The 57,671-nt window shown below is 71.0% G+C and carries 40 protein-coding genes and 2 pseudogenes (2 of these 42 only partly in view); 22 read left to right on the top strand and 20 right to left on the bottom strand.

Annotated elements, in window-relative coordinates:
• Positions 1 to 221, top strand: partial view of a ParA family protein gene (locus ACFYSH_RS24985; protein ID WP_388755357.1) — the 3' end only. Its footprint begins 823 nt before the window's first position; 221 of the gene's 1,044 nt are visible here — the last part of the coding sequence; the start codon falls outside the window, past its left edge; the stop codon is at positions 219 to 221.
• A gap of 56 nt (positions 222 to 277) precedes the next feature.
• On the opposite strand, the gene ACFYSH_RS24980 is transcribed toward ACFYSH_RS24985, so the two are convergent.
• From ACFYSH_RS24980 to ACFYSH_RS24970, 3 genes are all read right to left on the bottom strand, one after another.
• Positions 278 to 2,830, bottom strand: a complete 2,553-nt coding sequence (locus ACFYSH_RS24980) for a DUF262 domain-containing protein (protein ID WP_388755354.1) — start codon at positions 2,828 to 2,830, stop codon at positions 278 to 280.
• Between the two features lie 43 nt (positions 2,831 to 2,873).
• Positions 2,874 to 3,242 carry a hypothetical protein gene (locus tag ACFYSH_RS24975; protein WP_388755352.1) on the bottom strand — a complete coding sequence of 123 codons (369 nt, stop codon included), beginning with the start codon at positions 3,240 to 3,242 and terminating at the stop codon, positions 2,874 to 2,876.
• A 91-nt stretch (positions 3,243 to 3,333) separates the two neighbouring features.
• Positions 3,334 to 4,173 carry a hypothetical protein gene (locus tag ACFYSH_RS24970; RefSeq protein ID WP_388755349.1) on the bottom strand — a complete coding sequence of 280 codons (840 nt, stop codon included), beginning with the start codon at positions 4,171 to 4,173 and terminating at the stop codon, positions 3,334 to 3,336.
• 272 nt (positions 4,174 to 4,445) lie between these two features.
• On the opposite strand from ACFYSH_RS24970, the gene ACFYSH_RS24965 reads away from it, so the two are divergent.
• Positions 4,446 to 10,193, top strand: coding sequence for an AAA domain-containing protein (locus tag ACFYSH_RS24965; protein WP_388755346.1), 5,748 nt, complete (start codon positions 4,446 to 4,448; stop codon positions 10,191 to 10,193).
• Positions 10,194 to 10,247: 54 nt separating this feature from the next.
• Here the strand turns inward: ACFYSH_RS24965 and ACFYSH_RS24960 are convergent, their stop codons facing one another.
• On the bottom strand, positions 10,248 to 12,419 hold the full coding sequence (locus tag ACFYSH_RS24960) for a UvrD-helicase domain-containing protein (protein ID WP_388755345.1): 2,172 nt from the start codon (positions 12,417 to 12,419) through the stop codon (positions 10,248 to 10,250).
• Between the two features lie 177 nt (positions 12,420 to 12,596).
• Between ACFYSH_RS24960 and drmA the strand changes: the two genes are divergently transcribed.
• The 3 genes from drmA to drmC are packed head-to-tail and all read left to right on the top strand — an operon-like array spanning position 12,597 to position 19,086.
• A complete protein-coding gene (gene drmA, locus ACFYSH_RS24955) occupies positions 12,597 to 16,409 on the top strand; it encodes a DISARM system helicase DrmA (protein WP_388755342.1) in 3,813 nt (1,270 codons plus the stop codon).
• A complete protein-coding gene (drmB, locus tag ACFYSH_RS24950) occupies positions 16,406 to 18,301 on the top strand; it encodes a DrmB family protein (RefSeq protein WP_388755340.1) in 1,896 nt (631 codons plus the stop codon). The genes drmA and drmB overlap by 4 nt, the downstream gene beginning before the upstream one ends.
• Positions 18,298 to 19,086 (top strand): DISARM system phospholipase D-like protein DrmC, encoded by a 789-nt coding sequence (drmC, locus tag ACFYSH_RS24945; RefSeq protein WP_388755337.1) that lies wholly within the window; start codon positions 18,298 to 18,300, stop codon positions 19,084 to 19,086. Before drmB ends, drmC begins: the two co-directional genes overlap by 4 nt.
• 149 nt (positions 19,087 to 19,235) lie before the next feature.
• On the opposite strand, the pseudogene ACFYSH_RS24940 reads toward drmC, so the two are convergent.
• Positions 19,236 to 19,355 (bottom strand): annotated as a pseudogene (locus ACFYSH_RS24940) (MerR family transcriptional regulator); the annotation flags it as partial.
• On the opposite strand from ACFYSH_RS24940, the pseudogene ACFYSH_RS24935 reads away from it, so the two are divergent.
• A pseudogene (locus ACFYSH_RS24935) lies at positions 19,355 to 19,603 on the top strand (nucleotide disphospho-sugar-binding domain-containing protein); the annotation flags it as partial. The pseudogenes ACFYSH_RS24940 and ACFYSH_RS24935 sit on opposite strands and share 1 nt — an antisense overlap.
• Positions 19,604 to 19,625: 22 nt before the next feature.
• Here the strand turns inward: ACFYSH_RS24935 and ACFYSH_RS24930 are convergent.
• Positions 19,626 to 20,672, bottom strand: a complete 1,047-nt coding sequence (locus tag ACFYSH_RS24930; protein ID WP_388755335.1) for a DUF3533 domain-containing protein — start codon at positions 20,670 to 20,672, stop codon at positions 19,626 to 19,628.
• A gap of 154 nt (positions 20,673 to 20,826) precedes the next feature.
• Between ACFYSH_RS24930 and ACFYSH_RS24925 the strand changes: the two genes are divergently transcribed.
• Together ACFYSH_RS24925 and ACFYSH_RS24920 are read left to right on the top strand one after the other, a co-directional pair.
• Positions 20,827 to 24,285: a DNA polymerase III subunit alpha gene (locus ACFYSH_RS24925; RefSeq protein ID WP_388755332.1), complete on the top strand. Its 3,459-nt coding sequence runs from the start codon at positions 20,827 to 20,829 to the stop codon at positions 24,283 to 24,285.
• Positions 24,282 to 25,280 (top strand): hypothetical protein, encoded by a 999-nt coding sequence (locus ACFYSH_RS24920; RefSeq protein WP_359470866.1) that lies wholly within the window; start codon positions 24,282 to 24,284, stop codon positions 25,278 to 25,280. Before ACFYSH_RS24925 ends, ACFYSH_RS24920 begins: the two co-directional genes overlap by 4 nt.
• Before the next feature lie 59 nt (positions 25,281 to 25,339).
• Here the strand turns inward: ACFYSH_RS24920 and ACFYSH_RS24915 are convergent, their stop codons facing one another.
• From ACFYSH_RS24915 to ACFYSH_RS24905, 3 genes are all read right to left on the bottom strand, one after another.
• On the bottom strand, positions 25,340 to 26,380 hold the full coding sequence (locus ACFYSH_RS24915; RefSeq protein WP_388755329.1) for a lytic polysaccharide monooxygenase: 1,041 nt from the start codon (positions 26,378 to 26,380) through the stop codon (positions 25,340 to 25,342).
• Between the two features lie 233 nt (positions 26,381 to 26,613).
• Complete coding sequence (locus ACFYSH_RS24910) at positions 26,614 to 28,188, bottom strand: alkaline phosphatase D family protein (RefSeq protein ID WP_359470870.1); 1,575 nt, start codon at positions 28,186 to 28,188, stop codon at positions 26,614 to 26,616.
• 127 nt (positions 28,189 to 28,315) lie between these two features.
• A complete protein-coding gene (locus tag ACFYSH_RS24905) occupies positions 28,316 to 29,056 on the bottom strand; it encodes a response regulator (protein WP_359470873.1) in 741 nt (246 codons plus the stop codon).
• A gap of 90 nt (positions 29,057 to 29,146) precedes the next feature.
• Between ACFYSH_RS24905 and ACFYSH_RS24900 the strand changes: the two genes are divergently transcribed.
• Genes ACFYSH_RS24900 through ACFYSH_RS24885 form a run of 4 tightly spaced genes read left to right on the top strand, consistent with a single transcriptional unit; the run spans position 29,147 to position 33,682 of the window.
• Positions 29,147 to 30,130, top strand: coding sequence for a tripartite tricarboxylate transporter substrate binding protein (locus ACFYSH_RS24900; protein ID WP_359470875.1), 984 nt, complete (start codon positions 29,147 to 29,149; stop codon positions 30,128 to 30,130).
• Positions 30,127 to 30,678: a tripartite tricarboxylate transporter TctB family protein gene (locus tag ACFYSH_RS24895; protein ID WP_388755325.1), complete on the top strand. Its 552-nt coding sequence runs from the start codon at positions 30,127 to 30,129 to the stop codon at positions 30,676 to 30,678. Before ACFYSH_RS24900 ends, ACFYSH_RS24895 begins: the two co-directional genes overlap by 4 nt.
• 3 nt (positions 30,679 to 30,681) lie before the next feature.
• A complete protein-coding gene (locus ACFYSH_RS24890; RefSeq protein ID WP_359470880.1) occupies positions 30,682 to 32,169 on the top strand; it encodes a tripartite tricarboxylate transporter permease in 1,488 nt (495 codons plus the stop codon).
• Positions 32,170 to 32,203: 34 nt separating this feature from the next.
• Positions 32,204 to 33,682 (top strand): trifunctional class I SAM-dependent methyltransferase/NUDIX hydrolase/VOC family protein, encoded by a 1,479-nt coding sequence (locus tag ACFYSH_RS24885; protein ID WP_359470883.1) that lies wholly within the window; start codon positions 32,204 to 32,206, stop codon positions 33,680 to 33,682.
• A 39-nt stretch (positions 33,683 to 33,721) separates the two neighbouring features.
• Here the strand turns inward: ACFYSH_RS24885 and ACFYSH_RS24880 are convergent, their stop codons facing one another.
• Complete coding sequence (locus tag ACFYSH_RS24880) at positions 33,722 to 35,566, bottom strand: AMP-binding protein (RefSeq protein WP_359470885.1); 1,845 nt, start codon at positions 35,564 to 35,566, stop codon at positions 33,722 to 33,724.
• A gap of 173 nt (positions 35,567 to 35,739) precedes the next feature.
• Between ACFYSH_RS24880 and ACFYSH_RS24875 the strand changes: the two genes are divergently transcribed.
• A complete protein-coding gene (locus tag ACFYSH_RS24875) occupies positions 35,740 to 36,579 on the top strand; it encodes an alpha/beta hydrolase (RefSeq protein ID WP_359470888.1) in 840 nt (279 codons plus the stop codon).
• A 1-nt stretch (position 36,580) separates the two neighbouring features.
• Entirely contained in the window at positions 36,581 to 37,840 is a 1,260-nt protein-coding gene (locus ACFYSH_RS24870) for a hypothetical protein (protein ID WP_359470890.1), read from the top strand.
• 8 nt (positions 37,841 to 37,848) lie between these two features.
• On the opposite strand, the gene ACFYSH_RS24865 is transcribed toward ACFYSH_RS24870, so the two are convergent.
• Entirely contained in the window at positions 37,849 to 38,349 is a 501-nt protein-coding gene (locus ACFYSH_RS24865) for a DUF402 domain-containing protein (protein ID WP_388755318.1), read from the bottom strand.
• Complete coding sequence (locus ACFYSH_RS24860) at positions 38,330 to 39,250, bottom strand: GNAT family N-acetyltransferase (RefSeq protein ID WP_388755315.1); 921 nt, start codon at positions 39,248 to 39,250, stop codon at positions 38,330 to 38,332. The genes ACFYSH_RS24865 and ACFYSH_RS24860 overlap by 20 nt, the downstream gene beginning before the upstream one ends.
• A gap of 97 nt (positions 39,251 to 39,347) precedes the next feature.
• Between ACFYSH_RS24860 and ACFYSH_RS24855 the strand changes: the two genes are divergently transcribed.
• The gene (locus ACFYSH_RS24855; protein ID WP_359470898.1) at positions 39,348 to 39,722 is read left to right on the top strand and encodes a GntR family transcriptional regulator; all 375 of its coding nucleotides are present in this window, start codon (positions 39,348 to 39,350) and stop codon (positions 39,720 to 39,722) included.
• A gap of 7 nt (positions 39,723 to 39,729) precedes the next feature.
• Here ACFYSH_RS24855 and ACFYSH_RS24850 read toward each other — a convergent pair whose 3' ends face one another.
• The 6 genes from ACFYSH_RS24850 to ACFYSH_RS24825 form a co-directional block, all read right to left on the bottom strand.
• Positions 39,730 to 40,824 (bottom strand): DUF5925 domain-containing protein, encoded by a 1,095-nt coding sequence (locus ACFYSH_RS24850; protein WP_388755312.1) that lies wholly within the window; start codon positions 40,822 to 40,824, stop codon positions 39,730 to 39,732.
• Between the two features lie 129 nt (positions 40,825 to 40,953).
• The gene (locus tag ACFYSH_RS24845) at positions 40,954 to 42,210 is read right to left on the bottom strand and encodes an ATP-grasp domain-containing protein (protein ID WP_359470904.1); all 1,257 of its coding nucleotides are present in this window, start codon (positions 42,208 to 42,210) and stop codon (positions 40,954 to 40,956) included.
• A 45-nt stretch (positions 42,211 to 42,255) separates the two neighbouring features.
• Positions 42,256 to 43,353 (bottom strand): hypothetical protein, encoded by a 1,098-nt coding sequence (locus ACFYSH_RS24840; RefSeq protein ID WP_359470906.1) that lies wholly within the window; start codon positions 43,351 to 43,353, stop codon positions 42,256 to 42,258.
• A gap of 68 nt (positions 43,354 to 43,421) precedes the next feature.
• Positions 43,422 to 44,786 carry an aldehyde dehydrogenase family protein gene (locus ACFYSH_RS24835; protein WP_388755308.1) on the bottom strand — a complete coding sequence of 455 codons (1,365 nt, stop codon included), beginning with the start codon at positions 44,784 to 44,786 and terminating at the stop codon, positions 43,422 to 43,424.
• 1 nt (position 44,787) lies between these two features.
• Complete coding sequence (locus tag ACFYSH_RS24830; protein ID WP_388755306.1) at positions 44,788 to 45,987, bottom strand: DUF362 domain-containing protein; 1,200 nt, start codon at positions 45,985 to 45,987, stop codon at positions 44,788 to 44,790.
• Positions 45,988 to 46,059: 72 nt separating this feature from the next.
• Positions 46,060 to 46,737, bottom strand: coding sequence for a cyclase family protein (locus ACFYSH_RS24825; RefSeq protein WP_359470914.1), 678 nt, complete (start codon positions 46,735 to 46,737; stop codon positions 46,060 to 46,062).
• Positions 46,738 to 47,239: 502 nt separating this feature from the next.
• Here ACFYSH_RS24825 and aroF point away from each other — a divergent pair.
• Genes aroF through ACFYSH_RS24790 form a run of 7 tightly spaced genes read left to right on the top strand, consistent with a single transcriptional unit; the run spans position 47,240 to position 55,067 of the window.
• Positions 47,240 to 48,283 carry a 3-deoxy-7-phosphoheptulonate synthase gene (aroF, locus tag ACFYSH_RS24820; protein ID WP_388755303.1) on the top strand — a complete coding sequence of 348 codons (1,044 nt, stop codon included), beginning with the start codon at positions 47,240 to 47,242 and terminating at the stop codon, positions 48,281 to 48,283.
• 28 nt (positions 48,284 to 48,311) lie between these two features.
• Entirely contained in the window at positions 48,312 to 49,415 is a 1,104-nt protein-coding gene (locus ACFYSH_RS24815; RefSeq protein WP_359470918.1) for a phenazine biosynthesis protein, read from the top strand.
• A 3-nt stretch (positions 49,416 to 49,418) separates the two neighbouring features.
• Positions 49,419 to 50,930, top strand: coding sequence for an isochorismate synthase MenF (locus ACFYSH_RS24810; protein WP_388755300.1), 1,512 nt, complete (start codon positions 49,419 to 49,421; stop codon positions 50,928 to 50,930).
• Positions 50,930 to 51,832 (top strand): ATP-dependent sacrificial sulfur transferase LarE, encoded by a 903-nt coding sequence (larE, locus tag ACFYSH_RS24805; RefSeq protein ID WP_359470924.1) that lies wholly within the window; start codon positions 50,930 to 50,932, stop codon positions 51,830 to 51,832. Before ACFYSH_RS24810 ends, larE begins: the two co-directional genes overlap by 1 nt.
• 3 nt (positions 51,833 to 51,835) lie before the next feature.
• Positions 51,836 to 52,648: a nickel pincer cofactor biosynthesis protein LarB gene (gene larB, locus ACFYSH_RS24800; protein ID WP_388755297.1), complete on the top strand. Its 813-nt coding sequence runs from the start codon at positions 51,836 to 51,838 to the stop codon at positions 52,646 to 52,648.
• Positions 52,645 to 53,877, top strand: a complete 1,233-nt coding sequence (gene larC, locus ACFYSH_RS24795; protein WP_388755294.1) for a nickel pincer cofactor biosynthesis protein LarC — start codon at positions 52,645 to 52,647, stop codon at positions 53,875 to 53,877. The genes larB and larC overlap by 4 nt, the downstream gene beginning before the upstream one ends.
• Positions 53,874 to 55,067 carry an NAD(P)/FAD-dependent oxidoreductase gene (locus tag ACFYSH_RS24790; protein ID WP_388755292.1) on the top strand — a complete coding sequence of 398 codons (1,194 nt, stop codon included), beginning with the start codon at positions 53,874 to 53,876 and terminating at the stop codon, positions 55,065 to 55,067. The genes larC and ACFYSH_RS24790 overlap by 4 nt, the downstream gene beginning before the upstream one ends.
• 55 nt (positions 55,068 to 55,122) lie before the next feature.
• On the opposite strand, the gene hisC is transcribed toward ACFYSH_RS24790, so the two are convergent.
• Together hisC and ACFYSH_RS24780 are read right to left on the bottom strand one after the other, a co-directional pair.
• Positions 55,123 to 56,214 carry a histidinol-phosphate transaminase gene (gene hisC, locus ACFYSH_RS24785; RefSeq protein WP_388755289.1) on the bottom strand — a complete coding sequence of 364 codons (1,092 nt, stop codon included), beginning with the start codon at positions 56,212 to 56,214 and terminating at the stop codon, positions 55,123 to 55,125.
• A gap of 100 nt (positions 56,215 to 56,314) precedes the next feature.
• Positions 56,315 to 57,671 carry the 3' portion of a hypothetical protein gene (locus ACFYSH_RS24780; protein WP_388755286.1) on the bottom strand. The gene runs 14 nt beyond the window's last position, so 1,357 of the gene's 1,371 nt are visible here — the last part of the coding sequence; its start codon lies beyond the right edge, outside the window — the gene reads right to left on this strand; it ends in the stop codon at positions 56,315 to 56,317.

Here is a 57,671-nt window from a genome sequence, read left to right as displayed (position 1 = left end):
AGGGAGTGCCACCTCGGGGGGACGACCGGCACTGCGTGGCCACGTTGCGGAACTACCGAAGCCTTATGCCTCTTGCACATGATGCGCGCAAACCGATGTTTGATCTCAAGGCAGCGGACGGCGCGCTGGGCAGCACGCAGAAGTACGTGCAGACCTGCTACCGGGAGTTCCGGGCGCTGGCGGAAGGGGTGCTGAAACGGACGGAGGAACTGGAGAGATAGCGCAGGTGGGTCCTGGTGCATGGGCCGCGCAGCCCCGTGCACCAGGACCACAGCCGTCAGACTCTCCGGGCCAGGTCCAGGGCTGCTGTGTGGACGAACCAGTCCAGGGCCTCGCAGATGGCCTCGCTCTGTGTGGCGAAGACCTGGAGCGGGAACGAGGGCCGCAGTTCCAGTTTGGCCTCGGGGAGGTCGACGCCTTCGGCCTTGTTGAGCCGGTGCAGCAGCTCGCGGCGGTGCTCCGTCTCGTCGAACGGGCTGCGGTCCTTGAGGTACTGGAAAACCACCTCCACGGTTCCGCTGACCGGGTAGAGGACGAACGGCCACATGACGTGCGGGTGCGTGCTCGTGCCGGCGTCGAGCATCGGGAAGCAGCTCGTCTCCTCGTGACGCCCGTAATCGAGGTGGCCACCCTGACCGCGCCAGAAGTCGAGAGCCGCGGTCACCCCGGGCACGGAGTCCGGCCAGTGCTCCTGCAACTGGCTGCGGAACCGCTCGGCCGCCTCCGTGTTCTCGTTGTCCGGCAGAGGATCGTGCGCGGTCTGCCGGCCGACGTCCTTGCCCAGCAGTGTGGCCAGTTCGGCGGCGCTCAGGCGTTGGGACGGGTGGGCGCGGCCGTAGCGGTCGAACCGGACGCCCTCGCTCCGTAGAACGTCCTGGGGCGGTAGCCGGTCACTGCCGTCAACCCAGCGGAACCCGGCCGAGACCTTCCCCTCGGAGTTCAGGACGCGGTAGGCGTTGATCACTGTCGGGTTGGCCGAGAGGTATGAGCCGACCGGCACCGGATGGCTGCCGATGAGCTCGGCGACATCGCCGTAGGCCGTCCACGTGCCGCTGGGCATCGCGACCAGTGCAGCCCGCAGCTCCGTCCAGCTCGACGACTCCTCACCGGCCGGGCGGTGTTCGCCGATCGGGCCGGGCCACAGTTCGACGGCACGCTCCCAGAGACGGTCGGCGCGGGCCAGGATCTCCGCCTTACCCCAGCGCTGCGACGAGGCGATCTCCAGGTTCATCCGCAGTGCGCTGCAATCCAGGATCTGCTGCTTGCGCTGGAACGGGTGGTTGGAGAGCTTGGAGTTGTCGCCGGTCAGGGTCAGATTGCCGAGAGTGTGGACCAGCAAGTCGTGCAGTTCCTGGGGTGACTGGTCCTTCTCCGTCTCGTCGGCCAAGAGGTCGAACCATGCCTGCGCCGGCCGCTGGGGCAGGACGTGCTCGACAGTGAGGGACGCCTTGGCGAAGTCGACCGGCTCGGTGGGGGAGTAGCTCTCCTCCAGACGGCGCAGGATGAAGCTGCGCTGCGGAGGGCGCCCGGCCCAGTAGAACGGCTTGCTGCGGATCGCCGACCGCAGCTCCTCGTCGCTCGGCCACCTGCGCCTCTTCCCGGAGAGGAACCGCCTCACGGCCTCGGCTGCCGGGCGGTCGGTCTCCAGGTCCCTCGGAGCCTCCATGAAGATGCGGTTGATCCCGGCGGTCGGTGTCTGGCAGATCAGGCGCCGGGCCAGATACGACTCGACGAACAGCAGTGCCTCGGCCGCGTCCTCCGGACTCCTCGTGCCCGCGTCGACGAGATCCAGCAGATGCAGTGCCAGGGGATAGTGCGTCTGCCCGCCCCACGCGGTGAGGCGTTCCAGCGCCGCCCGCAGGGGCGGCGACTGCTCACGGGCGGGCTCGACGATCCGGAGGAACCGCTGGGCGCGCTCCGACAGCTGCGTGATCTCGCGCTGCAACGCCTCTTCGTCACCGGCGAGCGGCTGCAACCGCTTCTGCTGCTCGCGGTAGATCTCGCTCTGCTTGGTCTTGTTGTGACCGCGTACGACCAGGTCAAGCCAGACCAGGAGCTCCAGGTTCTTGGGGCCGAGGCTCTGCTGCATGGGCAGCCACAGCTCCTGGTACACCCGCTCGCCCCGCTGGGGCAACAGCATGAACACGTAGTTGCGCAGCAGGTCACTCTGGCTGAGACCGACGCCGGTGTTGTTGATCGACTCGAAGATGCGGTAGACGTTGTCGCCCGACTCGGCGGTGATCTCCACGATCGACAGCAAACCCTTGAGGACGTTCTCCACGGCCTCCAGCCAGTCCTTCGGGCCCACTGCGGCTTCCTGACCCTCGGCGAGCGCTCCGAGGAAGAACCGGTAGGCGAAGCCGATGTTGCCGCCACCACCTGCCTGCGGGGCCGATCCGACGCACGCGGTGAACGCCTGCCGGTCCGCCTGGGTGGGCAGCAATCGGTAGTGGTCGAGGGCCTCCTGATACTCGTTGACGAGGATCTGGCGATGCACCCGCTCGGCCCCCCTGGGATGCCCCGAGGCCTCGAGCTGGTCACGCAGCGCGGTGAAGGCCAGCATCAGCGTGGTGAGGCGCTGCTGACCGTCCACGACCAGCCACTTCTGTACGCCGCCGGCCTGGATCTGGCCCGGTGCGAGGACGACCGATCCGAGGAAGTGTGGTGTCACCGTCTCGCCCTCCCGGTGCTGCTCGACGAGCTCGCCCACGTCCTCCCACAGCCGTTCCAGCTGGTCCTTGCCCCAGCTGTACGTCCGCTGGTAGAGCGGGACCTGGAACTGCTTCTCCCCCTGGATGAGGTTGAGGAAGGTGATCTCCTGGGCGCGCATGCGCTTCCTTTCGTTGCCGGGACCGGCGATCGTGCCGGCGCGCCTAGCGCGCCGAGTAGTGCTCCGCCAGATGCGCGAGCTCGCGGGTCCACAGCTCGGGGTCGTCCCCGGGGCGTGAGAACGGGGCACGGCGGGCGAGTTGGAAGAAGCCACCGGACGGCCACCTGGTGTCCTGGAGGACGACGAGGGCGGACAGCATCGGAACGGCGCCGTCGGGACTCTCCCGTAGGGAAGCGTCCTCCAGGAGGTAGGGCATCGGTCCTCTGTATGCCGGTACGTGGTGCCCTTGCAGGTCCAACTCCGCGCTGAGCCGGCCGTAGGTGAGCGGTCCCGCGTCTGTGGACGCGCGTGCGCGCAGGATGCGCACCATGGCGTCGAGGGCCTGCTCGTACTCCAGCGTGTCCCTCTTCATACGCCCTCCCCAGGACTGCGACTGACACCGTAATGGATCAGGATGGTGGTGTGTGACGGTTCCTGCGCGCGGAGTTGCGAATTCGGTGTGTTCACGCCTCGGCGCTCGCACCGAACGCGACGGCGTGGTTCGAGATCCTGGGCATCGTCTCGTTGGGGGAGCGGCGCAGCAGTTTCATGCTGCGGCCCTCGACCCACGCGTTCCAGGACTTGAGGTAGTACAGGAGGTGCTCGCGGGAATCGTCCCGGCGGCGGCCGGTATCACCGTTGGCCATCTTCAGCATGGTGTTGCGGAGGGTGAGGCGGGGATCCCCGACCTTCAGCATGGCGCCTGCGATCACACCCTCGCACCAGGGGGACTGGTCGATGTCGGGCCGTGCCTCGGTGGTGAGGTACCAGCCGATCGTTGCAGCGGTGATGGTGATGCGGCAGCCGCGGTTGAACGCAAGTCCGTGAGTGACCGCGTCGCGCATGCCGGGGTGCTTCCCCAGCAGTGACAGTAGTTGGTCGTTGCTGGTGACCGACGACCCGCCGCTCCAGGCGGAGTTGGGGGCATTCAGAAAGAGATGAAGGCCACGAAGGGCGGCCGCCAGGTAATTGGCATTGGCCTCACCCGCGAGTGCGAGTGTGTCGCGGCCCGTGCGCTTGCGACCCGTGTCCATGACGCTGAAGGCGGTTCGGGGTACGCCGTGTGTGACGGTCAGTGACACCGCGACACCGGCCTTGACGATCGCCGCCAGGCGGTGCTGGCCGTCGATGAGTACACCGTCCTCGTCGAAGGCGATGCCCTGGTGTGTGAGCTGCCATTCACCGCGTTCAATCTGCGCGGCGAGCTGTTGAACCGTGCCCTTGCTGAGCGGGCGGTTGCTCGTGTTGTGCGTGAGCCACTCGGCTGCCAACTCGGGTGCCACGTCCAGGATTTCCATGTGCATGGGTGGAGGCCTTTCCGGAGGGCGACGGCGCGCAGCAGTGGGCTGCGTGCACGGATAGGGTGCAGCTCGACTGTGAACTTAGTCAATATAATCACGAGAAGGGGTCGCGTTCGGTCGGGCGCTTGCTGCTACTCTCCATTCGTGTGCTGAGTTCACACTTGTGCGAGGGGCGTGCTGGGGGGCACGGATGACACCCTCGCTCGGGGTGGCCGGGGCGGGATTTCACAAGTTGGCCACCTTCTCGGCGGCCCTCACCAGCAGTGGAGTGGCATGTGAGCCAGAACCAGAGTGTGCTCGGCGACGGGATTCAGCCGGTCGGTTCCGTGTACGAGTACAAGGACGGGTTGAGCGTCCGGGTCGACGGGGTCATGCCGTACGAGCTGGTCGACGCGGACGACTCCTACGGCTACCGGCAGGGTGACGACATCGTCCGGTGCACCCTCCACCTGAGCAACGGGACCGGCCGGCCCGTGGACGCGAGCGGAATCAGCCTCACGGTCCGTGGCGGACCGTACGGGAAGTCCGCCCGGCAGGTGCAGGACCACAAGACCGAGACGCTCGACGACGAGCTCGACGGGACACTGCGTACGGGGCGACGGCTCTCGGCCACCTGGGCGTACAGCATTCCGGCCGGCACGGCGGGTGAGCTGGACTTCGAGTTGCGGTTCCCGGACGGCCGCGAGGACGTCAGCTTCACCACGGCAGCCCTCCCGTCCCGGCCCGTCGATCCCCGGGTGCCGGCCGCCCGGACCGCGCCGGCGGCCCTCCCCGACCAGGCTGTCCTGTTCGGCGACGACCAGCGGTCACTGTTCGACACGGCGGAGCAGGACGATGACGGTGACTACGTCGTCGTCCGGCCGAGCGGTCCTGCCGCGCAGATACCCACACAGTCCGCCGCAGAGACCGACGCCGCTCGGGTGCGGCAGATCTTCCGCTTCCTGGCCGAGGCCGAGGAGTCCAAGGCAAGGCCCGTCCGAACGCTCGACGGGGCGGCCGGAGCCGTCTGGTTCGACGAGCTGCCGCACGACGCCGGTGTCGCCGTGATGACCGACGGACCGCTGTCGACCGACGGCCCGGCGTGGCTGACCGTCGCCCGGCCCGAGCGCGAGGACGCTCCCCAGCCGAAGCCGCTGCTCGCCCCCTGGGTGGACGAGACCCGCATCCGGGACTTCAGGCAGACCCGCGCCCCGCACCTGCGCCAGCGGATCGAACCCCGGTTCCCGGACTGGTCCCGGGGAACCCCGCTCGAGAAGACGTACCACGAACTCGAAGCGCACCCGAAGCGCGAGAAGATCGAGAAGCTGTACGCGGCGTGGGAGCAGGACTGGGCCGGCTGGGCGGAGCGGCGGCGGGCGATCGACCCACTCGTCAGGCTCTACGACCGGCTCCACAAAATGCACGAGGATGCCGCGAACCTCGGCGAGGCCTACGAACTCGTCCTCGGTTTCGGGCGGCTGACCTGGGAGACCACCGGCGGCCAGCGCGTGGAACGACACCTCGTCACGCACCGGGCCACCGTCCAGCTGGACCCCTCGACGGGCACGCTCACCGCCGCTCCCGACCCGAGCGGCGTGGGCATGGAGCTGGAAGAAGGCATGCTCGACGGCGCGCAGCATGTGCCGGGGCCGGTGCGCGAGGAGATCACAGGCGTCCTCGAAGGTGCCTCGGACGCCACCGACCCGGAGCACCTCGGCGCTCTGCACACAGCGCTGCGAAGCTGGGTCAACGCAGCCCACAGTGCCGGGATCTACGCACCGTCCCTGGAACGTGCCAGGCCGCGCAGTCTGGACGTGCCCCACGTAGGGCTCGCTCCGGCGCTCGTCCTGCGCGAACGCAACCGCCGTTCCACCCTGGACGCGCTCAAGGCCATCGCCCGGCAGGTCGACGGCGGCACACCTCCCACCGAACTGCTCGGCTACATCGCAGGCCGCGGCGGTGCGCTCACGGCTGCCGGACTCGCGGCGGCCCAGGAGGACGGGACCCGGGCGGGCGGCGACGAGATGTACTTCGCGCTTCCCGCCAACGAGGAGCAGCGGACCATCGCCGAACGGCTCCGTGCCAACCGGCTCGTCGTCGTCCAGGGACCGCCCGGTACCGGCAAGACGCACACCATCGCCAACCTGGTGACCGACCTCCTCGCTCAGGGGAAGCGTGTCCTCATCACCAGCCACACCCCGCGCGCCCTGCGCGTCCTGCGCGACAAGCTGCCCGAGTCCGTACGGGACCTGTGCGTGAGCCGTACCGAGGACGGGGCCGCCGCGCAGCGTGAGCTGGAGGCTTCCGTCAGCAGAATCCTCAACGAGTACGCCGGATACGACCCGGATGCCTCACAACGCGAGATCCGGAAACTGCAGGGACGGCTGACCGCCGCACGGTCCGCCCAGCAGGCCATGCTGCGTGACCTCGCCCTGCTGCGGCAGCAGGAGACCGACCGTTTCGGTCCGGAGATCGGCGACTACAGCGGGAGCCTGGCGGAGATCGCAGGGCGTCTCGCCGCCGAGAGGGAGGAGTACGACTGGCTGGGTCCGGTCCCACAGGAACAGCCGGCCCTCGCAGCCGACGAGGCGCTGCGGCTGCTGCACGCCACACGTGCCTTCACCCCGCACCACAGGGAGCTCGCAGCCGACGTGCCCGGTCCCTCCGAGCTGCCGGGGCCCGGCGACTTCGAGGAAGCCGTCGACGTCGTGCGCTCCGCCGAGGAGGCGCACGCGGCCGTGCGGCAGGACACGTTGAGCCAGCAGTACGACCTGGCGGTACGTGGCCTCTCCGAGGGAGAGCAGGAGCGGATATCGGCCGCTCTCGACACCTTCGCGAGCGGCCGGGTACGCGCCGGGGCACTGGCCGCCGCGGCGGGTGAGTGGGCGGTCGCCCTCCTGCGCGAGGTCGGTGCCGGTCAGGACTGGCAGGCCCGCAGCAGGCACACCGCCGTGACGGAGGCACTGGCCACCGCCGACGCCTCGCTCTCCGTCCTGGGTAACGCCATGGTCAGCGGCCTGGAGCGGTACGACCCGGTCACCGCACTCGCCCAGGCGACCGCCCTGTACGACGGCCTGCGCCAGGGGCAGAAGCTGAGGGGGCCGCTCGGCATGCGCTCGAAGCTGGCCAAGACGGCCGGACCGTTCGTGGAGGCCGTGCGGGTCGACGGACGCGCCCCCGAGGACACGGACACGGTTGCCGTCGTTCTCGCCCGCATCCAGCTCGAACTACGCCTCACCCAGGTCGAGTCCGAATGGGGAGGCGGAAGCCCGGCGGGTCCCTGGCAGGGGCACGGGCCCCGGCTCGCCCGCCTGCGGCAGGAGGCTGAGGTGCTCGACGCGCTCCTCGCTGTCGCCGCAGCCCGTACCGAGGTGCTCACCGCCGGCGCGACCTCTCCCGAGCTGGCCGTCGCCCCCTGGCACGACCTGGCCGTCGAGAACGCGGTCCGGGCGCTGCTGCGCGCCGCGACCACACTCCGGGCGGCCGAGCGGTCGCGCCGGGTCATCGCCGAGACCGAGGAGCTGCTGCGCGCCTGGAACGAGCGTGCGGGTGTCTCCCCTGCGGTGGGGCGTGCACTCGACGCCGTACGCGCCAGGAACCCCCAGGGGTACCGCGAATTCAGCCAGGAGATCGCCGAGGTCCGCGATGCGGCCCGGCTGCGCGCCGAACAGCACGCGTCGCTCACCCGTGTCCAGGAGGCCTTCCCTTCCCTGGCCGACCGGATCACCGGCACTCCCGAGGACGCCGGCTGGGACGAACGTCTCCCCGCCCTCGGGCACGCGTGGGCGTGGTCCGCCTGGCACGAACGGATGGAACGGCTCACCGACCCGGACGCCGAGCGCGCCCTGCGCCGGCGGCTCACCGAGGCCGACGACGAGGCCCGCATCATGCTTGCCCGCCTCGCCGCCGCACGAGCCTGGCACCGTTGCCTCGGACTGCTCACCGGCGACCAGTCGCGCGCGCTCAGCGCGTACCAGCAGGCTGCCCGCCGCATCAAGGGCAAGTACCAGCACCGCTACCGGCGCGACGCGCAGGCCGCTCTGCGCAAGGCCCAGACCGCCGTGCCCGCCTGGATCATGCCGCTGCACCAGGTCGCGGAGACCGTGCCCATGGACCGGCCCGGCATGTTCGACGTCGTCATCGTCGACGAGGCCAGCCAGTCCGGACTGGAGGCCATGCTCCTGAGCTGGCTCGCGGACCGCATGGTCGTCGTCGGCGACAGCAAGCAGGTCAGCCCCTCCAACGTCGGACTCAAGCAGGACGAGTACTTCCACCTCCGGGACCGGCTGCTCACCGGACTGGAGGCCGACGTCCGGAGCCTGTTCGGACCGGAGTCCAGCTTCTTCGACCTCACCGAGGCGCTCTCGGCCGGCCGCGGCACGCTCATGCTCAAGGAGCACTTCCGCTGCATGCCCGAGATCATCTCCTTCTCCAACGAGCTCTGTTACAACGGCAGGCTGCAGCCCCTGCGCCAGTACGGAGCCGACAGGCTCCCGCCGGTACGAACGGTGTACGTCGAGAACGGTGAGGCCGTCGGCGCCAACAGCCGTCTGGCGAACACCGCCGAGGCGGAGGCCCTTGTCGCCGAGATCGTGCGCTGCTGCGCCGATCCGGCGTACGACGGCAGGACGATGGGTGTCATCAGCCTGCGCGCGAGCAAGGCACACCTGGCGGAACTGGAGAACCTGCTGGCCGAACGCCTGGACTACGAGCAGCGCGAGGAGCGGCGTATCCGGGTCGGTGACGCCGAGGACTTCCAGGGCGACGAGCGGCACGTCATGTTCATCTCCTGCGTCAACTCGCCCACCACGGCGGCCGGGACCGTGCCCGGAGGCTTCACCGGAAAGACGTACGAACAGCGCCTCAACGTGGCCGCCTCGCGCGCCCAGGACCAGCTGTGGGTGTTCCACAGCGCCCGTGCCGACCAGTTCCACGCGAACGACCTGCGCCGGCAGTGGCTCGACCACCTCACCCGGCCCGCCGAGGACGGGACCGTGACGGTCGCGGGGGAGGTGCTGCCCGATGTACGGCACGAGGCGTTCGACAGCCTCTTCCAGCAGCAGGTGTACCTGGAACTGACAGGACGCGACTACCGCGTGCGGCCCGGGTACCGGGTCGGCCGGCACGCCATCGACCTGGTGGTCGAGGGCGGTACGCGCCGACTCGCCGTCGCCTGTGACGGCGACACCTTCGCGGAGGGTGAGGACGCTTCGACCGGGGCCGCCCGGCAGCGTGATCTGGAGCGGGTCGACTGGACGTTCATACGCATCCGGGGAAGCCGCTTCCACCTGGACCGGGACCATTCCCTGGCGCCCTTGTGGGCGGAGCTGGAGCGGCTGGGGATCGATCCCGTCACCGACGAGCCCGACACGGTACAGGGCCAGCCGCAGGGGGCCCAGGCAGCCCCAGGGGTGCAGGGCGTGCCGGCCGAGGCGGACCACATCGCCGCGACCGACGTGAAGCCCCCGGTTCCCGCGTCGACCGAGCCGGCCGTCATCGCACCGCCGCCGGAGGTACCGGCCTCAGTCGTACCGGTACAGGACGCTCTCGACGTGCAGGGTACCGGCGACACCGGGCCCGCCCCGCAGGGCGCCTTCCCTGTACGGGAGATCCCGGCCGCGGCGTTCCAGCGAGTGGTCCAGGAGATGCAGCAGGTGCAGGCCGCCATCGACGCACCCGACGTGACACCGGAGGGCCTGGACGCCCCCAACCTGGTTTTCCTGCGGCGGACCCAGGCCGACCAGCGCGATCGCCGCACCAAGCGCCTGGCGTTCCTGCGGGCGTTCCTCGACACGGTCGCCGTCGGCGGCGGAGTACCGGAGGTGGTCGTACCGGGTGCGCTGCTCATCCTCGAGATCGACGGGCGGGTCGACGAGGACACCCTGTACACCGTCGCCGAACTGTCCACCGACGGAGCGGACATCGTCTCCCCGTCCTCACCGCTCGGACATGCTCTGATGTGGCAGCGGGCGGGGCGTGACCTCTCGTACAGCGCCTCACAGGACAAGGCACACAGGGTCGTCGTCCGGGAGATCCGGGCCTGACGCGACCGAAGGGTGCCGGGGCCGCCGCCTGCTCGGGGGCAGCCCCGGCGACTCTCAGCCGGCCACCGGGTCGAGCATCGGGCTGCGCTGCCCGCTCCATGAGACCGACAGCGCGTCACGGGCCCGCGTGCACGCCACGAAGAGCAGGCAGTGCTCCGCGAGCAGATCCGACTGGTGCTGCACCGGATCCACCTCGGCCGGCGTCACCTGTGCGGCGAACGGCAGCACCTTGGCGGTCACTCCGACCACGGCCACGCAGCGGAACTCCAGCCCCTTCATGGCGTGCATCGTGGCGACCCGGACACCGGAGACCCCACGGCCCGGATCGTCCTTGACGGCTACGGCGGGAACCCCGTCGCGACGCAACCGTGTGATGACCGCGTCGACGAGGGTGTTGAAGCGGGCGCACACCGCGATCTCGGAGGGCTTCACCTTGTCCTCCTCGATCCACGTGCGGATCTGTGCGGTCAGCGCCTTGAGCTCCTCGTCCTGACTGTCGTAGCCGCGCGCGGCGGGGAGTCGGCCGTGCAGCTGAGAGCGGTAGCCGTGCAACGAGTCGCGACCGGCGTCGTCCTCGTCGTCCTCGCCGAGCCGGCCCACCGGCTGTCCGTCGAGCAGGGCCGCGGCCCAGCGCAGGATCTCCTCCGTACTCCGGTAGTTGAGCCGCAGCCGGGAGGTCCGGCCGCGGACGTGGATGCCCAGCGACCGCAGCGAGACCCGGGAGTCGTAGACCCGCTGATGTGGATCTCCGACCAGGAACATGTCGTCGGACCGCTCCGCCACACACGCCCGCAGCACCCGCCACTGCGCGGGGTGGAGGTCCTGCGCCTCGTCGACGACCACGTGCCGGTAGCGCGGGCCGCCGCCGGCGAGGAGGCGTGCGGCCTGGTCGCACAGCTGGGTGTACGTCGCCGAGTCCCGGGAGGACAGATCGGTCGTGAAGCGCTCCATCACGCGCCACAGCCTCGCCCGTTGTACCCGCCCCACCTGTGTCCCGCGGCCCCGCCGTACGCAGCGCAGGTACTCCTCCGGTGTACGGAGACCCTGGGCGAGGACGACGTTGCGGAACTCCTGCGCCAGGAACTGTTCGGACCAGGGCAGGTCCTCGCGGGCGGAGGCCCGGGTCCAGGCGCTTCTCTCCGCCGCGCCCGAGAGCGGCCTGGGGGCGCTTCCCCGCGTCTCCCTGACGATGCGGGCAGCGAGCGCGTCCACGGTCGTGACATCGATGCGCCCGAGCAGGTGCGCGTCGCTCTCGCCGAGCAGGAGCGCCAGGCTGTCGCGCAGCGAGGACGCCATGGCGTTGGTGAAGGTGGTCAGCAGTATCCGGTCGTCGTCGCGGCCGTTGCGCAGCAGGTGGCGCACCCGGTGCAGCGCGACCACGGTCTTGCCGGTACCGGGGCCACCGGTGACCTGCGCCGGTCCGTTGAAACCCGGGTGGTACGCATACCGTTTCTGGGCGGGATGCAGGAAGATCCGCCAGTGCGCCAGGTCCTCGGTGAGGATGCGCTCCAGCTCTCCCGGTCCTGTGACCTCCACGATGCGGTCGGGGCTGTTGAGGATCGCCTCGGTGAGGGTGACGGCCGGCCGGTCCCCGGCCGTGCGGACGGTCTGGCCGCGCGAGGCGATCAGCTGTTCCCAGACGTCCTGGACCGGGTATCCGTCCGCCAGGAACTCCAGTACCTCGTACTGGTCGGCCGGCATCATCGGCGGAGCCATGACCGTCAGGTCCTCGGCGGTGACGCAGACCCTGGCCAGACGCAGCACCTGGTCGTCGATGCCGAGATCGCGCAACACGGTGTCCGAGTGCTGCTCGAAGAGCCGGGCAGGGGTGGCGACCGCCTTGTTCTCGAAGTACGTCTCCATCTGCTCCAGGGCCTCGACGTTGCGTACTTCGAGGCCGCCGGTGGCACCGTTGACGGAGTAGGCGCGCTTGCGGGCCCAGTTGATCGCTTCGTCGTGCGGGGCGACGCGCAGCAGGGTGAACAGCTCGCTGCCGTCGTCGGGGGCGAGGAGGACACCCCGGTAGAACTTCGTGATGCGGATGGTGCGGATCCGACGGTCGTTCGCCCTTTCCAGCTTCTCCAGATGCATGCCCTTGCTGGCGTGCAGCTGGGGAACCGTCAGGCCCCGGAACATCTGGATCGCGTCCTTGACCTCCTTCTGCACAGGTCTCTGCAACGAGATGAGGTCCGCGACGAAGTCGTCGGAGAGGGCGAGACGGGGCATGGGCGTCCTCAGATCGCGGAATTGTCCGGTGACTGGTGGTCGATGAACAGAATAAGGACTCGGCAGCCGGGGAAGCGAGACTGCACATATTGCTTGTGTGAACTGAGTCAACAGTCTAGGTTGAGGGGGTTGTTGTATGCCGCCGCCTCCACCGGCCCGTCCGAAAGGACCCACCACATGCCGGCCCAGCCCGACCAGGCCGTCCCGCACCCGCTCGACGAAGTGCCGCAGACCTTTCTCTCCGGTGATTCGTACGGTGTGCGGAACGGACTCGTCACCTACATCCAGCGCGACCTGCTGGGGCCCTGGGACGGTGAGACCGAGACGCTGCCCCCGTCCTCCTCCGGTCCGCGCGACCGGTATCTCGTCGGCATGCTCGGTCCGCGTCCCCGTACGACGACCTCGGACGAGATCGCCCTTGCCGCCGCGCAGGGCGCGGACGGTGAGTCCGGGGACGAGAGCGAAGGCGACGACAGCGAGCCCCGTGACCATCTGACGCCACAGACCGCCGGGCACATCTGGGCCTCCTCCATGGGGCTCTCCTTCACGGTCCCCGCATCCGTCGGCACACTCAGCGTGACTGCGCGCTGGGGCCGCTACACCCAGTCCGAGGAGACCACGGAGCAGGGGGCGGCCCGCCGGGTGTGGTCGCGCGAGCCGGTCGAGCACCCGGTCGACATCGACGTCACCGATGCGGCCGGCCGGACGGTGTCTCTCGAAGGTGCCGTGGCCCTCGACGTCCAGGTGCGCCACCACACCACCGGTGCGGGTGGCGAGGCCCTGCGCATCGTGGAACTCGCCCTGATCAACGGGCAGGAGGACAGCCGCGACGCCCGGGACGCCCGCTGGCTCTTCCAGACCTCCCTCGAGGTCACGGCCTTCCCCGACGACCAGGCAGCGGTGTTCTTCCCCGTCGACGACCCTCTCGATCCCGCCAACCGGGGCAACGCGCCGGAAGACCCCGAGGACCGCAGGCTCCGGCTGCTGTACCGGGACAGTCTCAGCCACGCCAAGGGCCGCAACGTCGCCGTGCACGCCCACGTACGCGACGGTGAGCGCAACGCCCACCGGCTCACCACGACCTGGCTGCCCGAGTACGACGTCAAGGCCACCACAGCACCCACCGTCCAGGAACTGGACCTGCTGCGCGGTCTGGAACTCGGCATGGACGAGCTGGCCGGACTCGCCGTACCCGGGCGCCGAGGTGATCTCGCCGCCGCTCTCGCGCCCCTCGCCGACGGCTACGCCACCTGGCTCGAACAGCAGCGCCGCAGCGCCCGGTCTCTGCCCCAGGACCTGCGGGAGTCGGCAGATGTCGCCATCGACCAGGCCCTGGACATCTGTGACCGGATCACCCTGGGCATCGACACACTGGCGGCCGACGACACCGCCCTCGCCGCGTTCCGGTTCGCCAACCGGGCCATGGCGTTCCAACGCCGCAACACCGCCATCGCTGGAGCCCGAGCGGGCCGCGAGGACGACAACGGCTCCTACTGGGAGGCTCATGACGAGGTGTACGGCACGGGCAAGGCAGGGGCGAGCTGGCGCCCGTTCCAGCTTGCCTTCGTGCTGCTCAACCTCGCTTCCCTGAGCGCTCCGGACCACCCGCACCGCGGGACGGGACGGGAGGCCCTCGTGGACCTCCTGTTCTTCCCGACCGGTGGCGGCAAGACGGAGGCCTACCTCGGCCTCGCCGCGTACACCTTCGCGCTGCGCAGACTGCAGGGCACGGTCGGCTCCGGCACCCAGGCCCGCAGCGGGGAGGCAGGGGTCGGCGTCCTCATGCGCTACACGCTGCGTCTGCTGACCGCTCAGCAGTTCCAACGCGCGGCCGCGCTCGTGACCGCCTGTGAGGTCCTGCGGCGTGAGGAGTTCGCCCGCGACCCGCGTTGGGGTGCCACTCCGTTCCGAATCGGACTCTGGGTGGGCACCTCGGTCTCGCCCAACTGGTTCGACGAGGCCAAGGAGCAGATCGCTGGCGCCCGTGAGAGCGCCAGCGACAAGCACGCCCGGGTCCTGCAGGTCCTCACCTGCCCCTGGTGCGGCAGCGGGCTGACAGCCCGCTCCCACATGGAGTACGACGAGGCCCGGCGCCGGGTCCTGTTGTACTGCCCGCGCGGCGAGGGTGCTGATCGTTGCCCCTTCTCCCGGCTGGAGGCTCCGGGCGAAGGCATCCCCGTGCTGACGGTCGACGAGGAGATCTACCGCCTCGCGCCGTCGTTGTTGATCGCGACCGTCGACAAGTTCGCCCAGCTCCCCTGGAACGGGTACGCGGGGCTGCTGTTCGGCCGGGTCACGGAGCTCTGTCCACGCCACGGCTACCGGCACGACGACCTGGACGCCAAGACGGGCTGCGGCAGCCGCCACCACGCCAAGAACGGACTGCCCGGCGTCACCGCCCAGCCCGTCACCCGTCTGCGGCCCCCGGACCTGATCATCCAGGACGAGCTGCACCTGATCTCCGGTGCGCTCGGTACCACCGTCGGACTGTTCGAGTCCGCCGTCGACCAGCTGTGCACGTGGGCCTACACCGACGCGGGGGGCCGTCTACACGAAGCCGGTCCCAAGATCGTCGCGTCCACGGCGACCACCAAACGTGCCGCTGATCAGGTGCTCGGTGTCTTCGGCCGCAAGGTCGCGGTCTTCCCGCCCCAGGTTCTGGACGTCGGCGACACCTTCTTCTCCCGACAGGTGGAACTCAGCCGGGAGAATCCCGGCAGGCGCTACCTCGGCGTGTGCGCGCACGGAACCCGGCTCAAGGCGGCCGAGATCAGGGTCGCCGAGATTCTGCTGCTCGCCGGGCAGCAGCTCTTCGACGACTACGGCAAGCCTGCGGACCCGTACATGACGCTCGTCGGCTACTTCAACGCCACCCGTGAACTAGCCGGGATGCGCCGGTACATGGACGACGACATCACCACCCGGGTGCGATCCAACGGCAGCCGCAAAGGACAGGACACCCTGTCCGACCGCATCGTGGGCAGGACCGGGATGCTCAGCATCCAGGAACTGACCTCCCGTATCTCCTCTGCCGATATCGGTGCCGCTCTGAAGCGGCTGGAGACCGGCTTCGATCCGGAACGCGACACCTCCGTGCGCAGGCGCGCCTTCCAGCGCGAATACGCCGTCGCTTACAAGGAGAAGCGTGATCCCCGCGTCTTGATGACCCCCATCGTCCGGCAGGCCGTCGACGTGGCCCTCGCCACGTCCATGCTCCAGGTCGGCGTCGACGTCTCCCGATTCGGGCTGATGCTGGTCGTCGGCCAGCCCAAGAACACCGCCGAATACATCCAGGCATCCTCCCGAGTCGGCCGTGACGCCAGGCGCCCCGGCCTCGTCGTCACCCTCTACAACTGGGCCCGCCCCCGCGACCTCGCCCACTACGAGGACTTCGAGCACTACCACGCCACCTTCTATCGGCAGGTCGAGGCGCTCTCCGTCACCCCGTTCACCCGCCGCGCCCTCGACCGGGGCGTCGCCGCCACCTATATCGCCGCACTGCGGCAGGCGGCGTACGACACCTCCCGCAACCTGGACGCGCACGTGGTCGACCTGGACGGACCGGTCGCCGCCGAGGTGGAGCGCCGGTTCCTGGACCGGGCCGAGCGGGTGGGTCAGGAACGCGCTCGCACGTATCTCTCCGAGCGCCTGGACCGGTTGAAGGACGAATGGCGCCGTAAGCGAGACGAGAGCAGCGCGGCTCTCGGCTACCGGCGGGAGAAACGCAAGAACACCATCGTGAACGGACTCCTGCGGCGGGCCGACGGCTCGCAGTGGACCGAGCTCACCGTCGGCATGTCCATGCGTGAGACGGAGAACGAGATCAACCTGCTGCTGCCGGGCGGCGGTGCGTTCCTCGACGAGCCCGCCGGCGGTGGCCCCGACTGGAATTTCGGCGCCATCGGTACCGACTCCGACGACGCGGCAGTCGTGGACAGTGACGAATACGGTTCCACCACCACCGGCGGGGCCGGAAAGGGTCAGCGATGAGCAACAGCTTCAACCGCAGGGTCGGCGCTGTCCGCCCCAGCCACCTCATGTTCACCACCGGCATCGGCTCGCTCGTCGATCTCCCCAACTTCTCCGTCCTGGTCAAGGGCCTCGATGTCTGGAGCTACTCCGGCGTCACCGACTACGACATCGACGAACCGCGTCTGCGGGCTGCCGCGAACCGCTCCCTCCAGCGCTACGGACGCAACCAGATCGAACAGCTGCGGGCCGCCCCCTGGCTGGAAGGCGGGGACAACGACCCCAAGGGATGGGCCGCCCAAGGGATCGGTGTGCCCGTTACCCCCTTCCCGCAGTGGCTTCGGTGCACCGCGTGCAACGTCCTGGCGGCCGTCGACTCCGGTGAGTACGCCTTCATCAACTCCAATCCGCGCACCCCGCACGAGGCGAAGTTCGTCCACGACTGCAAGAAGGGCAAGCCTCTCGCCGTCGCGGCCCGCTTCACGCTCGTCTGCACCGCGGGACATCTGGACGAGTTCCCGTACACGACTTACGTCCACCACGGCCAGAGCTGCTCCAAAACCGCCCGTCCCAAGCTGCGCATGAAGGATCACGGGGGCAACCAGGCGGCCAACGTCACCATCGAGTGCGTCGCCTGCGGCACGAAGCGCAACATTCGTGAGGCCATGGGCGAACGGGGTCGCCGCAACCTGCCCCGATGCCGGGGGCGTCACCCGCACCTGAACAGCTTCGAGCCGGACGGTTGCGAGGAGAACGCCGTACTGATGGTCGCCGGCGCATCCAACCAGTGGTTCCCGCTGACTCTCAGTGCGCTCGCGTTGCCGAAAGGGCGGGGCGCGGACATCGACAAGCTGCTCGAGGACCACTGGCCGGATCTGCAAGTCATCGGGGAGCGTGCTCAGTTCGACTTCATGAGCGGCATGGCCAAGTTCGGATTCCTGAAGGAGTTCGACGCGGATGCCGTCGTCGCCGCCATCGCGGCCCGCAAGGCGGGCACCGAAGGGGTGGCCCCCTCCGCCCCCGATGTCCAGGAGGGCCTGTACGGCCCTGAGTGGGAGGCCCTGTCCGGCCCGGTCCCACAGCCGAGTGACGATTTCGCGCTGCGGCAGGTTTCCGTGCCGGAGCCGCTGGACGAGCTCTTCTCCGACGTACGCCAGGTCGAACGTCTGCGTGAGGCACGAGCGTTGATCGGCTTCACCCGACTCGACGCACCCGACCCGGAGTCGCCCGAGATCGGCCGCAGGGTCGACCTCTGGCGCAGCGCACAGAACTGGGTGCCGGCCAGTGAGGTGCGCGGTGAAGGGATCTTCCTGCGGGTGCGCGACGAGCTGATGGCTGAATGGGTGGCAAAGGTGGGGAAGTCGCCGCAGCTCCAGGCCCACCGGGAGGCCTTCGGCCGCTTCCGCACCAACCGCAGGTCGGACCGCAAGACCACCAGTGATTTCGATCCGCAGCACGGCTGGCCCGGTGCGCGCTACATCGCGCTGCACACGCTTTCCCACCTGCTGATCCGTACCATCGCGCTGGAGTGCGGCTACAACTCGGCTTCCCTTGCCGAGCGGATCTACGCGGGCGACGAGGAGAACCCGAGGACCGGCATCCTCATCTACACCGCCGTCCCCGACTCGGAAGGCACCCTGGGCGGCCTCGTCTCGCTGGCGGAGGAGAGGGAGTTCGGCCGGATCGTCCGCCGAGCGCTGGGTGACGCGTCCCACTGCTCGGGCGACCCGCTGTGCTCGGAGAGACTGCCGCACGATCCTGCGGACTTCCTGCACGGAGCGGCCTGTCACATCTGTCTCTTCGTATCCGAGACCACATGCGAGCGGGGCAACCGCTTCCTCGACCGCCGCTTCCTCGTACCCCTCGCCGGGGACAAGGACGAGGTGCTCACGCCTCCTGGTCTGCTGCCGTGAGCAGACGTAGGTTCGAGGCCGCGGCCGAGGCGGCGGCCGTGGCTCTCGGCCCTTCCCGCACCAAGGACCTCGCGGGGCTGCTGGCCCGTGGACACGGCAAGGAGCGGGCGCTGACCGAACTCGCGACGCCCGGAGTCCGGGAGGCCGTCGCGAGGGTGTACGAGGGTCTGGACGCGGACGCGCTGTCCCGTGCCGAGGCGGCGGCCTACCTGCGGGGGTATGTCGCGGCGCAGCTCAGCGCACGGAACGCGGTCCGGGTCGCGACGGTGTGGAGCGGGCCGTCCACCCCCGGGGTGCCGGTGAGGGCGACGGCCCAGGTGCTGGTCGAGGTCATAGGCGAGGCCCGGGACGAGCTGCTTGCCATGACGTACGCGGCACGGCCCTATCCGGCACTGACACACGCCCTGACCGAGGCGACGGCCAGAGGGGTGCGGGTACACGTGGTGGTCGAGACCTTGGCAGGCGCACGTGGGCTTCTGGCGGGCCGGGAACCCGCCGGTGCGTTCGCGGCAGTACCGGGACTGCACCTGTGGCACTGGGTACGCGACCCGGCTGCCGGTCCCGCCTCGCGTCAGCATGCGAAGCTCGCCGTCGCCGACCGCCGAGTTCTCTTCCTGGGCAGCGCCAACCTGACGGAGTCGGCTGCCCGGCGCAACATCGAGGCGGGAGTCCTGGTGCGGGGCGGGGACGCGCCGCAGCGGGCCGCCGAGCACATCGTGGAGTTGCAGCGCCGAGGGGTGCTGCAGTCGCTCCAGACTCACGGCCCTGTCCAGGCGCGTCGGTGAATGGCTGATCAGCGGTACCGTCCCGAGGAACGCGTCACCGGACCGTCCTCTCCAGCGGGAGATCTCGATACCGAACCGCAAGCCAGGAGTACCCCCGGACTCGTGACGGCTTCGGGAGTCCCGCGGGCGCGGGTTTCAACAACCGCGCTCTACTGCCAGGTCGCGGTGTCCGGGTCGATGCCGTGGGCGCGTGCGCCCGCGTCGATGACTCGGCGGAACCATGTGGCAAGCCCGGCGCGCATGCCGTCGTAGTGGGCGGCGAATGCCGACCGGGGTTCCCATGATCGCCGTCCCGCAGGGCGCCGAGCAGTTCATGAACGCGGACCGGCTCGTGGAGCTGGGTGTGGCCCGCCGCATCGACACGGCGGACGCCACCGCAGATGCGCTGCGCACCGCGCTCACCGAGCTCGTCGCCGACCCCGACGTCGCCCGGCGCTCGGCGCGGCTCCGCGCCGAGGCCCGGGCCGAGGGCGGCACGGGGCGGGCGGCCGGCCTCGTCGAGGAGATGCTGGGCTGACCCACGGACCGGCCCGGGGGCCTCAGGCGGGGCTCGAACCCCCGCCTGAGGCGGCCGCCGTCTCCCGTGGGGCGTCCGAGCCCCTGCGGCGCATCGACAGGAGCAGGGTCAGGACGGTGCCGACGACCGCCCAGGCGGAGAGCACCAGCAGGGGACCGGTGACCGCGTTGCCCTTGAAGTACGCGATCGAGCGGGCCACCCAGGTCCCCGCGCCGGGTGGCAGGGCGGGGCCGATCGCCCGCCAGAAGTCCGGCAGCATCGGCAGCGGGAAGGCGCCGCCCGCGCTCGGGTTGCCCGCGATCACGATGAGCAGGACGGCCAGGCCGATCCCGACGATGCCGGTGAGCGCCTCCAGGGCGAGCGTGATCATGCCGACCGCGAAGACGGTCAGGGCGCCCAGGCCGGCCAGGGCCCACACGCTGCCCGGGAGTGCGCCGAGCACCGGGCCGATGATGACCGCGCCGCCGATCCCGCCCGCGATCGAGTACAGGGCCATGACCGCCGTGCGGATCACCGCGCGCTGCCGGTTGGCGGGTTTGGCGCCCGCGCTGATCGCCAGGATCGACGCGCAGAGGTAGCCGCCCACGCACCAGCCCACGACCAGGTAGAACGACGAGAGGCCGTCGAAGTCGTCCGGGGAGGCGGGGGCCACGTCCACGGTCCGTACGGTGCGCTGCCGGGGGCCCTCCGCCTGCTCGATGATCCTGGTCAGTGAGGTGGCCAGGACGGTGCCGCCGCCGGAGGCCACGAGCACGGTGTCGGTCGCCCCGGTGGGGCTGACGACCAGGGCTCCGTCGATGTCACGGTTCTCGATCTGCCGCCGGGCCTCGGCCTCGCCGGAGACCGCGCGTGGATCGAGCGGGCCGCCCGGCAGGCCGTCCAGCTGGGCGACGACCTGCCCGGACGCCTGCTGCGGGGCGACGACCCCGAAGGGGACGTCCGTCGGGTCGGGCCGGTGCAGCGCGCCGACGTAGGAGGCGATGAACAGCAGCTGCAGCGCCAGCACGCCGATGACCAGCAGTGCGGCCCGTGCGGTGACGGCGCTCTTCACCTCGTCAGCGAGAGTCATGCCCCCACGGTCCGGGCGGGGCGTGGTTCGCGCAGGCGGGGGCGGGCCGAATGGCGGAGGTGGCCGCACCCTCGGTTATCGTACGAACGTTCGAAATTTGGTCTATGGTGGAGAGCGAGGGGGTGGTGAGTACGGATCGGTCCAGGAGGTGCGGATGTCAGGGTTCACGCATCTGCGTACCGTTTCCGGCTTCTCCCTGCGGTACGGGGCCTCGCATCCGGAGCGGCTGGCCGAGCGCGCCGCCGAGCGGGGGATGGACGCCCTCGCGCTGACCGACCGCGACAGCCTCGCGGGCGCGGTCCGCTTCGCCAGGGCCTGCGAGAGAACCGGGATACGGCCGATCTTCGGAGCGGAGCTCGCGGTGGCGCGGCAGGCCGGCGGAGAGGGGCGTACGTACAGACCGCGCACGCCGGTCCGAGGGGGCGCCTTCGTCGATGAATCCGCACCCCGGGTCACCTTCCTCGCCCGGGACGGCGCCCACGGGTGGGCCGAGCTCTGCCGGCTGGTCACCGCCGCCCATGCCCCGGGCGCCGAGGGCCCGGACGCCGGGCAGCCCCTGGTCGGCCGGGACGCGCTGCCCGCCGAGGGGCTCACCGTGCTGCTCGGCCCCGCCTCCGAGGTGGGCGCCGCACTGGCCGCGGGCCGGCCCGACCGGGCCGCCGCGCTGCTCGCTCCCTGGCGGGAGATCTACGGCGACGCACTGCGCATCGAAGCCGTCCACCACGGCCGCGAGGGCACCGGCCCGGGCTCGCTGCGGCTCGCCGCCCGGACCGTCGGCTTCGCCGCCGAGCAGGGGGTGCGGGCCGTGCTGACCAATGCCGTCCGGTACGCCGACCCCGGGCAGGGGCCCGTCGCCGACGTGCTCGACTCGGCCCGCAGGCTCGTCCCCGTCGACCCGCGCCGTTCCCCCCTCGACGGCGGGGAGCGCTGGCTCAAGGACGCCCACGCGATGCGGGAGACCGCAGAGCGGATCGCCTCCGCCGCGGGGCTCGGACGGGACGCGGGGCAGCGGCTGCTCGCGGAGACCCGGCGTACCGCCGACGCCTGCCGTGTCGACCCTGCGGACGACCTCGGCCTGGGCAGCGTCCACTTCCCCGAGCCACGTCTCGTCGGAGTCGGCCGACGCACCGCCCAGCGGGTGCTCGCCTCCCGCGCCGCCGCGGGCATGGTGCGGCACGGCTACGACCGCAGACGCGACTACTGGGAGCGGATGCACCACGAGCTGGACATCATCGCCCACCACGGCTTCGCCTCCTACTTCCTGACGGTCTCCCAGGTCGTCGACGACGTGAAGGACATGGGCATACGCGTCGCCGCGCGCGGCTCCGGGGCCGGCTCCCTGGTCAACCACCTGCTCGGGATCGCCCACGCCGACCCGATCGAACACGGGCTGCTCATGGAGCGGTTCCTGTCCAAGCGGCGCTTCGTGCTGCCCGACATCGACATCGACGTCGAGTCGGCACGCCGCCTGGACGTCTACCGCGCGATCATCGGGCGCTTCGGCGCCGAGCGGGTCGCGACCGTCTCCATGCCCGAGACCTACCGGGTGCGCCACGCCATCCGCGATGTCGGGGCCGCGCTCTCCATGGATCCGGCCGAGACCGACCGGCTCGCCAAGGCCTTCCCGCACGTCCGGGCCGGGGACGCCCGCGCCGCGATGGAGGAACTGCCCGAACTGCGCGCCGTGGCCGGGCGGAAGGAGAAGTACGGCCGGCTCTGGGACCTGGTGGAGTCGCTGGACGCGCTGCCCCGCGGCATCGCCATGCATCCGTGCGGGGTGCTCCTCTCGGACGACTCGCTGCTGCGGCGTACGCCGGTCATGCCCACCAGTGGCGAGGGTTTCCCCATGTCCCAGTTCGACAAGGACGACGTGGAACACCTCGGGCTGCTCAAGCTCGACGTGCTCGGCGTACGGATGCAGTCGGCGATGGCGCACGCGGTGACCGAGGTGAAGCGGGCCTCGGGGCAGGAGGTCGACCTGGACGCCGTGCCGCAGGGCGACCCCGAGACGTACCGGCTGATCAGGACCGCTGAGACGCTGGGCTGCTTCCAGATCGAGTCGCCGGGCCAGCGCGACCTGGTCGGCCGGCTCCAGCCCTCCACCTTCCACGACCTGGTGGTCGACATATCGCTGTTCCGGCCGGGCCCGGTCGCCGCCGACATGGTGCGGCCGTTCATCGAGGCCAGGCACGGCCGCGCGCCCGTGCGGTATCCGCACCCCGACCTGGAGGAGGCACTGCGCGACACCTACGGGGTCGTCGTCTTCCACGAGCAGATCATCGAAATGGTGAACATCATGACCGGCTGCGGACGCGGCGAGGCCGACCGGGTGCGGCGCGGACTCTCCCACCCGGAGTCGCAGGCCCGCATCAGGGTCTGGTTCGCACAGCGGGCGGCGGGGAGGAAGTACGACGCCGAGGTGATCGCCCGCGCCTGGGAGATCATCGAGGCGTTCGGGAGCTACGGCTTCTGCAAGGCGCACGCCGTCGCCTTCGCCGTGCCGACGTACCAGTCGGCCTGGCTCAAGGCGCACCATCCGGCGGCCTTCTACGCCGGGCTGCTCACGCACGACCCCGGGATGTACCCGAAGCGGCTGCTGCTCGCGGACGCGCGGCGGCGCGGGGTGCCGGTGCTGCCGCTGGACGTGAACCGGTCGGCGGCCACTCATCGGATCGAACTGGTGTCTGGCGACAACGGTGATAAATGGGGATTGCGGCTGGCCCTCTCGGATGTCCACGGCATCAGTGAGGCCGAGGTCGCCCGGATCGAGGCCGGGCAGCCCTACACCTCGCTGCTGGACTTCTGGCAGCGGGCCAGGCCCGGAAAACCGGCTGCCGAAAGGCTGGCCCAGGTCGGCGCGCTGGACGCCTTCGGCGCCAACCGCCGGGATCTGCTGCTGCATCTGTCCGAGCTCCACCGCGCCCAGCGGGGCTCCGGTTCCGGCGCGGTGGGCGCCCAGCTCCCGCTCGGCGACGGGCACCGGACCGGCACCGTCGGGCTGCCCGACCTCAACGACGCCGAACGTCTCAGCGCCGAACTCGGCGTCCTCAGCATGGACGTGTCCCGCCATCTGATGGGCGACCACCACGCCTTCCTGGAGGAGCTGGGCGCGATCTCCGCCAAGCGGTTGCGGGAGGCCGGACACGGGGAGACCGTGCTGGTCGCGGGCGCCAAGGTGGCCACCCAGACCCCGCCGATCCGCTCCGGGCGCCGGGTCGTCTTCACCACCCTGGACGACGGGACGGGCCTGGTCGACCTCGCCTTCTTCGACGACAGCCACGCCGCCTGCGCGCACACCGTCTTCCACTCCTGGCTGCTGCTCGTGCGCGGGGTGGTCCAGCGGCGCGGCGCGCGCAGTATGAGCGTGGTCGGCTCGGCGGCCTGGAATCTGGCGGAGCTGGCCGAACTCCGGCGCACCGGCGGCCTCGACGCGGTCGCGGCACGGCTGGCGGAGGAGCCCGTCTCCGGCGAGGAGGAGACAGCCGACGGAGGCCGCCGCATCCGGCTGCCGACCGGCTACGAGATGAACCCGTGGTCCGACCTCCAGCCCGCGGGTGAAGGCATGCCCACCGGAAGGAAGCTGTGGCACCGGAGCCAGGGGAGCGCGGGATGAACGACCAGCCGGCCGTCCTGTGCCTGCGGTTCCGCCGGATCGGCGGCGGACTGCCGGACAGTGCGGGTTACGAGGGACTGCTCGCCCTCCTCGGAGCGTTCACCCCGGTCGTCGAGGCGGCACCGCCGGGCGCCGCGCTCGCCGATGTCAGCGGCGCACTGCGCTACTTCGGGCAGGACGCGGCGGGTCTGGCCTCGGTGATCCGGGTGCGTGCCCTCGCGCTGCACGGCGTGGACTGCGCGATCGGGGCGGCCTCCAACCCCATGCTGGCCCGGATGGCCGCACGGCAGGCGACGGCCGGGACGACCTTCGTGGTGCCTCCCGGTGAGCACGCCGGCTTCCTCGCGTCCAAGCCCGCCGCCGCGCTGGACGGCGTAGGGGCGGCGACCGCGCGCACCCTGTGCGGATACGGGCTCGACTCCGTCGGCCGGATAGCAGCCGCACCGCTCGCCACCCTGCAGCGGATCACCGGCGTACGGACCGGGCGCGAGCTGTGGGAGCGGGCCAACGGCATCGACCGTACGCGGGTCGTACCGAACGCCGCCGCCCGGTCGATCGCCGCCGAACGTTCCTTCCCCCGCGACGAACTGGACCCGGAGCAGCACCGCCGCGCGCTCCTCTCGCTCACCGAGGAACTGGGCGCCAGGCTGCGCGGCGACGGTCAGGTGTGCCGCTCGCTCGCGGTCTCCGTGCGCTACGCCGGCCGCACCGGTTACGCCACGCTCACCCGTAGCCGTACGCTCCCGGAGCCCACCGCCCACTCGGCGGCGCTCAGCTCGCTCGCCTACCGGATCCAGGACTCGTTCGCCCTGCAGCGGGCCCGGGTGCGGGGGATCGGGCTACGGGCGGAAGGCCTCGACGACGCGGAACGCGCCGCCCACCAGCTCACCTTCGACCCGGTGGACGAACGGGCGCGGCGGATCGAGGCGGTGTCCGACAGGCTGCGGGCCAGGTTCGGCCCGCAGGCCGTGAAGCCGGGACGGCTCGCGGCCTGACCTCGGTGGACGCGTACCGCCGGGCCCCCGGTGGACCGGAGGGCCCGGCGGTCACCGGGTCAGGCGCGGTGCGCGCCGCCCGCGGCCCGGCGGCGGACCGAGACGAACAGGACGCTCGCGCCGACGGCCAGCGCGGCGGCGCCGCCGATCGCGAGGGAGGAGGTGCTGCTGCTGCCACCCGTCTCGGCGAGAGCCACGTCCGAGGGAGCCGCGCCCGCGGGGGAGGCGGCGACGTTGTTCGGCTCCGGAGCGTTCGCCCCGGCCCCGTCCGCCCCGGTCGCCCCGTCGGCCGGGGCCGCCTCGGTCACCTCCGCGTTGGTCGCCGCGTCGTCGTCACCGTGACCGTCGTGCTCGACGGAGGACTTGTCGGCACCCTCGTCGATCTCCTCCTCGGACGGGGCCGACGCGGCCGGTGCCGGGGCCGCCTCGGCGGTGCCGTCTCCAGCGCTCTCACCGCCGAAGTCCACGTCGGAGCAGGCGTAGAAGGCCTCGGGGGAGTCCGACCGCTGCCAGACCGTGTAGATCAACTGCCGCCCCGACGCCTGCGGCACGGTGCCGTCGAAGACGTACGACCCGCTCTCCAGCGCCGGGTCCGTGGCCGTGGCGAACGGCTTCTCCTCGAGGTCCGACCACTTCAGCGGCTGCGCCGGGTCGTAGCTCGCCTTGGTCAGGTACAGCTCGAACGATCCCTTGTGCGGAGCCGTGGCGCGGAACCGGAAGGTGTGGCTGCCCGCCTCCATGGGCGTGGACGGCCAGTCGGCGCGCGGCAGGTCGAGCCCCTTGAACTTGTCGTTACCCGCGCTGCACAGCTTGCCGTCCGGGATCAGCTCGCGGTGCTTGCCCGCCGCGTTCGCGATGTTCACGCCGTTCCAGTCGTACAGCGCCTGGGTCCCGCCCGCAGCCACCGCCGCCTTGCAGGCAGCGGACCGCGGGTTCTCCGGCCCCTCGGCGAAACAGGCCGAGACCCGGCTGACGGGATCGCTCAGCGAACCGTGCGCGGCGGCCGGGGCGGTGGACAGTCCGGCCAGGGCGAGCGGCGCGGCGCCGAGTACGGCGACAGTTGCGGCGAGCCTGCGACGTGCGGGGGCGATGACGGCCATGGTGGTGGTTCTCCTTCGGCGGCACGGCTGTTGACCAGGTCTGGTGATCAGCAAGCTAGCCGTCGCCCGGAGCGGATCCGGGCGGGTGAAGGCGCAGGTGGCGATCGTTATGGCGCTCTTAAGGGACGGTTAGGGGAGGGCTGAGGAAACCCCGCCCCCGAGGCTTCGGCGGGAGGAGTTCCCCACGTGGTGCGCCGGGCACCCGGTGCCCGGCGCACACCACGGCGAGGGCGTCAGACCTGGACGCCCGGTGTCCCGTCCTCCACGACCACGCTCGCCCGGGTGCTGATCGTGGCGTCCGGCTTCGTCACGAAGGGCAGGACGCGGAAGTCGCTCGTCCACCGCTCCCGGTCCACCGTGACACGGACGTAGCCGCGTTGGCTGTTGAAGAACTTCATGTGCGGGTTCGCCGCCAGGAACGTCTCGCCCTGCGCCGTCATGTCCGCGCCGTCGCCCCCGCTCGTGATCGAGGTGCCCACGAACTCCGAGCCGACGGTCGCCGAATCCGGGTCGGTGAAGTCGCGCTTGAGATCCCAGGCGTAGTTCTGGTGGCGGTCACCCGTGATCACCACCAGGTTGCGCACCCCGCGGGTGCCGGCCTCCGCGAGCAGGCGGTTGCGCTCGGCGACGTAGCCGTCCCACGGGTCCATCCAGACCGTGGTGCCCGGGCCGGGATCGTGGTCGGTCTGACCCATCGGGGCCTGGTTCCCGAGGACCTGCCAGCGCGCCCGCGAGCGGCTGAAGCCCTTGAGGACCCAGTCCCGCTGCCGGGACCCGAGCAGGGTGCGGTCCGTGGCGAAGCGGTCGTCGCAGTCGGCAGAGGTGCCGTCGCCGCACGGCTGGTCGTCGCGGTACTGACGGGTGTCGAGCATGGTGAAGTCGGCGAGCCGGCCGTAGGAGAGCCTGCGGTACATCTGTACGTCGGGGCCCTTGGGCAGCTGGGTGTGACGAAGCGGCGCGTGCTCGTACAGCGCCTGGAAGGCGGCGGCCCGGCGCAGCAGGAAGGTCTCCGGGTTCTCGTCGTTCTCGGAGGTCTCGTCCGCCCAGTTGTTCTCCACCTCGTGGTCGTCGAACGTCATGATCCACGGGAAGGCGGCGTGCGCCTCCTGGAGCGGTGCCTCGGACTTGTAGAGGCCGTACTGGAGGCGGTAGCGGGCGAGGTCGAGGGTCTCCGTGTGGAACCTGGGGTCGGTGGTCACGCCGCGCCTGTTCGTCCGGACGCCGGACTCGTAGAGGTAGTCACCGAGGTGGACCACCAGGTCCAGGTCCTCCTGCGCCATGTGGTGGTACGCCGTGAAGTAGCCGTCCTGCCAGGCCTGGCAGGAGGCGAAGGCGAACTTCAGCTCACGCGGGGAGGCCGAGGGGGCCGGGGTGGTGCGCGTACGTCCCACGGGTGAGATCGCGGAGCCGGCCCTGAAGCGGAACCAGTACGTGCGGTCGGGGGCGAGTCCGTGCACCTCGGGATGGACGGAGTGCGCCAGTTCCGGAGTCGCGACGACGCTGCCCCGGCGCACGACCCGGCGGAACCGCTCGTCGAGCGCCACCTCGTAGTGGACCCGGACGGGCCGGGCCGGCATACCGCCGAGGCCGTCCTGCGCGAAGGGGTCGGGGGCCAGGCGCGTCCAGAGCACGACGCCGTCCGACGTCGGGTCGCCCGAGGCGACACCCAGGGTGAACGGGTCACCCTTCAGGGCGGGCGCGGCGAACGCGGACTGCGCCTCCCACGCCCCCGTCCCGAGCATGAGCGCGGCGGCTGCCGCTCCGCCGAATCCGAACATCTGCCTGCGGGACACGGAATACGCGACCACGGTTCGTCCTCCTCGGTTGATCTGCGCCAACCTCGGACACGCTGCCGGGAGTTCATGTCATGCCCACACGCAAAATATGGCCGGGGGCCGAGCGATGCGTGAACAGGGCAGCTGTACGGGCGGCGGCTCAGGACACCGCGCGGTAGCGGCGCTCCGGCCGGCCCGTCCCGCCGTACCGCAGGGTCACCTCGGCCCGTCCCGTCTCCGCGAAGTACTCCAGGTAGCGGCGTGCGCTGACCCGGGACAAGGTGCCCGCCTCGGCGCATTCGGAGGCCGACAGGCCGCCCGGGTGTTCGCGCAGGACCCGTTCGACCAGGTCCGCGGTGTGGGCCGCCAGGCCCTTGGGGAGCTCCCGGGAGCCAGGCGGGCGGGTACCGAAGATGCGGTCCACGTCCTCCTGGCGGGCGTCCTGGCGCGCCTCGTCCAGGGCGTCCAGGCGGTTGCGCAGTGAGGCCACGTGCTGCAGCTGCTCCTGCAGGGCCGAGCGGTGGAACGGCTTGATCAAGTAGTGCAGGGCACCCGCCCGCAGGGCCGCCCTGACCACACCGGCGTCGCGCGCGGCCGTGATGAAGAGCGCGTCCGCGCTGCGGGTGACCCCGTCCCGTTCATCCGCCGCACGCAGCTCCCGCAGCACCTGGATCCCGTCCATGTCGGGAAGGAAGACGTCGAGCAGCACCAGGTCGGGACGGAGCCGACGGGCCGCGCGCAGGGCCTCGGCGCCCGTGTGGGCCACGCCGACAACCTCAAAACCGTCCAATGCGGACACATGGTGGCTGTGCAGCTTCGCGACCATGAAGTCGTCGTCCACCACCAGCACTTTCGTCACGCCGACACCGTAGGGCGCGACCACAACGACCACAACGTCCATTGATTCCGGAACGGCGACAGCTCGTTAACGCGCAGGCAACATGTGGGCCACCTCACACACCCACACGTACGGCTCGAAAGGCGGAATCCGGTGCGACTGCGCACTCCACTCGCCCTGTTCGGGGCCGCGCTGCTGGTGGTCGTCGGGCCGCCCCTGCTGTCCACCGGCAGTGGCTCCGACACCGGCACGCAGATTCCCGGACTGCGCTTCATGGTTCCCAACACACCCGGCGGCGGTTACGACATCACGGCGCGCACCGCGGCGAAGAACGCCGAGGACGCCGGGCTCACCCACGGCATCGAGGTGTTCAACCTGCCCGGCGCGGGCGGCACCGTCGGTGTCACCCGGCTGGCCGCCGAGCACGGCAACGGCAAGCTCGCCATGTCCATGGGCCTCGGCGTCGTCGGCGCCGTCCACACCAACAAGTCGCCCACGACCCTGGCCGACACCACCCCGATCGCCCGGCTCACCGAGGAGCAGGACATCGTCGTCGTCGCCAAGGACTCCCCGTACAAGACGATCGACCAGCTGCTCACCGCCTGGAAGAAGAACCCGGGGAAGATCCCGGTCGGCGGGGGTTCCTCACCCGGCGGACCCGACCACCTGGCGCCGATGCTGATGGCCGAGGCCGCCGGGATCGCACCCGAGCAGGTCAACTACATCCCCTTCGACGGCGGCGGTGAACTGCTCGCCTCCATCCTCGGCAACAAGGTCGGCTTCGGTGTCTCCGGTGTCGGTGAGTACCTCGACCAGATCGAGGCCGGGGAGCTGCGGCTCCTCGCCGTCACCGGTCCGAAGCGGGTCCCGGGCCTCGACGCGCCCACCCTCCGAGAGGCCGGCCTCGACACCGAATTCACCAACTGGCGCGGCATCGTCGCCCCGCCAGGGCTGTCCGACGCCGAACGCGACAAGCTCATCGGGCTGGTGAGCGAACTCCACGACTCGAAGCAGTGGAGGGACTCCATGAAGAAGAACGGCTGGGACGACGCCTTCCTCACCGGCGACGACTTCGGTGACTTCCTGGACGCCCAGGACCGGCGTGTCGCCACCGTCCTCAAGGAGCTGGGACTGTGACGGACGAGACCACACCCTCCCGGCCCGAAGCCGCGCCCTCCCGGCCCGACGGGGCACGCTCCTGGCTGCGCGAGCACTCCGAACTCGGTGTCGGCGTCCTGCTGCTCGTGCTGGGCGTCCTCGTCCTGACCGACGCCCTGACGATGAGCGTGGACATCACCCAGCGCGGGCCCGTCGGTCCCAGGACCGTCCCGGTCGTCGTCGGCATCGGGTTGCTGGCCGTCGCCGTACTGCTCGCCGTCGACGTCCTGCGCGGCGGCCGCGGTGAGGCGGAGGGCGGCGAGGACGTCGACCTCGACGAGCCCGCCGACCGGCGCACCGTGGCCCTGCTGACCGGGGTCTTCCTCGCCTTCGCCGTCCTCATCGGCCCGCTCGGCTTCCCCATCTCCGGTGCCCTCCTCTTCTGGGGCTCCGCGTACGCGCTGGGCAGCCGCCACCACGACCGTGACCCGCTCATCGCGGCCGGGCTCTCCCTGGTGACCTACTTCGTCTTCGACAACCTGCTCGGGGTGCCCCTCCCGGGCGGCCCGCTGATGGGGGTGCTCTGACCGATGGATTCCCTCAACTCCCTCATCGACGGCTTCGGCACGGCGCTCACGCCGGTCAACCTGCTCTGGGCCGCACTCGGCGTCCTGCTGGGCACGGCGATCGGTGTGCTCCCCGGCATCGGCCCCGCCATGGCCGTGGCCCTGCTGCTGCCGGTGACGTACGGACTCGAACCGACCGGCGCCTTCATCATGTTCGCCGGGATCTACTACGGCGCCATGTTCGGTGGCTCCACCACCTCGATCCTCCTCAACACCCCGGGGGAGAGCGCGGCCGTCGTCGCCGCGATCGAGGGCAACCCGATGGCGAAGGCCGGGCGCGGCGCACAGGCGCTCGCCGCCGCCGCCATCGGTCACTTCGCCGGCGGCATGATCGGCACGATCCTGCTGGTCGTCCTCGCCCCGACCGTCGCCTCCCTCGCCGTCGACATCGGAGCCCCCGACTACTTCGCCATCATGGTGCTGGCGTTCATCGCCGTCACCTCCGTCCTCGGATCCTCCCGGATCCGCGGCCTCGCCTCGCTCCTCATCGGCCTCACCATCGGTCTCGTCGGCCTCGACCAGATGACGGGCCAGCAGCGCCTCACCTTCGGCTCGCTCCAACTGGCCGACGGCATCGACGTGGTGATCGTCGCGGTCGGGCTCTTCGCCATCGGGGAGGCCCTCTGGGTCGCCGCACATCTGCGCCGCACCAGCGGGAAGCCCATCCCGGTCGGCCGCCCCTGGCTCGGGAGGTCCGACGTCCGGCGCACCTGGAAGTCCTGGCTGCGCGGGCCTTTCATCGGCTTCCCGTTCGGCGCGATCCCGGCGGGCGGCGCGGAGATCCCCACCTTCCTCTCGTACGTCACCGAGAAGCGGCTCTCCAAGCACCGCGACGAGTTCGGCAAGGGCGCCATCGAGGGCGTCGCAGGGCCGGAGGCGGCCGCCTCCGCCTCCGCCGCCGGGACCCTGGTCTCCATGCTCACGCTCGGCCTGCCCACCACGGCCGTCGCCGCCGTCATGCTGGCCGCCTTCCAGCAGTACGGCATCCAGCCCGGCCCGCTCCTGTTCGAGCGTGAACCCGAGCTGGTCTGGGGCCTGATCGCCTCCCTCTTCGTCGGCATGGTGCTGCTGCTCGCCCTGAACCTTCCCCTCGCGCCGCTCTGGGCGAAGCTGCTGCGCATCCCCCGCCCCTACCTCTACGCGGGCATCCTGTTCTTCGCCGCCGTAGGCGCCTACGCGGTCGGCGGGGAGGCCGTCGACCTGGTGATCCTGCTGGTGATCGGGCTGATCGGCTTCGGGATGCGGCGGTACGGACTGCCGATCCTGCCCGCGATCATCGCGGTCATCCTCGGTCCGTCCGCCGAACAGCAGCTGCGGCGCGCCCTCCAGATCAGCGACGGCAGCGTGACGGGACTGGTCGACACCCCGTTCTCGGTGACCGTCTACGTCATCGTCGCGCTGATCCTCGCGTGGCCACTGGTGAGGAAGGTGCTGGGACGAAACCGGGGATGAGGGGATGTCGGTGGCGGCTGACAGAATCGCGGACATGACCACGATCGACTGGGACGCCGCCGCCGACTCCTTCGACGAGGAACCCGACCACGGACTCCACGACCCGGTGGTCCGCAGTGCCTGGGCGCGGCGGATGGAGACCTGGCTGCCCACCGCGCGCTCCGCGGTCCTCGACCTCGGATGCGGTACGGGCAGCCTGTCCCTGCTCGTCGCCTGCCAGGGACACCGCGTCACCGCCGTCGACCGGTCGCCGCGCATGGTCGAGCAGGCGCGGGCCAAGCTCGCCGGGACCGGTACCGAGGTGCTCGTCGGAGACGCGGCGCACCCCCCGGTCGGCACACAGCGGTTCGATGTGATCCTGGCCCGCCACCTGCTGTGGCTGCTGCCCGACCCCGCGGCCGCCCTGCGGCACTGGTTCTCGCTGCTGCGGCCCGGCGGCCGCCTGGTGCTCATCGAAGGAGTGTGGAACGGCACCGGTCTCTCCGCGGCCGACGTCACCGCGCTCCTCACCGAGCACACCGAGCGCGTCCACCACGAGCCGCTCTCCGCGGACTCCCGGCTCTGGGGCAGGGAGGTCGACGACGAGCGGTACGCCCTGGTGGCCCGCGCCGAGCCGCCGCACCGGCACACCGAGGTCGTCGACGTCCACCTCGTCCTGCGCCGGGGCCCCGAGGTGCTCCTCGCCCGGCGGGCCGGCACCGGGTATGCGGACGGGCTGCTCCACGTACCCTCCGGTCACGCGGAGGACGGCGAGGACGTCCGGGCGGCGATGATCCGGGAGGCGGCCGAGGAGATCGGCGTCGAGCTGGACCCGGACGAGCTCCGGGTGGCCCTGGTCATGCAGCACAAGGGACCGGGCGGCAGTCCCAGGACGGGCTGGTTCTTCGAGGCGGACCACGACCCGGCGCGCCCGCCCCGCAACGCGGAACCGGACAAGTGCTCCGAGCTGGACTGGTTCCCCTTGGACGCGCTGCCGGACGACATGGTGGCGTACTGCCGTGCGGGCCTCGACGGATACCGCGCCGGACAGCGGTTCCTGATCCACTGGCACGAGGACGGCGACACCGTCGCCTACGCACCGCGAGCGGTCCGCCGGGCCGTCCCGCTGCCGGTGGCGGCGGCCCCCACCGGCCGGCTGCACCACATCGAGCTGTGGGCACCCGACCTGGCCGAGGCCGAGGCGGAATGGGGCTGGCTGCTCGGCGAGCTGGGTCATGTCCCGTACCAGCGCTGGGCGCACGGCCGCAGCTGGCGGCGCGGCGACACCTATGTGGTGGTCGAACAGTCACCGGACCTGGCGGCCCGCACCCACGACCGGCTGCGCCCCGGCCTCAACCACCTGGCCTTCCACGTCGGGGACCGCGCCACACTCGACGCACTGGTGGCACGCGCCCCGGACCGCGGCTGGCGGCTGCTCTTCCCGGACCGCCATCCGTACGCCGGCGGCAGCGGGCACTACGCGGCGTACCTGGAGAACACCGCCGGGTTCGAGGTGGAGCTGGTCGCGCCGTGAGCCCGGGCGGACGTGCCGCCGCGACCGGAGCCGGGTGCGTCAGCCCTCGGCCTCCAGCCGGGCGGTGATGTCCTCGCGCAGTCGTGCCTTGTCCGTCTTGCCGACCGCGGTCGACGGGAGCGCAGGGACCTCGACGAGCCGTTCCGGCAGCTTGAACCGGGCCAGTCCGACGGCCTCCAGGTGCCTGCGGATCTCCCGCAGCGGCGGAGCTCCCTCACCGGTGCCCACGACGTAGAGGCAGACGGCTTCGCCCAGGACGCGATGCGGCATCGCGACGGCCGCGGCGGCCCGCACACCCGGGTGCGTGAGGACCAGCGCCTCCAGGTCGTCCGCCGGGATCTTCTCCCCTCCGCGGTTGATCACGTCCTTCAGACGCCCGGCCACCACGAAGTTCCCGGACGGGTGGCGGCGGACGAGGTCGCCTGTGCGGTAGAAGCCGTCGGGGGTGAACGACGCGGCTCCCGCGTCGTCGTGGTAGCGGGTGATGACTCCCGGGCCCCTGACCAGGAGTTCACCGAGGTCCCCCTCGGCGACGCGTCGGCCCTCCTCGTCCACCACGAGGGTCTCGTCACCCGGCGAGGACGGCCGCCCCTGCGTGGCGAACGTGACCTCGGGCGGGTCGTCGAGCCGGGTGAAGTTCAGCTGGCCCTCACTCATGCCGTACACCTGCTGGATCCGGCAGTCGAAGACGTCGGCCAGCCGCGCGGCCGTGGACGCGTCCAGGCGTGCCCCGCCGACCTGCAGGACCCGCAGGCTCGACAGGTCGTGGCCGCCGTACGCGGCACGGGCGGTGAGCCACCGCAGGGCGAGCGCGGGAGTGAGCGCGCAGTGGGTGACGCGCTCCCGCTCGACAAGGGCCAGGGCCGCCGCCGCGTCGTCCGGTGCGCCGAGTACGACTCTTCCGCCGCGGGCGAGCGTGCCGAGTGTCCCCGGAGCGGAGAAGGCGAAACCGTGGGTCACGGGCAGGACCGCGAGAAACACCGATTCCGGGGTCAGTCCTGACACCGCCGCCGCGGCACGGATCACGTGACCGAGGGCTTCGTGGGTGCGGGCGATGGGTTTGGGCGCGCCGGTGGTCCCGCTCGACAGCAGGAAGAGGGCGGTGTCCGACGGGTGCCGGGCGGCGGGCGCGCCGGGGGAGTCACCGGTCTCGACGAGACGGTCGAGGTCCATGTGCTCCCCCGTCGGACCCGCGAGGCCCGAGACGAGAAGGGTTCGTACGGACGGATGCCGCTCGCGGAGCCGCTCGGCGAGCCGCAGGTGGTCGAAGCGCTGGTGCCGGGCCGGGACGGCGAGCGCCACCGGCTCCAACGCGGTGAGCACCGGGCCCAGTTCGTGCTCACGCAGGGCGGGGAGAGCGAGAGCGGGTCGCACACCGAGTCTGATCAGAGCGAGTACGAGTACGACGAACTGGACCTGGTTCGGCAGTTGTACGAGTACGTTCTCGCCGGCCCGGACACCGGACCGCGCCAGCCGGGCCGCACAGCCCGACACCGCCCGGTCGAGCTCGGCCCTGGTGAAGGTGCGGTCGCCGCCGGTGAGTGCCGCGCGGTGACCCGCGTGGACGCGGGCACCCAGCACGAGGTCGTCCAGGAACTCCGGGCGCCACCAGCCGCGCTCCCGGTACTCCTCACGAGCGTCCCCGCCGGCGCCGGCGTCCGGTTCGCGCTCGTCGAGGACGACGGCGAGTTGTCGCACGGTGTAGTCGTGCTCGGTCCAGAGATCGATGCGGGTGGCGTACCGGTCCGCCAACTCCACCTGGATCTGCGTGAGGTCGACGGAGTCGAGCGCGAGGTCCGCGCGCAACCGCGCGTCCTCGTGCAACAGCCCTTCACCGATACCCAGATCACGGAGAATCTTGCGCACTTCTTCGAGGCCCGTCATTCGGACGGTATGCCCGGTGTGCCGTGGCGGGAGACCGGCGCGCGGGAGCAGTGGGAGGCGTAGGTGACCAGGGGGGCGTTCGAAGTGTGCGCACCGGACCGTCCACGCCCTGCACCGTCCGTGACTTCTGTGTGACGCTGTGGAAGCACGCCGGTTTCGGGCACGGGAGTGAGATGAACCCATCGGACAGCGGAACGCTCGCGGTACCGGGCGCGACCATCTACTACGAGGTACGGGGCGAAGGGCCTCTCCTGCTGCTCATCGGGGGCGGGAACTCCGATGCGGCCGTGTTCAAGCGCCTGGCCGCGGTCCTGGCAGCCGGCCACCGTGTCGTCACCTACGATCCGCGAGGGAATTCACGCAGTGTGCTCGACGGCCCCCCGGTGGACCAGAGGGTCGAGGAGCACGCCGACGACGCGTACCGCCTGATCCACCACCTCGCAGGCCCCGACGAGCCCGTGTACGTCTTCGGGAGCTGCTCGGGCGGGCTCGTCGCGCTGGAACTCACGGTCCGGCACCCGGACAGGATCCGGCTGGCCGTCGCTCACGAACCACCCGTGCTCGCCATCCTGCCGGACGCGAGACTCCACATGGCGCTCCTCGACGACATCTGCCGGACGTACCGCAGTGCGGGCATGGCGCCGGCCCTCGTCAAACTGCAGGCCCTCCACGGCGGCCGGCCCGCGCCCGCGCTCCCCGGGGAGCACGACAACACCGCGTTCTTCCTCGGCCACTTCGTCCTGCCGTTCACCCGTTTCGTGCCGGACCTCACCGCACTCGGCGAGGTCTCGGACAAGGTGGTGTGGGCCGGTGGCCATGCCTCACGCGGGGATCTCGTGCACCGCCCCGTGCTGGCCCTCGCCGAGCGGTTCGGCCGGGTGGTGGAACTGTTCCCCGGCGGGCACGTCGGCTACGCGAGGTATCCCGCCGACTTCGCGGAGCGGATCGTCGAGATCCTCACCACCGCACCGGGTGCGGTGGACCGCCCCCGGGAGACGACCGGCGGGCTGTGACATGCGGATCGTGATGGGGGCGCAGAACTGCGGTTTCGGCCCCGTCTCCGAGCTCGTCGCGGTCTCCCGGCCGCTCCACGGGCACGAGCGGGCGTTCGTCGGTGACGGTGTCGCCGCTGTGTTCGCCCGGCGCAACCCCGATGCCTTCGACACGGTCCACGACACCGGAGGCATGACCGGGGAGGCCGCGGCGGAGATGACCGAAGAGCTGCTGCGGGGCAGTGACCACGTGATCTCCGTCATGGACACCGAGCTGGTGATCCGGGCCGTCGTGGCCCGGCGGCCCGTGACCATGGTGGACAGCCTCTTCAGCTTCTGGCAGCTCACACGACCGCTGTCCGCGATCCACGAACGCTGCGCGACCATGCCACGCTCCGGTCTCGCGGCCGCCGAGCAGCATCTGACGGGCCTCTCGCCGCACGAGCGGGTCGTCGCGGCCCACCTGCTCGCCACCCACAGCGTCGTCCAGAACTTCCCCGGCGTCACCGAACGCGCGGCGGAGTTCGCGGCTCTGGGCGCCGGCCCCCGGATGCACCGGACCGGCTCGATCGTCGACGTCGAAGGCCTGCGGAGCGCCGCGCGAGCCGTCGAGCCGGAACACGACCTGCTCGTCAACGTCGGCGGGTTCAAGAACTTCCTCCTGGACTTCGACGTCAACGACGACTACCTGCGCCTGCTGCACCGGTGGCTTCCGGACCTGTTGCGCGACTGGCCCCGGTTCCGTCGGGTACTCGTCTGCGGAGGCCCGTTCGGTGAGGGCCGGGAACGGACGCTCTCGGCCGGCGGCGGCACGGCCGACTGCCGTCTCCTGCGCCAGCGTGAACTGCTCCGGGTGGCGGCGAGCACCCCGGACTATCTGATGGCTCCCGGGCTCACGGCGCTCCACGAATCGATCGCCCTCGGGCGGTTGCCCCTGGCGATCCACGAGCAGCACTACGCCCACGTGTTCACCATGCGTGCCCTGGACGGCACCTGGTTCGGACGGAGCGGGGGCCGGTTCGCGGACGTGGTGCCGGGCCATCCGCTGCCGGAGGACGACTTCGCCGGGACGGCGGCTCTCGTCGAACTGGCCGGCCGTATCCGCAAGGACGAGGAGCTCTACGCGAGATACCGTCGAACCTTCAACGAACGCATCGAGCACTACGTCTCGCTCACCCCGCCGCAGCGGCGGCACGGCGTGGCGGAACTCGGCCGGCTCCTCGGCGGCGCGCCGGTCCACGCGGTGATGGCCGGCATTCTGGGCGAGCCGCGCGCCGCGTGAGGAACCTCCTACCCGAGCAGTCCCGCCAAGCCCCCGCCGCGGGCCAGGTGCTCCAGTTCGTCCAGGGCCCGGACAGCGGCGTCCGCCGCCGAGGGGTCGCGGCCGGCGAGCCCGCTCTCCGCGAACTCGTCCTCGTCCAGGCGCAGTACGCACGAGCCGTCCGCCGACACCCACAGGTCGAGGTCCAGGTCCTCGACCACCAGTTCGGAGCCCCGGAGCACAGCGGGCCGGGTGATGTCGCAGTACCAGCCCTTCAGCCGCCCGTCGCCCGTGCGGACCTCCTTCACCGCGTACCACCTGTCCCGCCAGTAGTGCTCGGTGAGGACATCGCCCGGCTCGAAGCGGACGAAGCCGAAGTCCCGGACCCCCGGGGCCGCCCACGGGGCCCGCACGGTGATCCTGGTTCCGTCGTCGCCGACCGGCTCGGCCGGGTAACGGATCTTGGTGCGGCCCGCCTTGACCAGCGCCACCGTCACAGCGGTACCGGCATCAGCCGATCTCGCGGACATGACGCACCTCCGTGGCACAGATCTCGTAACCGAACCAGCGGTTGACCGCCAGCATCGGGCCGTTGCCGGCGTCGTTGCCGGTGTACGCGTCCGTGTATCCGGCGGCCCTCGCCCGGTGCAGCGAATCGTTCTTGGCGAGCTTCGCCATGCCCCGGCCGCGGAAGGCGCGCACGGTGCCGGTCATGCCGGACCAGTAGCGGGTCAGACCATCCGTCTGCGCCACGCTGAACGCCGCGACCTGCCCGTCCACCGTCACGACGGTGGTGAGCGCGTGGTCGAAGCCGGGCTGCCGCCAGGTCGTGGCCAGCCAGTTCTCGTAGTCGGTGAACTCCACCGGGGTGTCACTCGGTTCGTCCGCGGACGTCTCCGCGTCGGCTACGAACAGCGGGCGCGGATCGTCCTCGTAGTCGGCGGCGGTGCGCAGTTCGACCCCGGCGGGGAGTTCCTGGAGCGGCGGGAGCGTCCCGTCCGCAAGGCCGAGGCGGAGGAAGTGCGCCGGGCGGCGCGCCGCATAGCCGCGCTTCTCGGCGAACGCGCGGTTGGCCGGTTCGTCGAGCACCCAGGTGTAGACGGCGGTCCCGCCCACACCGGCCACATGTTCCTCGCCGGCCCGCATCAGCAGCGTGCCGGCGCCCCGGCCGGTCCTGTCCGGACGGACGTACGGATTGCAGAACCCCTGGCCCGGCTTCGTGCTCTCGTGCGAGATGCCCACCTGCGCGGTGCCGATCACCTCGCCGTCCTCCTCGGCTACCAGCAGCCGGTAGTGCCGTTCGGGGTGGGCGGCGGACAGGTCGCTCAGAACCTGCTCAGGAGTCGTCACCATGTACGGCAGCGCGGCACGCCGCACCCGTACCCAGGCGTCCACGTCGGCGGGCCGGAAGTCACGTACGAGAACCGTCATGAGCGGGACGGTAACGCGGGGCCCGGCCCGACCGCCTCCGAATTACTCCCGGCGGTGTGGCCGGTGACGGAACCCTCCGGTGCGAGAGAATCGGCGCGTGACCCTGAAGATCGCCGTTGACCCGGACTCCGCCACCGCCCCGTACGAACAGCTGCGCGCCCAGTTGTCCGAGCAGGCCCGCTCCGGCGCCCTGCCCGTCGGCTACCGGCTCCCGACCGTACGCGGCCTCGCCGGCGAACTGGGCCTCGCCGCCAACACCGTGGCCAAGGCCTACCGCGCCCTGGAGAGCGACGGGGTGATCGAGACCCGGGGCCGTAACGGGACGTTCGTCGCCGCCGCCGGCGACGCGGCGGCCCGTCACGCGGCGACGGCGGCGCGGGAGTACGCCGAGCAGGCCCGGCGCCTGGGCCTGTCCCGCGCCGACGCCCTGGCGCTGGCCGAGGACGCGGTGCGGGCTGCCTACGCGGGGTAGCGCACGCTCACAGGTACAGGCCGGCGTCGGCCCCCGCGTCCTGCTTCGGTACGGAGGCGGGGCCACCGCCCCGCCGCAGGGCGTACAGCTCGGCGAGCGTGGCGCCCTCCCGGCCGAGCCCTTCCTCGGTACCCAGCCAGGACGCCGACTCCGCACGGGTCAGTGAACCCACCTCGATGCGGGCCAGGCAGCGCCCCGGCCTGACGACGGCGGGGTGCAGGCGCTCCAGGTCCTCGTTGGTCGTCACCCCCACCAGTACGTTGCGGCCCTGGCCCAGCAGGCCGTCCGTCAGGTTCAGCAGCCGGGACAGCGCCTGACCGGCCGTGTGCTTCGCCTCGCCGCGGATCAGCTCGTCGCAGTCCTCCAGGAGCAGCAGCCGCCACCGGCCCTTCGCCGAACCGTCGTCCTCACCGATGGCGATGTCCATCAGATAGCCGACGTCGTTGAACAGCCGCTCCGGATCCAGTACGCAGTCGACCTGGCACCAGTCGCGCCAGGAGCGGGCGAGGGTGCGCAGCGCCGAGGTCTTGCCGGTGCCCGGAGGGCCGTGCAGCAGGAGCAGCCGGCCGGCGATGTCGTCGGGGGTGACCTTCATCAGCCGGTCCATGGCATCGGCCACCGGAGCCGTGTAGTTGGGCCGGACCTCGTCCCAGGCGCCGGCGGCGATCTGCCGCGTCGTGCGGTGCGGGCCGCGGCGCGGCGAGACGTACCAGAAGCCCATCGTCACGTTCTCGGGCTGCGGCTCCGGCTCGTCCCGCGCCCCGTCGGTCGCCTCGGACAGGATCTTCTGGGCCAGTTCCGGGGTGGTCGCGGTGACCGTGACGTCGGCGCCCCGGTTCCACCGCGAGACCAACAGGGTCCATCCGTCGCCTTCGGCGAGGGTCGCACTGCGGTCGTCGTCACGGGCCGCCCGCAGCACCTCGGCCGCCGGGGGCAGCAGGGTCGCCGTCGACTTCACCCGGTCGAGGGAGGAGCTGTGCGAGTAAGGCTGCTCGCCCGTGGCGAAGCGGCCCAGGAACAGCGCGTCCACGACGTCGGACGGCGCATCGCTGTCGTCGACGTTGAGCCGGATCGGCAGGGCGGATTCGGGGTTGGCAGACATGGCGCCCATGATCCGGCACGGCGGCACCCCGCGCACGCAGATTTCGGGAGCCGGCCTCCGGCACCCGGGTGCCGGGTCGCGGGATCGCCGACCCGGCCACCCGGGTGTTCCGGACGCGCCGGTCCGGGGTCAGGCGACCTCGTAGAAGCCCGGGCCGTCCAGGTACCGGGCCGTCAGGGCGTCGCGCGCGACCGAACTGGCGATCTCGTGCAGGAGGTACACCCGCATGGGAAAGGTCCAGTCGTCGACGGAAGGGTGCACCGGCCGGCCGGGGCGGACCCGGTAGAGGACCTCGTGGAAGCTCTCGAGGGAGCGGAGCTCCGCCATCTTCGGATAGGAGACCAGGGTGCCCTCCGCCGGCGAGACCATGTTGACGATGCGCGCGTGCCTGATCAGTTCGTAAGGGGTGTCACACCGCTCACGGAAACGGTCGGGGTCGACGCACGCGTCCACCGTCCAGTCCAGCTGGCTCTCGCCGATCGCCGCACCCGTCGGCACGTGGACGTCCGCGCCGCAGACGCGCGCCCCGGTCTCGACCAGACGGGGGCCGTCCGGCGTCAGCTTGAGCTCGGAATGTGAGGGGCCGTTACGGACACCGAGGGCGTCCAGGACCTGGACCGTGTGTTCGATCAGCAGGTCCTGTTCCGGGCCGCGGCTGGTCATCAGCTCGGCCCCCGCGGGCAGGTCGTGCACCCCGTTGGCGCTGAGGTGGTGCATCTTCCAGATGTCCGTGACGCGGTGCTTCCCGTCCAGGCTCACGGAGTTCACGATGTACTCGCTGCCGACGAGGTACTCCTGCGCCAACACCGCGTGGTTGTCCTGGCCCAGCGCGCTGGTGGTGCCGATCAGGCTGCCGAACGCCTTGCGGACCTCGTCGGCGTCGTCGCAGAAGAAGACGCCGTCGCTTCCCGCGCTGCTCACCGGCTTGAGCACCACCCGGCCCCCGACCTTCTCGTACCAGGCGAGCAGCGTGTCGAGGTCCGGAGCCAGGACCTGTGCCACGGCGGGTGCGCCGGCCTCCCGCACCGTCTCGATCATGCGGAACTTGTCCCGGCGGGCGAGGCTCAGGGAGGTGCCGTTGGTCGGGAGTCCCAGTTCCTCGCCCAGTTGGTCGGCCAGGATGACCGCGCGCTCGATTCCCGCCAGCAGAGCCGTCGGCGCGTACTCGGCGACGGCGGCGAGCGTCCGGGCGACATCACCGTCGTGGACGATGTTGGCGACGAAGTCGCCTGGCTGGAAACTCTGTTCGTACGCAGCCGGTATCGTCGCGGTGCTCTGCACGTGGACGCATGTGTAACCCCGCGCGCGGAACAGCGGCGCGAGACAGCGCGCGCTGGCGAACGCGTCGACGATGACGACCGTCCGTGGGTCGGAACCCGTGCTCATTCTTACCTCACCCGTGTATGTGTACGTGGACGATCCGGCCGGTGCTCAGGCCCTGGTCAGGGTGACCGGGTCACCGCAGCGCATCAGGTCGCGGTAGAGCTCGGCCCGGACGTGCCGCATGGTGCGCAGGGCACCTACGGCGCTCTCGGCGGCGGCCTCACCCTGCACGATGGAACGGTCGTCGCCGACGAGCGCGGCCGTGATGATGACGTGCCGCTCGATGTCCTGGAGATCGGCTTCCAGCAGGGCGTCGCGGGCGAGGGCGAGTTCGGGATCGGCTGCGAACAGCTCGGTGAACGGTTCGGAGACCTTGACGAGGCGCCGCATCGCCTGGCGGTAGGCCTTGTGCTCGGGCTGGGTACGGCCGGTCAGCGCCACCTTGACGGCCGGCGGCTGCATGGTGGGGCGCACCTTGGCGTCGTAGCAGGCCGCGGACATGTCCCCGGAGTGGATCATGGCCGCGGTGAATCCGCGGACGTAGACGATGGCCTCCTGGACGGCGTCGAAGGCTGCGTCCCGGTCCTTGTCGAGCAGCGCCTGGGTCGCGCGGGAGACGGTCTGCGCGGCGGCGAGGTTGAGGACGAAGTAGAAGTGGTGGGTGATGACCCACCGGGTCAGCTCGTCGTGGCCGGGATACACGATCTCGCGGCCCGGCAGCGCCGCACCGTCGGCCGGATGTGCCAGGGGTGCGCCCTCGGCCGGGACCAGGCCCTCCAGCACGGCGGTCATGGCCCCGACGACGGCCGCCCGGTCGTTGAGGTCGAGCCGTGCGTGCCGCAGGTCGGCCAGGGCCCGCGCGATGATCACCGACACCTCATGGATGAGGTAGGCGTCGTCGACACCGGCGGTACGAACGCCGAAGTACTCGTGGTTGGGGACGATCGGCACCATGGAGCCGGTGTCCAGAGCGGGCACGGCCGTCTCCGCCGCCAACCCGGTCAGGCACGCCACCGCTTCCTCCATGGCCTCGCCGAGTGCGGGGCCCACACCCTGCGGGCTCAGCAGCTCGGTGCGCAGCCGGATCAGCGACCCGATCGCGGCGTCACGCGAGGCGAGGACGGATGCGGCCGGGCGGGTGCGTCCTCGGACGCTGTTGTCCTCGGGAAGGACGACGACCGGCAGGCCGGGCAGAGCAGGAGACAACGTCAAACACCTCAATCAATCGTGGTCGAGTGCGGAGCGGCCGGGACGTCCGCGCGCCGCGGACATGTTCAGGCCGGGCTGCGCGGCGGCGGCGAGGACGCGAAACCACGCGCCTCTCGCAGGAACTGCCCGAGATAGCCGTCGTGGGGCAGGTACGGGTCACGCCACCAGCCGTCCAGAGCACCGTGCAGCACGGTGCGGATGCCGGGGGTGTCCAGAGCCCGGCCGACGAGTGCCGCGTCGTCGGTGAGCAGGGTCAGTGCCAGGGAGTCGTCCAGGGGGCCGATTCCCTGCGACGGCTGCCAGGGTGCCACCCAGACGCAGGGGAAGGGCAGTTCGGTGGCCGTCGCGGGGTGGTCGGCACGGTCCACGCACATGACCGCGGGGCGGAGCGCGGACCCGTCGCCGTCGACGACGGGCACGGGCCCGTCGTCGTAATGGTGCTCCGTCAGGTCGTCGGCCGTCGGCGCGGCCCTGCGCAAGGAGGCCCGCAGACCGAGGGCCTCCTTCTGCGGGCGGACCGGCAGGACGGCTCGCTCGTCGGTGACCGGCAGGGCGGGAAGCACCGCGAGCCGGTCCGCCAGTGCCTCCGCCAGCGCGCGGTGGTCACCGGAGGTGTACACCGCGGTGGTGTTGGTGCAGCGCACCCCGCCGTCGCCCGCGATCTCGGCGACCAGGTGGTCCAGCGTCGCCCCGTCGACAGGCCGGTCCACCAGGATCTTGCTGCGGCCCGGTCCACGGACCAGGACCCGTGCGTTGCCGCGGTGCCGGGCGACGGTGGTCTCGCTGCCGTAGACGAGGGCCAGGTCGACGGCGTCGATCAGGACGTCGGCAGCCGCGTGGGAGCCCGGCAGAAAAGTGATCCATCCCGGGTGGAGGCCGGCGGCCAGCAGCGCCCGGCACAGGCGCAGGGGGGTGAACGGATCGCGGGCACCCGGACGTACCGCGACCTGGTATCCCAGGGCCATCGCCTGGAGCCACGCACCATGCGTACCGGGATGATTGCTGGGCGCGATGACGCCGAGGATGTCCCCGCGCCGGGCCCAGCGCGCGGCGCGGCCCACCCCCACCGGGCGTTGCCCGGCCACGACATCGCCGATCCGCGCGCAGTCCTCGCGCACCCTGCCGAGGGCGCCGCGGGCCACGGTGACCGGCACTCCCGAAGCCAGGGCCTGGAGCCGGCAGTACTCCTGCGGACTTTCACCGCCGAGGGTGTCCTCGGCGAACCGGCGCCCCGCCTCCGCGAGGATCGTGAGCCGCTCGTCGAGGGGGATGCGCGGAGCCCGGCGCATCGCCTTGACCGCCAGTCGGGTGATCAGCGGGGGTGCCTCGTGCACGGTCGCCAGGGGAGCGGCGTCCACACCGTGCAGGACGCGCGCGTCGCGGGAGGTGTGCTCCTCACCGTCACGCACCACGGGCAGGGGGAGCAACACGTCAGACCAACTCCTCGGGTGCGGGCCAGGCGAGTGCCCCGGTGTCCTGTGCGTCCCGGGTCGGCACGCGGAACTGTGTACGTTCGGGCCCGGAGACGGTCTGCCCCATCGCGTGGCGCAGACCGGCCACCTGGATCGCCCGCGGGGGGCACCCCTCCAGGTAGACACCGGCCTCACGGTGCTCGTACAGCGCGTTGCCCACGAGGACCACCGCCCCCCGTAGCTCGGGCAGCCGCTCCATGGGCCCGGAGACGATGGTGATCTCCCCTGGGTACTCCATGAGTTCGTCGTGCAGCATGTGCAGGGCTGCGGAGAGCCAGCGCCGGCAGTCCTCGCACGCCGTGTCGGCGTGGACGTGGACGCCCTCGCGCGGCGGAGCGATGACTGCGGGAGCGCGGTCGATCGTGAACGACACGTCCTCGACCGACGCCCCTCGTACGTCGATCTCACGGAGGTCGAGCGGTCCCAGTCCTCGCTGCGCCGCGTCGCGCAGGTAGGCCAGTTCCTCCGGTGCGACGCCCGCGACCGCGGCCATGGCGACGTCCATCGCCACGGCGTTGCGCGAGGCCGCGATCAGGCCGACGTCCTCACGGGTGTGTCCGGCCATCGGGTAGTTGCCCTCGACGACCGTCATGGCGTCGCAGACCACGAGGTGCTGCGGTCGCAGCTGGTTGAGGTCGACGATGCACTCCTCGACGCCCGCCATGTGCACGATGCGGGTGGTGAAGCCGGGAAACAGCCCGACCAGGTTCTTCATCGCGTTGGTGAGGATCACGCTGGAGTGGGTCCTCAGCTGAGGAGCCCCGATGAAGAAGTCGCAGTCGAGGACGATGTCCGGCATCGAGACCGGCACCCGCAGCGATCTCGCGTCCGGGACCTGCACGATCCGCAGCGGCCGGTCGTCGAAGCTGACGACCTTCGCGTAGCGGTGGACCGGGCTCCCGTCGAGGATCTCCTTGAGTACCTGCGTGCGCTCGGCCACGAACACCTCGGCACCTCGCTCCGAGGCCCTCTTCGCCACAGCGAGCAGGAGTTCGGGACTGGTCCTGAACCCCGGTTTGCGCTGGAACATGTTCGGCTTGATGACGACCCGGTCGCCCCTGCCGACATCCCGCAGCGGATCGCCCAGAAGATGCAGCGCCTCATCGACCGACTCGTCGACCGCGGCTGCCGATTGATCTGCGACTCTGCTCAGCGCCACGGCTGTGCGGTCACCCGACATCACATTCCCCCCTCGTTCTCGCGCGGTCACCGCGCGTCGGATGCGGTCGGTTCAGAAGGGCCATCCGTCGAAGACGACGGCGCGCGACGGCGCGGCCTCGACGTCCTTGACCTTGATCGGGAGGGCCATCAACTGGGCCACGGGGCTGGTGACCTGGTCGAGGTTCTGGATGTTCTCCAGGATCGGGATGCCGGCCCCCAGCAGCCTGCGGTGCACCTGGCCGCTGCGGTCGTCCGGCCGCTCGGTGATGCAGTCCATGCCGACGAGCGCGACACCGTTGTCCACCATCCAGTCGGCGGACGACAGAGTGAGGTAGGGCGGCTTGTCCCAGTAGTCCTCGCGGCCCAGGTAGCGGTTCGGGTGGTCGGTGCGGATCAGCAGGCGGTCGCCCGGCTGCCAGATGTCGCGCAGCACCCGCTCCAGGTCGTCGCCGGTGACCGGGTCCAGGTCACGCTTCTCGGAGAGATCCGCGATGCAGGCCCGGCCCACGAAGGTTTCCAGGGGGACTTCGTCAATCTTTTCGCGGTCCTCGTAGAAATGGTAGCCGGATTCCACATGGGTGCCGTTGTGCGGGAATATCTGCAGGTCCGAGAAGGTCCGGCCGCCGTTTGCCGGATCGGTTTCGGGGGTCATCGCCCTGCGAATCCCGAATTTCGGGTACCACGGTGCGTCATAAGACGGCATTCCCTCGTGCCAACCCTGACTGATGTCGATCATCTTCATGGTCATGCGTCTACTCCGATTTCAGGCATGGGAATGTCGGAACAGTTGGTGGGAAGGTGCTCGGGGAAGTTAGCACACGCCGTTCGACATGTGGCAACGAGATGCGAATCGGGAATGGCCTGGAGTGAAAGATTCCGGAAAGCAGGCCGTTGTCGCTGCCGACTTCCTACCACGAAGGCCGGTGCGGCAGAAGACCTGATCGGGCCACGGATCGGTACCTTGAGGCCATGCCGGCCCTTTGTCTGGCCGAAAAGAGCCTTCGACGTCCGAAAGTCGATTAGGCATCTCTGACCTGGGAGTTTACGCAATTTTTGCGTCAGCAACCTGGACATAGGGGCTCAAGCGTTTCATTCGAACCGTACGAGGCCATTGCCTGCTTAGGTGAGGAAACCGATGCAAGGTCGGGTTATTCATTAAACTGCTTGCGGCCTCAAAACGGCGTGGGCTAGCCTGCGCACCATCAGGGAAATTGCAAACGTTCGGGGGGACTTCGCAAGTGATAGTGGTCATGAATTCCCAGGCGACTCGGGAGAACGTCGAGTCGGTAAATGCTTCGCTTCTCGAGCGGGGGTACGCCGCGACTTCCTGTTCAGGGAAGGATTCGGTGAAGCTCATTACCGAAGGCGTAGGGGACGCGCATCTGATCGCCGCCCTGGAAGGGGCGCCGGGTGTTGACCGTGTCGTGGTGGTCCCAGGAAAACAGCGCTTGACCAGCCGTGTTTTCAGCCCTGCGGACACCCATGTGCGCATCGGTTCCACCGGTGGCACGGTGATCGGCGGACCTGAGTTCCTGGTGATCGCCGGACCGTGCGCGGTGGAAAGCAGGACGCAGATGAACGCCGCCGTGGACACGGTTGTCGCGCACGGCGCGGGCATGCTGCGCGGCGGTGCCTTCAAGCCCCGTACTTCTCCGTACGGCTTCCAGGGCCTGGGCCTCGCCGGCCTCGCGCTCCTGGCGGAGCAGCGCGAACGAACCGGTCTGCCCGTGGTGACCGAGGTCGTGACGCCTCAGGACGTGGAAAGCGTCGCCGAGGAGAGCGACATGCTCCAGATCGGCACCCGCAACATGCAGAACTTCGCTCTGCTGCGCGAGGTCGGACTCTCCGGGCGCCCCGTCCTGCTGAAGCGTGGCATGGCGGCCACCATCGAGGAGTGGATGCTGGCCGCCGAGTACGTCATGCACGTCGGCAACGCCGATGTCGTCCTGTGCGAGCGGGGAGTGCGCACCTACGAACAGGGCACCCGTTTCACCCTCGACCTGAGCGCGGTGGCCGAGGCCAAGCGGATCAGCCACCTGCCCGTCATCGTCGACCCGAGCCACAGCACGGGGAAGCCCCACCTGGTCGGACCGATGTCCCGCGCGGCGGCCGCCTGTGGCGCCGACGGTCTGATCATCGATGTGCACATGGACTCGGCGAACGCGCTGTGCGACGGAGCGCAGGCCCTCAGCGGTCAGCAGTTCGCCACGCTGATGAGCGGACTGGGACCCGTGGTCGAGGCCGTCGGGCGCACCTTGGCGTCCGCCCGCCCGCACACCCTCACCCCGGCCTGACCCCCCATTTCTCGGAGACGTCACACACATGTACGACGACAACTCGGCCGAACCCTTCACCGCCGACCTCTCGCCGACGGACTTCATCCACGCCGCGATGCAGTGGCACTTCTCCCCGCGCACCGGCTCCCCGTTCTGGGTCGAGCGCGCGAAGAAGCTGGACTTCGACCCACTGACCGACATCCACTCCTGGGACGACCTCGCCCTCTTCCCGGACGTCAGCGAGGAGTGGCGCGACACCCCGGTCGACCAACTGGTCCCGGCAGGAATCGGACGTGAGGGCTGGGACTTCCAGGTCTTCGACAGCGGCGGCACGACCGGCCGGCCCAAGCGCATCGTCGAGTCCCGCTCGCGGCGGAACGGTGTCCTGTGGGTGAGCGAGGTCCTCGCCGACCACGGGGTCCCCGGAGAGGGCGCCGGGCACTGGCTGCACATCGGTCCCACCGGGCCGCACATAGTCGGCCGCTCCGTCGGGCTGCTGGCCCACCTGCGCGGTACCTTCTGCCACTACATCGACTTCGATCCGCGCTGGGTCAAGCAGAGCGTGAAACAGGGCCGCAAGGAAGAGGCGTCCCGTTACGTGAAGCACATCCTGGGCCAGGCCCGGGACGTGCTGACCACGCAGCCCGTCTCCGTCCTCTTCGCCACCCCGCCCGTGCTGGAGGCGCTGGCCGCCGACGAGGAACTCCTCGACCTGGTCCAGCGGAAGGTTCGCGGCATCATCTGGGCGGGAACCAGCATCAGCCCGGAGACCCTGCGCGCCCTGGAGTGCGAGGTGTTCCCCGAGGCCGCCCTGGTCGGTCTGTACGGCAACACCATGATGGGGATCGCCCCCCAGCGCCCCAGGGACCCCCAGGCGGACGGTGACGAACGCTGCGTCTTCATCCCCTACCACCCCTTCAGCAGGGTGAAGGTCGTCGATCCGGAGAACACGGGCACGGAGGTGGGTTACGGCGAGCGTGGCCAGGCCAGGATCAGCCTGGTCACCCGCGACCTGCTGCTGCCCGGGACCCTGGAGCGCGACGCGGTCGTGAGGATCCGCCCCTCGTCGCGCTATCCGCAGGACGGCCTGGCCGACGTACGTCCCCTCGAAGGGGACAACACCGGCGCGCCGGTGGAAGGGGTGTACTGAAACATGACCGCCGACCTCACCACCGCGCCGCCGGCCGACCGGCGGCGCACCACCGCCTCCGTCCCGGTCGACCGGGACGGCCTGCTGGCCACCTGCCGCGAGGCCGTCGCCAAGGCCCGTGCGACCCGGGCCCCGGTGCTCGCCAGCTGGGCCGAACAGCACCTCCTCCCCGACCCGTTGACCCTGTGGAGCCGGGCCCGCCGCGCCACGTCGCGTTCCTTCATGTGGCAGTCGGCCTGGGACCGCGGAACCGTCATGGCCATCGGGACCGCACGCGATCTCCGCGGCCGGGGAGAGAACCGGATCGACGCCGTCCGTGCGGACTGGGCCGCACTCACCCGAGACCTGGTCACCGGCGGAGCCACGGTCACCACGCTCGGCAGCGGCCAGGGCCCGCTCGCCGTCGGAGGGTTCGCCTTCCGTGCCGAGAACCCGTCCGACCGCGTGCGCCTGCCGGACGCCCTGCTCTGGGTTCCGGCCCTCCAGATCCGCAGCGCCTGCGCCGATCCCGCGGACCCGGCGGACTCCATCGGTGCCGCCGAGCTGCGCCTCAATGCCGTGCTGCTCCACGACAGCGACCCGGAGCAGATCACCGAGGGCCTGCTGCAGCTGGCCGGGCGCTGCCTGGCGGCACGGCCGGCCCTCGAGCGGCCCGCCGCCCCGCCCGCGGGGGAGCGGACCCTGCGCAAGGAGGAGCTGCCTACTGCCGATTCCTGGAAGGGACTCGTCGGCCGGGCCACCGAGCGGATACGGGCAGGCGAGTTCGAGAAGGTCGTCCTCGCCCGCGAGCTGCGTGTCACCGCCTCCGAGCCCTACGACGTGCCGGCCGTCGTCGGACGGCTGCGCACCGCTAATCCGACGACCACCCTGTTCGCCGTAGACCACGACGAGCACGCCTTCCTCGGCGCCACTCCCGAATACCTGGTGCGCGTCGAGGGACGTTCGGTGGAGACGCTCGGCCTGGCCGGCACGGCGCCTCGCGGAAGCACACCGGAACACGACGAGGAGCTGGCCCAGGAGCTCGTCGAGAGCGCCAAGATCCAGCACGAACACGACGTGGTCGTCCAGATGCTCCGCGACGCGCTGGGCACGTCATGCCAGGACGTCAGCGCCGAATCCCCGCCCCGGGTGGTCAAGCTCGCCAACGTCCAGCACCTGTCCACGAACGTGCGGGGCCGTCTGCCCGAGGGCTCCGGTGCGGGCATCCTGGACCTCGTCGCACAGCTCCATCCCACCCCTGCTCTCGGGGGGCACCCCCGCAAGGCGGCGCTGAGCTGGCTCGACGACAACGAGGGACTGGACAGAGGCTGGTACGCCGGGGTCGTCGGCTGGGCCGACGCCGGAGGCCAGGGCCAGTTCGCGGTCACCATCCGCTCCGCGCTGCTCGACGGCGGCACCGCCTCGCTCTACGCCGGCTGCGGCATCGTGGGCGACTCCGACCCCGAGGCGGAGTACGCCGAGACCTGCGCGAAACTGCGCCCCATGCTGTCGGCCCTCCGGATCGAGGGGCCTTGATGCCCTTTCCGTCACCTGGTACGGCCGACGGGACGCACCCGTCCGAGACGCTCGCCCACCGGCTCGGCGTCCTGAACGACAGGCTGGTCGGACTGGAGTCGGTCGTGGTGGCCTTCTCCGGCGGGGCGGATTCCGCCCTGTTGCTGGCAGCGGCGATCCGCGCGCTCGGTCCCGGGCGGGTCCTCGCCGCCACGGGCGACTCCGCCAGTCTGTCGGACACCGAGCGTGCCGCCGCACGCGAGACCGCGGGAAAGCTGGGAGCCCGGCACCTCTTCGTCCGGACCTACGAGATGGACTCCGAGGGATACCGGCAGAACTCCGGCTCGCGCTGCTGGTTCTGCAAGGACGAACTGGTCCGGCGGCTGCTGGAGGTCGCCCGGGACCAGGGCATCAGAAATGTCGCCACCGGCACCAACGCGGACGACGTCGTCGACCGCTTCCGCCCCGGCATCAGGGCGGCCGCCGATCTCGGTGTCGTCACGCCCCTGGCCGACGCGGACCTGACCAAAAGTCAGGTGCGCGCGGCGAGCCGCGACTGGGGTCTGGAGACCTGGGACAAACCCGCCTCACCCTGTCTGTCCAGCCGTATCGCCTACGGGCTCACCATCAGCCGCAGCCGGCTCTCCATGGTCGAGGCGGCCGAACGCGCCCTGCGCGACACCCTGCGTCGCGCGGCCATCAGCTCCTACGACCTGCGGGTACGTGACCTCGGAGACCGCGCACTCATCCAGGTCGACCGGAGCGTCACCGCCGAGGTCGCCGACTGCGCCGAGGCGCTGGCAGCCGTCCGCGGAGCCGGCTTCCCGGCGGTGGACGTCGACCCCCGGGGTTTCCGCTCCGGCTCGCTCAACGAACCACTGTCACTGTCCGGGCACCACGTACAGAACGACCGGAGCACCTGAACCATGGACCGCGACGAAGTCCACGCGCTGCTGCGGCGCGTGCACACCGGCAGCGAGAGCGCCGAAGGGGCCTTGCGGGCCCTGCTCGACGGCCCGCTCTCCGGAACCGGCCGAGGCGGTGTCGACGACCTGGGCTTCGCCCGCCTCGACACGCACCGGGCCCTGCGTACCGGCGATCCCGAGGTCGTCTACGGCGCGGGGAAGTCCCCCGAGCAGACGGTCACCCTGCTCGGCAGACTCCGTGACCGGGCCGCGGACCGCTCCGCGGTGGCGACCAGGCTCCCGGACACGACGTTGACAGCGGTGTCCGAGGCCTTCCCCGGCGCACGGATCGACACCGTCGCCCGGTGCGCGGCCGTGGGCGGGCAACCGCCCGCCCGGGGCAGGGTCCTCGTCGTGACGGCCGGTACGTCCGACGAACCGGTGGCCCGCGAGGCGGAGTTCGTCGCCCGGGAGTTCGGCTGCTCGGTGGGCGTCGTGAGAGACGTCGGGGTGGCCGGTATCCACCGGCTGCTGGCGGTCCGCGACGAGCTCGACCAGGCGGACTGCCTCATCGTGGTGGCCGGCATGGACGGGGCGCTGCCCAGTGTGGTCGCGGGCCTGGTGAGCGTCCCGGTCGTCGCCGTGCCGACGAGCGTCGGGTACGGCAGCTCCTTCGGGGGTGTCGCCGCCCTGCTGACCATGCTCAACTCCTGCGGCCCCGGCGTGCTGGTCTGCAACATCGACAACGGATTCGGAGCCGCCGTCGCGGCGGCCCGCATGACCCGAAGGATGGTGCCGTCCCAGGCCGTGCCGGAGAACGGGCAGCGCACATGAGCACAGCTACTTCGGCCTGGTTCGACTGCTCGTCCGGAGCCTCCGGGGACATGGTGCTCGGTGCTCTGATCGACGCCGGAGCACCGGTCGGACCGATCCGGCACGCCGTGGAGGCCGTGGCTCCCGGCGACATCCGCATCCGTACCGAGCGCGTGACGCGGTGCGGCCTGGCGGCCACGAAGGTGCATGTCGACACGGCCGACGGCCCGCCCCACCGCACCTGGCGCTCCATCCGCCGGACGCTGGAGGAGGCCGCCCTGCCCGGTTCCGTCCGGGAGCAGGCGCTGTCCGTCTTCGCCCGGCTGGCCCGCGCGGAGGCCGCCGTGCACGGCATCGCCGTGGACGACGTCCACTTCCACGAGGTGGGGGCGCTCGACGCGATCGGCGATGTCGTGGGCTCCTGCGCGGCTTTCCACGAGCTGGGGATCGGCGCCGCGAGCGCGACACCGATCGCGCTCGGCAGTGGCACGACGCGCAGCGCCCACGGCAGGATTCCCGTACCGGTGCCCGCGGTGTTGCGGCTGCTGGCCGACCACGGCGCACCGGCCCGGTCCGGCGGGCTCCCGTACGAGATGTGCACGCCGACGGGGGCGGCCCTCGTCCTCACCTTCTGCCGGACGTGGAACGAACTGCCGCCGCTGAGGCTGAGCGGAGGCGGAACGGGCGCGGGCACCCGCGACCCCGAGGGCGTGCCCAACGTCCTGCGGGTCGTTCTGGGGGTCCCGGCGGATCCAGCCCCGCAGGAGGCGGCGGCCGACTCGGCCCGGACCACCCAGGCCGCGGTCGTCGAATGCAACATCGACGACCTCGATCCACGCATCTGGCCGCACGTACTGGACCGGCTGATGGCGGCCGGAGCCTCCGACGCCTGGCTCACGCCCATCCTGATGAAGAAGGGACGGCCCGCCCACACGCTGTCCGTCCTGTGCCCGCCCGCTCTGCTGCCGGACGTACGCGAGATCGTGATGACCGAGACCTCCACCATCGGCACCCGTGAGTACCGGGTGGAGAAGCGGGAACTGGACCGGCACTTCATCACCGTCCCGGTGGGGGAGGCAGCCGTCCGGGTCAAGATCGCCACACGCGACGGCTGCCCCGTCAACGCCCAGCCGGAGTACGAGGACGTGGCCGCCGCGGCGGAACTGCTCGGCGTGCCGCTCAAGACGGCGCTGGCGAGGGCCATCGCCGCCGCGAACACGGACGCGGCGAACCGGAGGCCGGCCCCATGAAGAACGTGATCGTCGTCGGTGCCGGCCTCGCGGGCCTGCGCGCCGCCGAGGAACTGCGCACGAGGGGATACGACGGGGAGCTGACGCTCCTCGGGGCCGAACATCACGCCCCGTACGACCGGCCCCCGCTGACGAAGGCCGTCCTGTCGGGGGAGTGCGACGACACAGCGCTGCCCGTGGACTGGCAGAAGCTGCGGTGCACACCGCTCCTGGGCCGCTCCGCGACGGGGCTGCGCCTGCACACCGGCCGGCCGGGCGGGGTCGTGACGACAGAGGCGGGACCGCTGGACTTCGACGGTCTGGTGATCGCGACGGGTGCGGCGCCGGTACGGCTGCCGGGCGAGGGGGCCCAGCACGTCGTGCGTACCGTGGACGACGTCCGCGCGCTACGGTCCGCGCTCCGGGCGGGCACACGCGTGGTGGTCGTCGGAGCCGGATGGATCGGGTCCGAGGTGGCTACCGTGGCCGCGGGACAGGGGTGCCGTGTGACGGTCCTGGAGGCCGGCGCCGCCCCCCTGGCCGGGGCGATCGGGCCGGAACTCGGTGCGCTGACCGCGCCCTGGTACGCCGACGCGGGCGTCGTGTTGCGCTGCGGAGTACAGGTCGCCTCCGTCGACGTGGGGGGACTGACGCTGGACGACGGGGAGTTCCTGGCGGCCGACGTCGTCGTCACCGGTATCGGTGCCCGGCCGGAGATCGGCTGGCTGGTGGGGTCGGGGCTGGAGACCGACCGCGGAGTGGTCGTCGACGGCTCGCTGCGCACGGCCCGGCCGGAAGTGGTGGCGGTGGGCGACTGCGCGGCCTGGTGGTCGCGGCGCTTCGGGCGCCGGCTGCTGGTCGAGCACTGGGACACGGCGCTCAACGCCCCCGCGACCGCCGCCGCGGCACTGCTCGGCCAGGAAGCGGTCTACGACCCGGCGCCGTACTTCTGGTCGCAACAGTTCGGGCGGTTCGTGCAGTACGCGGGTCATCACCCGGCGGGGAAGCGCATGGTTCTCAGGGGGGCGCCCGCGGCGGGCGGGGGCTGGACGGCGCTCTGGCTGGACGGCGACCGACTGGAGGCCCTGCTGACCGTCGACAGGCCCCGTGACCTGCTGCAGGGCCGTCGACTGGTCAGCGACGCCACACCGATGGACCTCGACCTGGCCCTCGACCCTGGCGTGCCGTTGCGCCGCGCGGTGCGCGGCTGATCCTCCTGCGTACGCCTCCTTCGCCGGGCCGCCGTGGCGGCCCGGCGGAGCCGTCTCAGGGACGGCCGGGGAAGGCGGCCGCAGCCGCGAGGAAGGCGTCGTTCTCCTGCGGCGAGCCGATCGAGACCCTGGCGCCGTCGCCCGCGAAGGCCCGGACCGCCACCCCCGCGGCGCCGCAATGCGCGCCGAAGTCCTGTGTCCGCTCACCGAGTCGCAGCCAGACGAAGTTGGCCTGGCTCCGGTACACACTCCACCCCTGGGCCGCCAGAGCCTCGCTGACCCGCTTCCGCTCCGCGACGGTCGCCTCCACCTGCGCCATCAGCTCGTCCTGCGAGCGGAGGGCGGCGATCGCGGCCGCCTGCGCCACGCCGTTCACGCTGAAGGGCAGGTAGGCCTTCCGGATCGCGCCGATCGTGAGCGGGTGCCCGACCACATAGCCGATCCGCAGACCGGCCAGACCGTAGGCCTTGGAGAAGGTGCGCAGGACCACCACGTTCGGCCGATCCTGGGCGAGCGTGAGCCCGTCGGGCGACCGGGTGTCACGGACGTACTCGCGGTACGCCTCGTCGAGGACCACGAGGCACTGCGCCGGCACCCGGTCCAGGAAGGCCTCCAGCTCCGGGCCGTGCACGACGGTGCCCGTCGGGTTGTTCGGGTTGCAGACGAAGATCAGGCGAGTCCGTTCGGTGACCGCGTCCGCCATCGCCGTGAGGTCGTGCACCCCGTCCCGCAACGGCACCTCGACCGCCGAGGCGCCCGAGAGCCGGGTGAGGATCGGGTACGCCTCGAACGAGCGCCAGGCGTAGACGACTTCGTCGCCCGGGTCCACGACCGCCTCCAGGAGCATCTGGGAGACACCGACCGAGCCGCAGCCGACGGCTATGTTCTCCTCCGGCACGACCAGCCGCCCGGAGATCTCGGAGATCAGAGCGGCGCAGTTGTTGTCCGGGTAGCGATGAACTCCCGACGCCGCTTCGGCGATCGCCTCCCGAACGGCGGGCAGCGGTCCGTACGGGGACTCGTTCGCGGCCAGTTCGTACGAGTGGCCTTCCGGTGAGCGCACCGGCTTGCCCGGCTTGAAGTTCACCAGCTGGTCAAGCGCCGAACGGAAACGGGGCGACCGGGCGGTGTCGGAGGGATCGGACATGCCTCTACTCCTGGGGGTGTGGGTGCTGCCTGGACGGCGGTGTGCGGTGACGGTGGCGGAAGGGGTCGCACCGCCTCCGGCACCGTCATGCCGCCGGTGGTCAGGAGGACGGCGCGGCCAGCTCCTGGAACACGGCGCCCGCGTGGGCGCCGTTCGCCACGTTGACCACGACGTCGCCCGAGGACGCGGGGGTGGCGCGGGCGAAGGCACCGCCGTAGCCGTTGGCCACGGTGAACACCCCCCACAGCGGGGTCCACGGCCGCAGTTCACCGGTCTCGTCGGGAAACAGCTCCTGCGTCGGGCGGATCCGGCGCTGCAGGATGTACGGCCCGTCCAGCGACGCGGTGATCTGTTCGTGCCACTCCTGCGCACCGAGGTCCTCCGCCCAGCCGAGCACGACTCCCGTGCCGCCGGACAGCGAGGTCGGCTTGAGCGCCAGGTCCTCGCGGTGCGCCAGCGCGTACTCGACCAGATCCACCCGCTCCCCGGTCTCCAGGGTCACCGGGCCCGGCCGGACCATCCGGGTCCAGGGCAGGATCCGGTCCAGACTGGCCAGTTCCCCGTCACCGAACAGGCCGCGGTTCGCCTCGTCGGAGAGCATCGCGAGGGCGCCCTTGCTGGCGTAGGCCGCGCTGTCGAGAGGCGTGAAGATCTGCACCTCGCCGCGCTCCGCGGCGTCCAGGACCGGGAACATGAGGGCGGGTGCCTCCGGCGACTTCAGCAGGTCCCCGATCAGGAAGGTGCGGAAGATGATGTCGACCGCCTTCTCACCCAGCCACACCCGGCCGTCACGCACCTCGAGCTGGCCGATGTGGCAGGGGTGCGCCTCGGGCAGCCCGAGCTCAGCCCATCGCTGCGACAGGAGCTCCATGTAGGGACGCATCTTGGGGAAGCTGTCCGGCCAGTCGGCCATCGCCACCACAGGACGGTCGCCCGGCCCGAAACCGCTCTCGGAGAGGATGTTGTTGACCTGCTCGGGGAGGGTGTCCACGAAGCCGAGGCCGCGTTCCTCCGCGAAGCCGGCGAGATGGGGGTGGGCGAGCAGCGAGCGGCACATGTCGGCGTTGTCCATGCCGCCGACCGCGCTGCCGATGTTGAGCTCCAGCAGTTTGAAACCGCTTCCGTCGGCGTACAGGTCCGCCCTGGTCTGACGGGTCATCGAACCGCCGCGGCCCTTCATGATGGCGGTGACCTGGATCTCGGTCAGCCCCACCGCGCGGGCGAACGCGGCGAAGTCGCCACCGAAGAGCCGGTCGGGGAGGCTGCTCAGCGCCGTCAGCAGATTCTCCAGGTCGGCGTGGAGCAGGCGCTGCTCCTCATGGCCGAGGAACAGCGGACGGGAGAGGTACTTGCCCGCGTAGAAGGTGTTGAGCAGGGCGGAATCCACCTGACCGCCCACCAGCTCACTCGCTTTCGCACCACCCTTCGCCAGTATGGTCAGGTATTCGTCGGTCAGG

The sequence above is a fragment of the Streptomyces sp. NPDC005791 genome, from assembly GCF_042871485.1.
Classification (GTDB): Bacteria; Actinomycetota; Actinomycetes; order Streptomycetales; family Streptomycetaceae; genus Streptomyces.
Note: the sequence above shows the minus strand (reverse complement) of the source record. Positions and strands in the feature narration are given on the sequence as shown.

Bases quoted from the DNA above. Each gene is read 5' to 3' on its own strand.
- ACFYSH_RS24980 (WP_388755354.1), bottom strand. From the start codon at position 2,830: ATGCGCGCCCAGGAGATCACCTTCCTCAACCTCATCCAGGGGGAGAAG.
- ACFYSH_RS24975 (WP_388755352.1), bottom strand. From the start codon at position 3,242: ATGAAGAGGGACACGCTGGAGTACGAGCAGGCCCTCGACGCCATGGTG.
- ACFYSH_RS24970 (WP_388755349.1), bottom strand. From the start codon at position 4,173: ATGCACATGGAAATCCTGGACGTGGCACCCGAGTTGGCAGCCGAGTGG.
- ACFYSH_RS24960 (WP_388755345.1), bottom strand. From the start codon at position 12,419: ATGCCCCGTCTCGCCCTCTCCGACGACTTCGTCGCGGACCTCATCTCG.
- drmA (WP_388755342.1), top strand. From the start codon at position 12,597: ATGCCGGCCCAGCCCGACCAGGCCGTCCCGCACCCGCTCGACGAAGTG.
- drmB (WP_388755340.1), top strand. From the start codon at position 16,406: ATGAGCAACAGCTTCAACCGCAGGGTCGGCGCTGTCCGCCCCAGCCAC.
- ACFYSH_RS24930 (WP_388755335.1), bottom strand. From the start codon at position 20,672: ATGACTCTCGCTGACGAGGTGAAGAGCGCCGTCACCGCACGGGCCGCA.
- ACFYSH_RS24925 (WP_388755332.1), top strand. From the start codon at position 20,827: ATGTCAGGGTTCACGCATCTGCGTACCGTTTCCGGCTTCTCCCTGCGG.
- ACFYSH_RS24920 (WP_359470866.1), top strand. From the start codon at position 24,282: ATGAACGACCAGCCGGCCGTCCTGTGCCTGCGGTTCCGCCGGATCGGC.
- ACFYSH_RS24915 (WP_388755329.1), bottom strand. From the start codon at position 26,380: ATGGCCGTCATCGCCCCCGCACGTCGCAGGCTCGCCGCAACTGTCGCC.
- ACFYSH_RS24905 (WP_359470873.1), bottom strand. From the start codon at position 29,056: ATGGACGTTGTGGTCGTTGTGGTCGCGCCCTACGGTGTCGGCGTGACG.
- ACFYSH_RS24890 (WP_359470880.1), top strand. From the start codon at position 30,682: ATGGATTCCCTCAACTCCCTCATCGACGGCTTCGGCACGGCGCTCACG.
- ACFYSH_RS24885 (WP_359470883.1), top strand. From the start codon at position 32,204: ATGACCACGATCGACTGGGACGCCGCCGCCGACTCCTTCGACGAGGAA.
- ACFYSH_RS24880 (WP_359470885.1), bottom strand. From the start codon at position 35,566: ATGACGGGCCTCGAAGAAGTGCGCAAGATTCTCCGTGATCTGGGTATC.
- ACFYSH_RS24875 (WP_359470888.1), top strand. From the start codon at position 35,740: ATGAACCCATCGGACAGCGGAACGCTCGCGGTACCGGGCGCGACCATC.
- ACFYSH_RS24870 (WP_359470890.1), top strand. From the start codon at position 36,581: ATGCGGATCGTGATGGGGGCGCAGAACTGCGGTTTCGGCCCCGTCTCC.
- ACFYSH_RS24865 (WP_388755318.1), bottom strand. From the start codon at position 38,349: ATGTCCGCGAGATCGGCTGATGCCGGTACCGCTGTGACGGTGGCGCTG.
- ACFYSH_RS24860 (WP_388755315.1), bottom strand. From the start codon at position 39,250: ATGACGGTTCTCGTACGTGACTTCCGGCCCGCCGACGTGGACGCCTGG.
- ACFYSH_RS24850 (WP_388755312.1), bottom strand. From the start codon at position 40,824: ATGTCTGCCAACCCCGAATCCGCCCTGCCGATCCGGCTCAACGTCGAC.
- ACFYSH_RS24845 (WP_359470904.1), bottom strand. From the start codon at position 42,210: ATGAGCACGGGTTCCGACCCACGGACGGTCGTCATCGTCGACGCGTTC.
- ACFYSH_RS24825 (WP_359470914.1), bottom strand. From the start codon at position 46,737: ATGACCATGAAGATGATCGACATCAGTCAGGGTTGGCACGAGGGAATG.
- aroF (WP_388755303.1), top strand. From the start codon at position 47,240: ATGAATTCCCAGGCGACTCGGGAGAACGTCGAGTCGGTAAATGCTTCG.
- ACFYSH_RS24815 (WP_359470918.1), top strand. From the start codon at position 48,312: ATGTACGACGACAACTCGGCCGAACCCTTCACCGCCGACCTCTCGCCG.
- ACFYSH_RS24810 (WP_388755300.1), top strand. From the start codon at position 49,419: ATGACCGCCGACCTCACCACCGCGCCGCCGGCCGACCGGCGGCGCACC.
- larE (WP_359470924.1), top strand. From the start codon at position 50,930: ATGCCCTTTCCGTCACCTGGTACGGCCGACGGGACGCACCCGTCCGAG.
- larB (WP_388755297.1), top strand. From the start codon at position 51,836: ATGGACCGCGACGAAGTCCACGCGCTGCTGCGGCGCGTGCACACCGGC.
- larC (WP_388755294.1), top strand. From the start codon at position 52,645: ATGAGCACAGCTACTTCGGCCTGGTTCGACTGCTCGTCCGGAGCCTCC.
- ACFYSH_RS24790 (WP_388755292.1), top strand. From the start codon at position 53,874: ATGAAGAACGTGATCGTCGTCGGTGCCGGCCTCGCGGGCCTGCGCGCC.
- hisC (WP_388755289.1), bottom strand. From the start codon at position 56,214: ATGTCCGATCCCTCCGACACCGCCCGGTCGCCCCGTTTCCGTTCGGCG.